This window comes from Collimonas sp. GW821-FHT02H07 (assembly GCF_059421505.1).
The window spans coordinates 59473-117143 of sequence record NZ_JBWKVC010000004.1; the positions used below are offsets into that span (position 1 = coordinate 59473).

Annotated in this window: 34 protein-coding genes (2 of these 34 only partly in view); 28 read left to right on the forward strand and 6 right to left on the reverse strand. The window is 60.9% G+C overall.

Annotated features, from left to right (window positions below):
• From AC07V8_RS08250 to wecB, 3 genes are all read right to left on the reverse strand, one after another.
• Positions 1-935, reverse strand: the 5' portion of a protein-coding gene (locus AC07V8_RS08250; RefSeq protein WP_494680702.1) for a hypothetical protein. Its footprint begins 133 nt before the window's first position; 935 of the gene's 1068 nt are visible here — the first part of the coding sequence; its start codon is at positions 933-935; its stop codon lies off the left edge, out of view.
• Positions 936-937: 2 nt separating this feature from the next.
• Positions 938-2248 (reverse strand): glycosyltransferase family 2 protein, encoded by a 1311-nt coding sequence (locus AC07V8_RS08255; protein WP_494680712.1) that lies wholly within the window; start codon positions 2246-2248, stop codon positions 938-940.
• Positions 2249-2447: 199 nt separating this feature from the next.
• Positions 2448-3593: a non-hydrolyzing UDP-N-acetylglucosamine 2-epimerase gene (gene wecB / locus AC07V8_RS08260; RefSeq protein ID WP_494680703.1), complete on the reverse strand. Its 1146-nt coding sequence runs from the start codon at positions 3591-3593 to the stop codon at positions 2448-2450.
• Positions 3594-4172: 579 nt separating this feature from the next.
• Between wecB and AC07V8_RS08265 the strand changes: the two genes are divergently transcribed.
• Positions 4173-5105, forward strand: coding sequence for a 2-hydroxyacid dehydrogenase (locus tag AC07V8_RS08265; RefSeq protein WP_494680704.1), 933 nt, complete (start codon positions 4173-4175; stop codon positions 5103-5105).
• A 54-nt stretch (positions 5106-5159) separates the two neighbouring features.
• Here the strand turns inward: AC07V8_RS08265 and AC07V8_RS08270 are convergent, their stop codons facing one another.
• Positions 5160-6314 (reverse strand): ABC transporter substrate-binding protein, encoded by a 1155-nt coding sequence (locus tag AC07V8_RS08270; RefSeq protein ID WP_494680705.1) that lies wholly within the window; start codon positions 6312-6314, stop codon positions 5160-5162.
• A 326-nt stretch (positions 6315-6640) separates the two neighbouring features.
• Here AC07V8_RS08270 and AC07V8_RS08275 point away from each other — a divergent pair, with 326 nt between their 5' ends.
• The 7 genes from AC07V8_RS08275 to tssL are packed head-to-tail and all read left to right on the forward strand — an operon-like array spanning position 6641 to position 14708.
• On the forward strand, positions 6641-9202 hold the full coding sequence (locus tag AC07V8_RS08275) for a type VI secretion system Vgr family protein (RefSeq protein WP_494721457.1): 2562 nt from the start codon (positions 6641-6643) through the stop codon (positions 9200-9202).
• A gap of 7 nt (positions 9203-9209) precedes the next feature.
• Entirely contained in the window at positions 9210-9992 is a 783-nt protein-coding gene (locus AC07V8_RS08280; protein ID WP_494678258.1) for a DUF4123 domain-containing protein, read from the forward strand.
• Between the two features lie 13 nt (positions 9993-10005).
• Positions 10006-10581 carry a DUF3304 domain-containing protein gene (locus AC07V8_RS08285; protein ID WP_494678257.1) on the forward strand — a complete coding sequence of 192 codons (576 nt, stop codon included), beginning with the start codon at positions 10006-10008 and terminating at the stop codon, positions 10579-10581.
• Positions 10578-11174 carry a DUF3304 domain-containing protein gene (locus AC07V8_RS08290; protein WP_494678256.1) on the forward strand — a complete coding sequence of 199 codons (597 nt, stop codon included), beginning with the start codon at positions 10578-10580 and terminating at the stop codon, positions 11172-11174. Before AC07V8_RS08285 ends, AC07V8_RS08290 begins: the two co-directional genes overlap by 4 nt.
• Positions 11171-12955, forward strand: a complete 1785-nt coding sequence (locus AC07V8_RS08295) for a T6SS phospholipase effector Tle1-like catalytic domain-containing protein (RefSeq protein WP_494678255.1) — start codon at positions 11171-11173, stop codon at positions 12953-12955. Before AC07V8_RS08290 ends, AC07V8_RS08295 begins: the two co-directional genes overlap by 4 nt.
• A gap of 13 nt (positions 12956-12968) precedes the next feature.
• Complete coding sequence (locus AC07V8_RS08300; RefSeq protein WP_494678254.1) at positions 12969-13241, forward strand: PAAR domain-containing protein; 273 nt, start codon at positions 12969-12971, stop codon at positions 13239-13241.
• Between the two features lie 36 nt (positions 13242-13277).
• Positions 13278-14708, forward strand: a complete 1431-nt coding sequence (tssL, locus tag AC07V8_RS08305) for a type VI secretion system protein TssL, long form (protein WP_494678253.1) — start codon at positions 13278-13280, stop codon at positions 14706-14708.
• 79 nt (positions 14709-14787) lie between these two features.
• On the opposite strand, the gene AC07V8_RS08310 is transcribed toward tssL, so the two are convergent.
• Together AC07V8_RS08310 and AC07V8_RS08315 are read right to left on the reverse strand one after the other, a co-directional pair.
• Positions 14788-16869: a M13 family metallopeptidase gene (locus AC07V8_RS08310; RefSeq protein WP_494678252.1), complete on the reverse strand. Its 2082-nt coding sequence runs from the start codon at positions 16867-16869 to the stop codon at positions 14788-14790.
• Between the two features lie 97 nt (positions 16870-16966).
• Positions 16967-19657, reverse strand: a complete 2691-nt coding sequence (locus AC07V8_RS08315; RefSeq protein ID WP_494678251.1) for a M1 family metallopeptidase — start codon at positions 19655-19657, stop codon at positions 16967-16969.
• Between the two features lie 587 nt (positions 19658-20244).
• On the opposite strand from AC07V8_RS08315, the gene AC07V8_RS08320 reads away from it, so the two are divergent.
• The 20 genes from AC07V8_RS08320 to AC07V8_RS08415 all read left to right on the forward strand — a co-directional run.
• On the forward strand, positions 20245-20445 hold the full coding sequence (locus AC07V8_RS08320; RefSeq protein ID WP_211472080.1) for an MbtH family protein: 201 nt from the start codon (positions 20245-20247) through the stop codon (positions 20443-20445).
• Between the two features lie 10 nt (positions 20446-20455).
• Entirely contained in the window at positions 20456-21337 is an 882-nt protein-coding gene (locus tag AC07V8_RS08325; RefSeq protein WP_211472078.1) for a cupin-like domain-containing protein, read from the forward strand.
• Positions 21338-21472: 135 nt separating this feature from the next.
• Complete coding sequence (locus tag AC07V8_RS08330) at positions 21473-21697, forward strand: MbtH family protein (protein WP_494678250.1); 225 nt, start codon at positions 21473-21475, stop codon at positions 21695-21697.
• The gene (locus tag AC07V8_RS08335; RefSeq protein ID WP_211472074.1) at positions 21684-22589 is read left to right on the forward strand and encodes a cupin-like domain-containing protein; all 906 of its coding nucleotides are present in this window, start codon (positions 21684-21686) and stop codon (positions 22587-22589) included. The genes AC07V8_RS08330 and AC07V8_RS08335 overlap by 14 nt, the downstream gene beginning before the upstream one ends.
• 100 nt (positions 22590-22689) lie before the next feature.
• A complete protein-coding gene (locus AC07V8_RS08340; RefSeq protein ID WP_494678249.1) occupies positions 22690-22914 on the forward strand; it encodes an MbtH family NRPS accessory protein in 225 nt (74 codons plus the stop codon).
• Positions 22901-23818 carry a cupin-like domain-containing protein gene (locus AC07V8_RS08345; RefSeq protein ID WP_211472070.1) on the forward strand — a complete coding sequence of 306 codons (918 nt, stop codon included), beginning with the start codon at positions 22901-22903 and terminating at the stop codon, positions 23816-23818. The genes AC07V8_RS08340 and AC07V8_RS08345 overlap by 14 nt, the downstream gene beginning before the upstream one ends.
• 70 nt (positions 23819-23888) lie before the next feature.
• Positions 23889-24905, forward strand: a complete 1017-nt coding sequence (locus tag AC07V8_RS08350; RefSeq protein ID WP_494678265.1) for a pyridoxal phosphate-dependent aminotransferase — start codon at positions 23889-23891, stop codon at positions 24903-24905.
• On the forward strand, positions 24905-26005 hold the full coding sequence (locus tag AC07V8_RS08355) for a methyltransferase family protein (RefSeq protein ID WP_494678248.1): 1101 nt from the start codon (positions 24905-24907) through the stop codon (positions 26003-26005). Before AC07V8_RS08350 ends, AC07V8_RS08355 begins: the two co-directional genes overlap by 1 nt.
• A gap of 55 nt (positions 26006-26060) precedes the next feature.
• Entirely contained in the window at positions 26061-26879 is an 819-nt protein-coding gene (locus AC07V8_RS08360) for a formyl transferase (protein ID WP_494678247.1), read from the forward strand.
• Between the two features lie 54 nt (positions 26880-26933).
• Complete coding sequence (locus AC07V8_RS08365) at positions 26934-28151, forward strand: argininosuccinate synthase (protein WP_494678246.1); 1218 nt, start codon at positions 26934-26936, stop codon at positions 28149-28151.
• A complete protein-coding gene (argH, locus tag AC07V8_RS08370) occupies positions 28148-29563 on the forward strand; it encodes an argininosuccinate lyase (protein WP_494678245.1) in 1416 nt (471 codons plus the stop codon). Before AC07V8_RS08365 ends, argH begins: the two co-directional genes overlap by 4 nt.
• A 2-nt stretch (positions 29564-29565) precedes the next feature.
• Positions 29566-30465: a GHMP family kinase ATP-binding protein gene (locus AC07V8_RS08375; protein WP_494678264.1), complete on the forward strand. Its 900-nt coding sequence runs from the start codon at positions 29566-29568 to the stop codon at positions 30463-30465.
• 30 nt (positions 30466-30495) lie between these two features.
• A complete protein-coding gene (locus AC07V8_RS08380; RefSeq protein ID WP_494678244.1) occupies positions 30496-31743 on the forward strand; it encodes an MFS transporter in 1248 nt (415 codons plus the stop codon).
• A complete protein-coding gene (locus AC07V8_RS08385; protein WP_494678243.1) occupies positions 31737-32387 on the forward strand; it encodes a hypothetical protein in 651 nt (216 codons plus the stop codon). The genes AC07V8_RS08380 and AC07V8_RS08385 overlap by 7 nt, the downstream gene beginning before the upstream one ends.
• On the forward strand, positions 32384-33484 hold the full coding sequence (locus AC07V8_RS08390) for a pyridoxal-phosphate dependent enzyme (RefSeq protein ID WP_494678242.1): 1101 nt from the start codon (positions 32384-32386) through the stop codon (positions 33482-33484). Before AC07V8_RS08385 ends, AC07V8_RS08390 begins: the two co-directional genes overlap by 4 nt.
• A gap of 52 nt (positions 33485-33536) precedes the next feature.
• Entirely contained in the window at positions 33537-36221 is a 2685-nt protein-coding gene (locus tag AC07V8_RS08395) for a lyase family protein (protein WP_494678241.1), read from the forward strand.
• A gap of 114 nt (positions 36222-36335) precedes the next feature.
• Positions 36336-37385: a low-specificity L-threonine aldolase gene (gene ltaE, locus AC07V8_RS08400; protein ID WP_494678240.1), complete on the forward strand. Its 1050-nt coding sequence runs from the start codon at positions 36336-36338 to the stop codon at positions 37383-37385.
• A 15-nt stretch (positions 37386-37400) separates the two neighbouring features.
• Positions 37401-37976: a GNAT family N-acetyltransferase gene (locus tag AC07V8_RS08405; protein WP_211472048.1), complete on the forward strand. Its 576-nt coding sequence runs from the start codon at positions 37401-37403 to the stop codon at positions 37974-37976.
• On the forward strand, positions 37976-56668 hold the full coding sequence (locus AC07V8_RS08410) for an amino acid adenylation domain-containing protein (RefSeq protein ID WP_494678263.1): 18693 nt from the start codon (positions 37976-37978) through the stop codon (positions 56666-56668). The genes AC07V8_RS08405 and AC07V8_RS08410 overlap by 1 nt, the downstream gene beginning before the upstream one ends.
• Before the next feature lie 85 nt (positions 56669-56753).
• Positions 56754-57671, forward strand: the 5' portion of a protein-coding gene (locus AC07V8_RS08415) for a carbamoyltransferase family protein (RefSeq protein WP_211472047.1). The gene runs 804 nt beyond the window's last position; 918 of the gene's 1722 nt are visible here — the first part of the coding sequence; the start codon lies at positions 56754-56756; its stop codon lies off the right edge, out of view.

Below are 57671 nucleotides of genomic sequence, written 5' to 3' on the forward strand. Positions count from 1 at the left end.
ATGCGGCAACCGGGGCCGATCACGATATCGTTCTGGCTGATCACCGGCCCTAGCACGGAGCAGCCTCTGGCCAGCACGATGTCTTTGTTGCAGACCAGGCTGCCGGCAATGCAGCTGCGCTCTCCCAGATGCAGGTCACCATGGGCTTTGATGCTGCCGAACACGGTGGTGCCCGGAAGTATGCGGTAGGCGCCGCGCACCACATAGTCGCCGTGCTGGCTGAGAGCGGCGGATTGCTGTGCGCCGTCGTCCAGCAGGTAGCGCATGCGCGGCGATGGCGCCTGCGGCGCCACAGCGGCGGCAGTGCTGGCATCGCCGAAGTGCATGACTGGCGCGCCGGCGCGCACGAAGCGGCTGCCGCCGGAAAAATGGATTTCCTTGAGCGCGGTAATGCGGCCGTCGATGGCGGCGTTGCGGCCGACCTGGATGCAGGGCGCATCGATCCAGCGATGCACGATCGTGTCGGCGCCCAGCGTAATGAGACCCTGCGCCGAGCAGGCGCGCAGGCTGGCGCCGGCGCCCACCAGCAGATCGGCGGCGGCAAACAGATCGGCCTGGCTGTGGCTGCCTGGCTGCAGCCGGGCGCGGTGGAGAAAGATGACGATGCCGTTCTTTTGCTGCAGCACTTTCAGGGTCGCCGGCAGGTAGCCGTTGCCGGCATCGTCGTCCAGACGCTGATGGACGACGTGCAGCTTGCCGTTGATGCTGACGGTGCGGTCGGTCTGGATGCTTTGCATTTTCTGCAAATCGATGGTCAGCATGCCGGCGACGGTGTGCCGGAAACTGTCGGCGAAATAGCGCTGCTTGTTGATCTCGTTGCGCCTGACCGGCAGCGGCGCCACGTCGCTCGGGCGCAGCCACTCGCGCAGCGCCGGGATAAAGGGCAGTGCCATGATCAGCAGCACGCTGATCAGCAGCAGCGTCGGCGCAGCCATGCTCAGGAAACCTTTGCCGGCAAGCCGGGCAGTGCGCTATCGCGCGGCAGAATCTGCTCCTGGACAGGAGCTGCCGGCGCCGTCCTGAATCGTTCGGTCTTGTGCCATACCAGTTCACGCTTGCGCAGCGCATCCAGCAACTGGTTAACGGCCGCATGGGAAATCGCCGCCAGGCTGACGAGGAAGCCGAAGATGTTCAGCGGCAGCAAGCGTATGCGGTTGCGGTTGCCGTCCAGGTAAGTGGCGGCGGCCATTTCAAAAAAGGCCGCGTTGGTGCCGAAGGCGCCATAGGCCACCATGCCGCTCAGGGCCAGCCAGCCGAACAGCCATTGGTGCGAGGTCATGAAAAACTGGATGATGGTGATGCCCCAGCCGAGCAGCAGCAAGGGCGGCATGATGAATACGCACAGCAGCAAGACGCCGTCGGCTCTTTCGCGCCGGCTGATGCGCGGGTTTTTCAGCAGGCGCATCAGGTTGCGGCCCATGACCTGGTTGTGGCCGCGCGACCATCTGCTGATCTGCCGGATCCTGACCGGCCACGCCTCGGGCACTTCTTCATAGCATTCAGAGCGGTTCTGGTAGACCGTTTTCCAGCCATGCTGCAACAGGCGGAAGGTGACGTCGGTGTCTTCCGCCAGCATGTCGCTGTTCCAGCCGCCGATTTCCTCCAGCGCGCAGCGCCTGACGCCGCCGACGGTGCCACCGTACTGCGGCACCAGCCCCAGGTTCATGCGCGCCGCCTGGTCGACCTGGTAGCCGCCGGCCCGCTCCAGGTCGAGCAGGCGCGTGAGCAGGTTGGCGCCGGCATTGATCGGCACCACGCGGCCCATGATGGCGCCCACTTCCGGATCGAAAAACGGCGCCACCAGCTGCTTGATCAGGCCGCGCGCGGGCAGATAGTCGGCGTCGAAGACGATGATGATTTCGGCCTGGATTCTCTCGGTGGCGTCGCGCAATGCGGCCGCCTTGCCGGGCCGTCCGCTGTCGCGGTGGAACAAGGTGAAGCGGCCGGGATGGGCGGCGGCGATGCGGTCGATGATGGCGCGGGTGCCGTCGCCGGAGCGGTCGTTGACCGGCATGATGATCAGCTTGTCGCGCGGATAGTCGACTTCGAGCAGGGCATTCAATGCATCCGCGATCACCCGTTCTTCATTGTGGGCGGCGACGCACACCACGACTGTGGGCCACAACGCCTGCTCGATATCCAGGTAGGGCTGGCGCTGCTGTCCGAACAGGCGGTTGAGCGTGAACAGATAGTGACGGACCGTGTAGATCACCAGCAAGCATATTATCGCCGCCAGGATCGCGGTCATCAGATCCAGTTCTGCTGCGCGGGCGCTGAATGCCGGCGACGAGGCATGCGCCTCGCCGGCGGCCGCCATCAGGCTGGCAATGAGAAGAAAAACAGGCCGGCGCGCCGCCGCCGGCCGCCGGCATGCCGCTGCCTTGCCAGGAATATCAGGCCAGCTGTCCATGTTTCCCCCTGATTCCGCCGCAACACCAGCCGCGCGTCTATATTTTCTTCAAGCTCTTCGCGACCAGACGTATTTTTTCCATTGGTTCAAATTTTTCCACGCCAAATTCATCGATCTCTCTGCCGCACAGCACAGCGGCGATCCGCTCCGCCGCATGGCCGTCGCCATAGGGATTGACGCGTTGCGTCGCCAGCTGCCAGATGGCGTCGTCTTCGTAAAGCTGGGTCACTGCGGCGACGATGCGCGCCGCGTCGGTGCCGACCAGTTGCACGGTGCCGGCGGCCACCGCTTCCGGCCGTTCCGTGACATTGCGCATCACCAGCACCGGCTTGCCGAGCGACGGCGCCTCTTCCTGCACGCCGCCGGAGTCGGTCAGGATCACGTGCGAATGTTGCATCAGCCGCACAAACAGCAGATAGTCCAGCGGTTCGATCAGGTGGATATTCGGCAGCTGCGCCAAGGCCGCCTGCACCGGTCCCTGCACGTTCGGATTGAGGTGCACCGGATAGACGATCTGTATATCGGAGCGGCGCGACAATATCGCCAGCGCATCGCAAATTTCGGCGAACCCGGTGCCGAAATTCTCGCGCCGGTGGCCGGTCACCAGCAGCAGCTTTTTATCGGCGCGCAGGTAAGGGAAGTGGGCGTCGAGGCGCTCGCGCAACTTGTGGTCAAAGGCAATCGATTCGGTGCTCAGGCGCAGCGCATCGATCACCGTGTTGCCGGTGACGACCACCCGGCCGGCCAGGTGCTCCGTCGCCAGGCTGGCCTTGGCCCCGGCGGTGGGCGCCAGCAGCAGGTCGCTCACCACATCGACGTAGCGGCGGTTCATTTCTTCCGGCCAGGGTTGCGCCAGGTCGCCGGTGCGCAGGCCGGCTTCGACATGGGCCACCGGTATCCGCCGATGGAAGGCGGTGAGAGCGGCGATCATGGCGGTGGTGGTGTCGCCATGCACCAGGATGCGGTCCGGCCGGGTAGCGTCGAGCACCGGGTCGAGCAAGCCGATCAGGCGCGCGCTCAGCCCATTCAGGGTCTGGTCCGGCAGCATGACGTCGAGACTGTGATCGACCTTGATGCTGAACAAATCCAGCACCTGCTGCAGCATGAGCCGATGCTGGCCGGTGACGCACACCAACGACTGGATGCCCGCCTCGCGTGTCAGCGCCCGTAGCACCGGAGCCATTTTTACCGCCTCCGGGCGTGTTCCGAAGATAGATAGAACTTTCACTTTATACACTCGGCTGTTCGAGTTAAAAAGCCGGCCTGCTGAGATCAGTTTCGCCAGGGCCATGATGTTCTTGCTGCGCGCCTATCCGGCAGGAGCCCCGAAACGAGGGGGAAGTCGACTGCCCGCGACAACGGGTTCGGGCAGCGGAAAGCATGACATCGATGCTTAATTGTTCTTATAGATAAGTTTCTTTTGAGAAAATATTTTAACTCTTAATGATGTTGCTGAGTAATGTAAATCTTATAATAAAAAATGTGATTTAACTGTTACTTATTGTTAAGTATTTAATGCGATTGGGAAATACATTGAAGGCTGTCTGGATAGGGTGTCTTGCGTGGTGCGGATCCTGAGCGTGCCGCGGCGCCAGGCAATTTTCCGGTGTGCGAAAGTAACAATGAAATACGCCGGTGTCAGTTGTGCATATGGGAGCCGAGTTGCCGGGTGGGCTCGCGCAAGCATGGTCCGGATTTCACCGCTATCATTACCGGCATTGCGCATTCGGCGCGGAACGTTTCATCCTCCTCCTGGCATCCCATGCTTTCCACTCTTCTGATTCTCAATCCCTTGTCCGAACAAAGTCTGCAGCGCATTGCGCAAGAATGGCAGATCGTCTATGCCCCTACGGCCGCGCAACGCAGCGACGCCATCGCCGGCCATGCAGCGCAGATACGGGCGGTGCTGACCATCGGCTCGATCGGCCTGCAAGCGCGGGAAATTGCCGCCTTGCCAAAACTGGAACTGATTTGCGCGCTAGGCGCGGGTTTTGAAAACATCGATGTGGCGGCTGCGCGCGAGCGCGGCATCACGGTCGCCAACGGCGCCGGCACCAATGACGCCTGCGTTGCCGATCACGCCATGGGCCTGCTGCTGGCGACGGTGCGCGGCATTCCGCAGCTGGGCGTGGCGCTGCACCAGGGCGTCTGGCGCGATGCGCTGCCTTTGCCGCCCAGCGTCTCCGGCAAGCGGCTGGGGATCGTCGGGCTGGGCACGATCGGCAAGCAGATTGCGCGCCGCGCCGCCGCTTTCGACATGGCCATCGGCTATCACAACCGCTCGCCGCGCAATGACGTGCCGTTCACCTATTTTGCGACGCTGCAGGCCCTGGCCGAATGGGCTGACTTCCTGGTGATCGCCACGCCGGGCGGCGCCGGCACCCGCCATATGGTGGGTGCGGCGGTGCTGGATGCATTGGGGCCGCAGGGGTTTGTCGTCAATATCGCGCGCGGCAGCGTGATCGATACCGCGGCGCTGGCGCAAGCCTTGCGCGAGGGCCGGCTGGGCGGCGCCGGCCTCGATGTCTACGAGAGCGAACCGTTGCCGCCGGCAGAATTGCTGGGCTTGCCGAATGCGGTGCTGACGCCGCATGTGGCCGGATGGTCGCCGGAGTCGGTGGCCGAGACGGTGCGCCTGTTTTTGGAAAACAGCCAGCGACATTTTTCAGGGCAGCCGGTGCTGACGCCGGTCTGATGAAACAAAAAATCCGGCGGTTGCCGGATTTTTTTTGCTGCTGCCACAGGCATATCAGTTCAGGAACTTCTTGTCCTTGGTGATCATGGTCATGTCGACGAACGTCGAGCCGTTATGATTGCTGCCGCTGAAGTTGACGTCGAAACCGCCGCCGTTGTAGTTCTTCATGTTGATCGATTCCAGCGCCTTGACCAGTTTTGCCCGCGTCAAATCCTTGCCGGCGCGCTTCAGGCCCTCGACAAATACCTTGGCCGCGATGAATCCTTCCAGGCTGGAAAAGTTGGATTCCTTGACGCCGGATTTTTCCATCAGCTTGACATATTCGGCGACCACTGGCGCCGACGAACTCCACGGAAATGGCACAACCTGGGAAATCACCACGCCTTCGCCTTCCTTGCCCAGCGTATCGGCCAGCGCCTGGCTGCCGACGAACGAGACGTTATAGAACTGTCCGTTGTAGCCGGCCTTGCGCATTTCCTTGATGTAAGCGGCGCACGAAGCATAGGCGCTGATCTGGATCACGGCGGCGGGACGTTTCGGCAGGATTTTGCCGACGGCCTTGCTGACGTCGGTGCTGTTGCGTTCCACCGTGGCCGATTCGACCATTTCCAGATTCAATTTCTTCAAGGCCCGCTGCACGCCTTCCAGTCCGGCGCGGCCATAGGCGTCGTTCTGGTAGAACACAGCGATGCTCTTGATGCCGACGTTCGCCAGTTTTTCCACCAGATGCTCGGTTTCGTCGAAGTAGCTGGCGCGAACGTTGAAGACCTGGCGGTTGAGCGGCTCGCGCAGCGATTGGGCGCCGGTGACCGGCGCGAAAAACGGCACGCCGGCTTCCGTGAAAATCGGCAAGGCGGCATTGCTGGTCGGCGTGCCGACGTAGCCGAACAAGGCGAATACATCGTCTTTTTCAATCAGCCGCTTGGTGTTGGCGGCGGCCAGGTCGGCTTCGTATTTATCGTCCGCCTTGATGATTTCGATACGGCGTCCAAACACGCCGCCTTGCTCGTTCACCGAATCGAAGTAGGCCTTGGCGCCGGCATTCATCTGTATCCCCAGCTGCGCGGCCGGGCCAGAAAACGCCGCCGACTGTCCCAGCACGATTTTCTGGTCGGTGACGCCGGATTCGGCGAAGCTGGCGGAAATGGGGCCGCAGACGCCGATGACGAGCGGCAGTACAAAGGATAAGAGACGGCGGGGAAGATGCATGATTGCCACTTTCTGATGTTGATCAAGCGATGCAATGGAGCAAGCATGAATCATACCTTCCCGCATGGCGCCGCCGCGTATTATAGATATATCACTGCAGAAACAAAAATGTAAACAGTTCAATTCAGATAGATCTGAACGACATGACGCGCAGCCGTCATCAAGCATGATCTTCCCCGCAAGCCCTGCCAGCGTTGGCGGGGCGGTGCCATGACATCCCCTCGCATCCTCTCCAGCGCAATTTTCTGTTGCCAAAATCCTATTTGCGATTGAGAATGAAATTATCATAAACATAACATTTGTAATCCATTGTTAAGGAGATAATCTTGTTTGGTTCGCCACGCATCTTGAGTGCTTCCAGCACCGCCATTCCGATCATTCTGGATCAGCCCGCTTTAGTGCCGATCAGCATAACGGGGACAGAAGCCCTCAACAAACTTTACCAATACAACATTGGATTTCGCACCCCGGACACCTTAGCGCACTTGGGAGCCCAGGCAGCCAACTACGATCTGGATGACTTCATCGGGCAAGAACTGACGCTGACGATTTCCCTGGAGGGTAATGGCACCTTTGTTGCCGGCATGGCCGGCGCCAGCGGCATGGGCAATATCGGCGCCGGCACACGGGAAATTTCCGGCGTGATCCTGGATGCCCAGATGGTGCGGCAAGTCGGGCGGCATGTGCATTATGAGATTACCCTCGTGCCCTGGCTGTATCTGGCGACGACGAATGCCGACAACCGGATTTTTCAGGACAAGACCGTGGTAGAGATCATCGATGCCGTCCTGGGCGGGTATGGATTTCCGATCGAAAAGCGTTTGTATGATCTGCAACGCTATCCAAAGCGCGATTACACGACGCAATCGAACGAATCCGATTTCAATTTTATTAGCCGCTTGCTGGAAAATTGGGGCATCAATTACTACTTCGAGCACAAGGACGGCAAGCACACTCTCACGCTGACGGACGCCAACGCGTCGCATGCGCCGTTCCATAGCGAGGCGTATCACGTCATCCGCTATTACGAAGAGAAGCCGCGGCGCATTGATGAAGAATTCATCCATTCCTTTTCCCCCATCAACCGCATCACTTCAGGCGCCTACACCAGCGGCGATTACGACTACACCCGCCCTCGCGCCGATCTGACGATTACCCACAGCGAACCGCGCATCGCAGGACAAGAGGCGGAAGTCTATGAATATCATGCCGACAGTTTTTACGTGCAGCCCAAAGCCGGCGTCCAGCAGGCAAGCAACGACCCGCAAGACGAAGGAAAATTCATCGCTCGCATGCGCATGGAGCGCTTGCGCAACAATGGCCGCCGCGCCACCGGCGCCGGCCATCTGCGCGGCATCGTGCCAGGCTGCATTTTTACGCTTGCGCGACATCCCACCGACAAGGCCAACATCGCCTATCTGGTTCTGTCCGCCACGCTGACGATAAAAGATATCGCCCAGGAATCCCAGCCTGGCGACAACGCCGCGCCATATCACATCGACGTCGAATTCGAGGTCGTGCCAGTCAAGGGCAACAGCTACCGGCCGGAACGCCTCACGCCAAGGCCGGTGATGCATATCGCTACAGCGATCGTGGTCGGTGCAGAAAAGAATAATCTCTGGACCGATTACCTGGGCAGAATCAAGGTGCAGTTTCCCTGGGATCGCCTCGGTGAAAAAAACCAGAACAGCAGTTGCTGGGTGCGCGTTGCCAACGCCTGGGCAGGCAATCAGCTGGGCAGCATGCACCTGCCAAGACTGGGACAGGAAGTGCTGATCGGCTTCATCGACGGCAATCCGGATTTGCCGATTTGCACCGGCCGGGTCCATAACCAGCATAATTTGCCGCCCTGGTCATTGCCTGACCAAAGCGCTCTGTCCGGCATCCGCACCCGCGAACTGCTGGACGACCAGGGCAATTCCGCTGCTGGCCGCAGCAACCACCTGGTGTTCGATGACACGGCCCAACGCATACAAGCGCAGCTGAAAAGCGATCATCTGTCCAGTTCGATCTCGCTCGGCAGCATCGCCCGCATCGACAACAACGCCGGCCGCAAGGATCTGCGCGGCGACGGCGCCGAAGTCCGCACCGATGGCCCCTTGGCGCTGCGCGGCGGCGCCGGTGTGCTCGTCAGCGCCGAAGCCAGGCACAACGCCCAAGGCCACATGACGAGCATGGACGAAACCGTGCAGCGCTTGCAGCAGGCGCGGGAGCAGCATGAAACCCTGGCCGATCTCGCCCGGCAAGGTCAAGCGCAAGAGCCTGACGCCGACCAGCGCGATGTCGTCAACGTCATCAAAGCACAAAATGAGGCGATCAAAGGCAGCGGCGGCGACCCGGCTGCCGGCCAATTTCCCGAGCTGGCAGAGCCGCACCTGGTGCTCGCCAGCCCGGCCGGCATGGAATCGACCACAGCACGCTCCACCCATCTCGCCAGCGGCGAAGACACCGCCATCACCAGCGGGCGCCATTTCTCGGTTGCCAGCATGGGCAGCCTGTTCGGCAGTGTCGGCAAAGGCATGCGTTGGTTCGTCCACACGCTCGGCATCAAGATGATCGCTGCCGCCGGCCTCATCGAAATCAAAGCCTTGACCGACATGATCAGATTGATCGCTCAAGAAGGCATTGAAATTTTGAGCACAGACAAAGGCATACGCATCATCGCCAAAACTCAAGTGGAAATTGGCGTTGAGGGTGGTTCCCGCACTGTGTGGGAAGGCACGAGCATCAATCATTACGCCCAGGACCATATCGTCAATGCCAAACATGCTGTCCCCGGGCCGAAACTGATGCCTGATAGGTTGCCAACCCTACCCAAAGTCGATCCATGTATCCCATGCTTACTACGACAGGCCAAATTGGGCGGACCTCTTACTACACCGGAGTGATACAGCCATGACCACACCCACCCTGTTTGTATTCATCGATACCGCGATGATAGATGGCCTCAAAACCTACTACCCACAATCGCATCCAGAATGGTTGTATCCACTGTATGACGGAAAAGAGGCTGCACTGCTGGGGCCAGTCATCATCGATGCCGCAGCGGTGGAAGCGATGCAGGAATTTAGCCAGGTGCAAGCGCTATGGAATGCACTGAAGCCCAGCCTGCACATATCACTGATACGCACCACGCTCACTGCGCCAGAACTGGTGAAGCACTTGCAGCAGTTCACGCGCGTCATGGACGATACCGGTAGCGTTTTCTTTCTGCGCTTTGCAGACTGCCGCATGCTTGTCCATCTGCCCAGCACGCTCACATCAGCACAATGGCGTGGTTTAACGCTGCCGATGGCTGAGTGGAAAATTCATCAGCGTGATGACTCACGTCTTGATCTGCCGCTAGCGTCATCGGAAACGGAACCGCATAACGGGCCTTGGGTGCTGACGACTGAGCAAATCGATCAACTGACTACCGCATCCCTGCCTGACGCGCTACTGCATCGCCTAGGCTATGAGGCGCAAACACTCGGCGAGCACACCTACGCCCATTGGAGTTTGGCCTATCACTGCGTGCAACTGTGGCTGCAGAGCGGGAGTGGCAATCAGCAGGTATTGACGGCATTGGGCAAGCACATGTTTGCTACGCGAGGAAACGCATTGGAGCAACGGGACTGGGTGACTTTTTTAGCGCATGCCACACAAGAAGACATGCAAGATATTTTAGAAAAGCAATGAAAGGACGCGCCATATGAAAACAAAACAATCCGTGTTACCTCGCTGGTTTTTATCAATGGTGCCGGCACTGTCACTGAGCGCTTGCGCCAGTTCTGATGCCTTTTTATCTGAAGGATCAACCTCGGTATCGGCCGTTGGTCATACAGGAAGAATGCTTGGTATTTCGAAATTTTATGTCAATGGGGCATGGGGAGGAAATGTCTCTGGCTGGGGCGGCGGCGGCGGTACCGTTTGCTGCGTCAAAGTGCCGACACCAACACCGAACAAGCCGGCAATGGTGACTGTGAAATGGGAAACATGTGACAAGGGCCATATCAAGTTTGTCAACGGCCTTGCTGTTGATCCCAACCCTCAATGCGTAAGTGAATGGCATGAGGCGACAGTGCCTGTGCATTTCGTGGTGCCACTTGGCAAGGGAGCAGGTATGAAGGTGCATTTTTTACCAGAGAATCATGTGGAAATTTGGTACACGCGCGAGGGCGTACTCAGCCCAGATTACCCTGGCCCAGCTTACCCACGCAGCCGTCCAGGCCCAGACTATGCATCCCCACTCGATGACAAACGTATCCAGAAAAAGGAGCAACAATGACGACCGCTCAATACGGCCTTTTCTCCATGAAAATCAAAATGCATCGTTTTTTTTACCTGATGCTGCTGGCGCTGTCACTGAGCGCTTGCGCCAGTTCTGATGCCTTTTTATCTGAAGGATCAACCTCGATATCGGGCGTTGGCCACATAGGCAGAATGGTTGGCATTCCGAATTTTTATGTCAATGGCGCCTGGGGTGGAAGCGCCACTGGCTGGGGCGGTGGCGGCAGCACTGTTTGCTGCGCCAAAGTGCCGACACCAAAACCGAACAAGCCCGCAATGGTGACGGTGAAATGGGAAACATGCGATATCAGCCATATTAAATACGTCAACAATAAACGTGTTGATCCAGATGCCCGTTGCATTAGTGAATGGCATAAGGCGACTGTGCCGGTGCATTTCGCTGTGCCTCTCGGTGATGGTGCTGGTTTGAAAGTACATTTTTTACCAGAGAACCATGTGGAAGTTTGGTACACGCTTGAAGGTGTTATTAGTCCCAAATATCCTGGGCCTGCCTATCCCTTTAGTCGCCCAGGCCCCGACTATGCATCTCCACTTGATGACAAACGTATCCAAAAAAAGGAGCAACAATGACGACCGTTCAAGACTGTTTAGTACCCGTAAAAGTGACCTGTGCTCCAGGGTTGCCTGTCTCTTGTGGCGGGCATTGTGAATACACCCTCAACATTGGCATCTTCTTTGATGGCACGGGTAATAATCGCGAGGCAGATAGCGGCAAAGATGGACAAAGCAATGTCGCACGGCTTTATGATGCATACCGGGAAGAATCGGCTGAAGGCTTTTTCCGTCATTACATTGCCGGCGTTGGCACTCCATGCAAAGAACTGGGTACATCTGGTAAAAATCCCTTGGAAGCAGCAGCAGGGAAAGGTGGCCAAGCGAGAATTTTGGTAGGACTATTACAAATAATAAATTCGATAAATATATTTATAAATGGCCCCGCCAAATTTTCAGATGCCCAAATAGCCGCCCTATGCTCAGAAACATGGGTACGTCCCGACGACCCCTCTCGCGACCTCGTCCCGCGCGAAGAAGAGCGCATTCTCAAAGCGTTGGGACTCGAACGCGGCTTGGTCGACAATCCCGGTCGGGGCACTTTTTTTGCCAAACTGGCTGGCGAATTGAGTACGAAATTAGCAGACCCCAAGATGCCCAGAAAAGTCACCGGCATCTATATCGATGTTTTCGGTTTTTCACGCGGGGCAGCGCAAGCACGCGCATTCACCACCTGGCTGCATGACTATTTATTGTTCGGCGCCACGACTTCTACCGATCACAACAGAGAATTATTCGGCATCGCCTCTTATGTGCGCCTATTGGGCATTTTCGATACCGTCGCTTCGGTCGGTAATCCTGCCGATCCTTATAAAAATCATCAAAACTGGGCTGAACCCAAAAATTTACACATTCACCCGGCGGTCCGGCAGTGCATCCATTTTGCGGCGATGCATGAATTGCGCTCCAGTTTTCCGCTCGATAGCGTGTGTCAAGAAAATGGCGTCATGCCAACCAATGCTTGTGAGCGCTTTTATCCTGGCGTCCATAGCGATGTCGGCGGCGGCTATGCGCCCTTTGACCAAGGCAAAGCGATTTCTGTCACGCCGCAGATAGGGGCGGCGCCAAAATTAGACGTGGATAGCAAGCTGAAATTATCGCAATTAGCGTTGAACGATATGCTGGCTGCGGCGCGTAAAAGCTGTGTACTCCATACTTATGGTGATCCGTGGCTAAAATTTGACGAACCAAAAGCCGATGAGAGGAGGCTGGAAGAACAATTTGCCATCGACCCTTCAGTCCTCAGCAGTGTCACCGGCTATTTAAAAAACTGCGGGATACCCGAACTACCGAAAGATAAAACACTGCCGGTACCGGAATTGTCAGTAGACCAAACATTGCAACGGCATGGCGAGCTGTATTTGGCGTGGCGCTATCAAGTCAGTCAAAAAAACGCTTTTACTGCATTGACCAGCGTCGCTTATGCCAGCCGCTTTGATAGCGCAGGTTACGAGCGGCTGCTGCACGGCGAGCGCATTTTTGCCGATCAGCTGACCTATGTTCCCAATTCTGCTGCTACGGAATTTGAAGTGGACAAAAAAAAGGGAACTTATTCTCGCAGGGCTGCCGAAATACTGACAAAAATTAAAGCAGGAAAAGTGCCGATACATGACAGTGTGCCTGATTTTTTTGATCGCTTTGTTCACGATTCCTATGCCGACTTTGTCAAAAAACTAGGCACCATCGTCGCATCCTTCGCCGAGCACGAAGGCTATATCCGCTATCGCATCGTCTATACCGGCACAGCAACGCCATTGAATGTCCGGCTCGACATGCCTCAACAAACCCGGATGGCCTGATCAGGAGAGCCCGATGTCTGATGTAGCTATCGTCGTCGTTGGCGACGCCCTCAGCCATGGCGGGGTGGTCGTCACCGGCTCGCCTTTCGACACCATCGCCGGCAACGCCGTTGCCCGCATGGGCGATCTGGCGCGTTGCGACCGGCACGGCATGACGCGCATTGCAGAAGGTTCATTGCACCATCGCAGCGGCGGCCTCCCTGTCGCCTTGCACCATCATCGCTGCGAATGCGGTTGCCTGTTGATTGCAGCCGGTGCAGCGGCCCTATCGCGCATTTCTGCGTAATGCAGACAACTTGATGCACAAAGAAATATTTCGACCATGACAGATTCGACAGACACAACGCCCCTTGCACCACTTGTACCATTAACCGGCGATGGCTTGCTCAAGATGATGGGCAATGCATTGCCGGTTAACCGTTCAATACCGTTGAAGGTCGCTGCCAGCGATGCGGACAAAGAACAAGAACGCATCGAGCAAGAAATCAACGCGATCGTTCAGAGAGCCAATAGCACGCCCGAGCAATTGGAGACGCAATTGTTGAAGGTGAAGGCGGCGAACAATCCCTTGCACCAGGCCGCCAAGCCGTTGATCTGGATGCTGGCCGACATGCGCAAAACCGACTTTACGACGCACATTCAAATCGAATCGTTCCGGCGCCTGCTGCACCAGGAGATCATCAATTTTTCCGTGCTGTGCAATCGGGCCGACATCTTGCGAGAGCACAGGACGGCAGCGAGCTATTTTTTATGCACGGCCCTGGATGAATTCGCTTGCGGCACCAAGTGGGGCGGCAGCCAGGGAGCGGGCGACCCCGGCGCCTGGGCCGGCGGCGGCATGCTGGCGGCAAAGTTTCATCAAAATAGCAAAGGCGGTGAAAATTTCTTCTCCATGGCGGCGGGCATTGCCGCCAAGCCGGAACTGCACCGCCACTTGCTGGAGGTGCAGTATTACATACTCAGCTTGGGATTTAAGGGCATGTATCGCGAGGATCCCGATGGCGATAAAAAATGCCATCAGATTTGCCAAGGCATGTACGATATTTTATATGCCAACCAACCGTCTGCACCGGCGCCGCTGTCGCCGAATTTGATGCCTGTCGTGCCGGGCAAATTCATGCCGATGCGTCACATTCCGGTAAGGCTGGTGGCGGCGGTGGCGGTGGTGGCGGCGTTGAGCATGTTTGGCTGGTACAAATACGAACTCGTCACGCAAAGCGAACAACTGGTGCAGGAAATTACCGATATCGGCAAGATGACGCCGCCGCCTGCGCTGTCCACGCCGCTGCGCCTGCTGCCGTTGCTCAAGGCAGACATCGCCAGCGGTAAAGTGGCCGTCGATGAGAGCGAAGCGCGCAAGAGCCGCTTGCTGTTCAAGGGCGACGATCTCTTCGCGGCGGGCGCCGCGACACTCCGTGACGATATGCTGCCCTTGTTGAACAAGGTGGGCGCCGAGCTGGCGAAAGCCTCCGGCCGGGTGCAAGTGATCGGCCACTCCGACAACGTGCCGATCCAGACCCGCGCCTTCCCGAACAATCAGGCCTTGTCGGAAGAACGTGCTGCCAATGTGGGCGATGTGCTGCGCGCAGCCGGAGTGGCCAGCAATCGCTTGGACATCATTGGCCGTGGCGATAGCGAACCCGTGGCCAGCAATGCCAGCGCCGCCGGCCGTGCGGCAAACCGGCGTGTAGAAATCATTGCGTCTCAAGGGGACCTCAATACACCCGTACGTACAACCGATGCACCCCTGTAATCCGTGAAGAACCATAAAAAAGCCACCGACAAATCGGTGGCTTCGGTGGCTTTCAGGACTGCATGACGGCGTCAGGTTGTTACCACATGATAACGCGTTGCTCAGGCGGCAGGTACATCTTGTCGCCCGGCTTGACGTCAAAGGCGCTGTAGAAGCCAGGCTGGTTGCCCAGCGTGCCGTTGCCGCGGAAGCGTGGCGGCGAGTGCGGATCGGTTTTCACGTACACGATCGCTTGCGCATCGCGCACCTTGGCGCGCCATACCTGGCCCCAGCCCAGGTACAGGCGCTGGTCGCCGGTGAGGCCGTCGATCACCGGCGGGGTCTTGCCGTCCAGCGACAGGTGGTAAGCCTTGTAGGCGATCGCCAGGCCGGAGTTGTCGGCGATGTTCTCGCCCAGGGTCAGTTCACCGTTGACCTTGTAGCCGGGGACCGGGCTGTAGGCATTGTATTGCTGTACCAGGGCCTTGGTCTTGATCGCGAATTTCTCGTGGTCTTCCTTGGTCCACCAGTCGCGCAGGTTGCCGATTTCATCGTACTGGCTGCCCTGGTCGTCGAAGCCGTGGCTGATTTCATGGCCGATCACGCCGCCGATGCCGCCGTAGTTGACTGCGTCATCCGCGTTGGCATTGAAGAACGGCGGTTGCAGGATGGCTGCCGGGAACACGATTTCGTTCAGTTCCGGGTTGTAGTAGGCGTTCACGGTCTGCGGCGTCATGCCCCATTCTGCGCGGTCGACCGGCTTGCCCAGCTTGTCGATATTGCGCTTGAATTCGAATTCGCTGGCGCGCATGGTGTTGCCGACCAGGTCGTCACGCTTGATGACCAGGCTGGAGTAGTCGCGCCACTTGTCCGGATAGCCGATCTTCAGCATCAGGGTCGACAGTTTCTTTTGCGCTTGCTTCTTGGTATCCGGGCCCATCCAGTCCAGGCCGTCGATGCTTTGGTTGTAGGCAGCGATCAGGTTGGCCACCAGCTTTTCCATGCGCGCCTTGTTCTCAGGCGGGAAGAACTGCTCGACATAGAGCTGGCCCAGGCCTTCGCCGATGCCGGCTTCGACCACACTGATGCCGCGTTTCCAGCGCGGCTCGTTTTGCGGCACGCCGCGCAGGACGGTGCCCTTGAACGAGAAGTTCTGGTCGACATATTCTTTCGACAGCTGGGATGCGTAGCTGCTCAGCACATGCCATTTGAAATAGGCTTTCCAGACCGGCAGCGGCGTGTCTTGCAGAATCTTGTCGAGGCCCTTGATGTAGGTCGGCTGGCTGATCACCAGGTAGCTGACCTTGTCTTTCAGGCCGGCGCCGGCCAGGTAGCCGTCCCACTCGAAATGCGGCGCCAGCGTGTGCAGCTGGTCCAGTTCCACCCGGTTGTACGCCTTCACCGGATCGCGCAGCTCGACCTTGGTCCATTGGATCTTGGCGAGCGCGGTTTCCAGGGCGACGATGCTGGCGGCGTTTTTCTTGGCAGCCTTGTCGCCGGACTTGGTCAGCATGGCTTCGACATGGGCGCGGTACTTGGCCAGCGTGTCTTTCAGCTTGGCGTCGTCGGCTTTCAGGTAGTAGTCGCGGTCCGGCAAGCCGAGGCCGCTCTGGCCGAGATCGGCGATGACCTTGCTCGAATCCTTGGCGTCCTGGTGGATGCCAAGGTCGTAGGGAGCAGTGACGCCGATGCTGTTCAGATGGGCGATCAGGCCCGGGATCTGTTTCTTGTCCTTCAAGGCGTCGACTCTGGCGAACTCTGCTTCGAGCGGCTTGATGCCGAGTTTTTCGAGCGCCGGCTCATCCATGTAGCTGGCGTACAGGTCGGCGATCTTTTGCTTGTTGGAGCCAGCTTTCAGGTCTTTCTCGGCGCTGACGGCATCGACGATGGTGTGCAGCTGGGTCAGCGAATTTTCACGCAGCTCATAGAAGGCGCCCCACGACGACTTGTCGGCCGGGATTTCGGTTTTCTTGAGCCAGCTGCCATTGACGTAGCTGTAGAAATCGTCCTGCGGGCGCACCGCCAGGTCGGCGTTCGCCATATCGATGCCGCTGACCTGCTTGGCCGAGCTTGTCATGGCTGCGGCAGCGACGGTACGGGGTGTTTGGGCAAAACTGGCGGTGGAGCAGGTATAGCCTGCAACCAGTGTCAGCACAGCTGCACAGATGAGAGAGCGTTTCACGAGTAGGTAATCCTTATGAGAAGTCATCGGAAAAAACAGCCTGGTAAGGCATTCTATAAAGCTATTGCAAATCCCTGTTTATTTTCTTGTCCATCCTTTACCGCAATATCGCCGCCGGATCTTGTTTTTCGCGCAAGGCCGTGCATAGCAGGGTCTTTTCGCGGGTTTGCGCCAGACCGCGGTCGGCGCCCGGCAACTGTCCCAGCAACGGCTGGAAGAAGGCGCTCAGGCGGTCGGCCTCGCTTTGCGAGCAGCTGTCGCCGGCCACCAGGTCCGGCAAGCGGCCGCCGGAAGTTTCACCGCTGCGTTTGATCAGCTGTTCATGGTTGAGTGTAAACCACTTCCACAGCGCTTCGCGGCCTTCGCCGTCTTCCCGGCTGGCGCGCAGCAAGGTGCTCATTTCGCCGACCTTGACCAGCGGGTCCAGCGCCAGGTTGCGGGCGCGCTGGGCGCTGGCCGAGGCGGTGGCGGCGCCCAGGCCGCTCAGGATCGCCATGCGCTGCGCCGGGTCGCTGGTGCTGCCGAGCGCCTTGATCAAGACATCGACTGCCGGCGTCCCTTGTTCTTGCGCGGTGACCGACAGCACGGCACGCAGCAGGTCAGGATTGGCTGCCGCCAGGTCGAGCTTGCCGTCGGCGTTTTTCTCCAGTGCCTTGTCGCCTTGCAGCAGCAGGGCCTGGCGTACTTCCGGCAACTTGACGTCGAGCGCCAGGAACTGGGCCAGCGCTGCGCGCAGCAGCGCATCGTCCTGGCTTTCGCCGGCGCGGCGCTGGTAGCCGAGCTGCTGCAGGCGCGGCAGATACATTGTACGCGCCAGGTCGGTCAGGCGATTGCGCTGGGCGTCGCTGCGGACTTCGTATTTCGCCAGCCACCTGAGGGTGGGAATCAGGGCCGTCGCCACTTCGCGCGTGTTCGACTGCGCCAGGCGCGGCGCGGCCGCCAGCACTGCGGCGGCATCCAGGTCGCCACGGCCGAAGCCGGCATTGATGGCGTCTGCGTAGGCCAGCTGTTCGGTGTCCGGCAGCTGCGCCAGGTTGCCGGTCAGGCGCACCAGGTCGTCGTGCGCCATGTCGAAACGGTAGTAGCCGGCGGCATCTGCATTCGGCATGTACCAGCTGCCGGCGGTGGCGCCGGGCAGCTCCATCTTGCCTTGTGCCTGGTCCAGCAGTTCGCATTGCGTCCTGGCGTCGCCGCCGGCAATGCTATAGCGCACGCAGACCGGGATGCCCCACAGCCGCTGGGCGTCGCCGCTGGAGCCGAGCGGCAGGTAGCGCTGCTGTTTCAGATGCAGCACGGCCTTGCCGTTTTCCATGCTGAGCGCGGTGTCGACCAGCGGCACGCCGGCCTGGTCGAGGAAGCTTTGCATGGCCTTGGCAAAGCGCTGGTCCTTGCCCGAAGCCTTGGCCAGCGCGCTCACCAGGTCGTCCGCGGTGGCGCTGGCAAACTGATGCTGCTTGATATAGGCGCGCACGCCTTGGCGGAAAGTGTCCGCGCCGAGGTAGCGTTCGAACATGTTCAGGACCGCGGCGCCTTTCTCGTAGGTGATGCTGTCGAAAGCCGTGCCGATATCGCCGTTGCCGGTGATCGGCTGGCGGATCTTGCGCACGCTGACCAGGCTGTCGCTTTGCATGGCGTAATTGGCGCCGCTGATCAGTCCCAGGTCGGCGCGGTATTCCGGATGCAGCTGCTGCGTGATCTTGGCTTGCATCCAGGTGGCGAACGCTTCGTTGAGCCACAGGTCGTCCCACCATGGCATGGTGACGGTATCGCCGAACCATTGGTGCGCCAGTTCATGAGCGTTGATGTTGAACGAGCTGCGCACATTTTGCGCCGGCGAGTTGGCGTCCTGCAGCATCAGGTAATCGCGGAAGGTGACCAGGCCGGGATTTTCCATGGCGCCGGCGGCAAAGTCGGGCGCTCCCAGCAAATCCACCTTGTCGAAGGGATAGCCGAGGCCGAAGTAGTCTTCCAGCGCCGTGATGATGGCCGGGGTCTGCGCCAGCGCCGGCTTGATGCGCTCGCCTTCGCCGTGCGGCGCAATGCCGCGCAGCGGCGTCGCATGGGCGCGCCATTGGGTCGCCGGAATCTGCGGCCCGCCGACCACGTCCCACGGACCGACCGCGAAGGCCACCAGATAGGTCGGCAGCGGTTTGGTGGCGGCAAAACTGAGCTTGCGCCAGCCCTTGTCGAGCTTCTGTTCCGCCACTTGCCGGGTGTTGGCGACCGCGACCTGGCTTTCCGGCACGGTCAGGCTGAGCGTGAACGGGGTCTTGAAAGACGGCTCGTCGAAACCGGGGAATGCATAGCGCGCGCTGATCGCTTCCATCTGCGTGATGACATAGGGCGCGCCCTGGCTGCTGACCTTGTATACGCCTTCCAGCTGCTGGTTGAACGGCGCGCTGTACTCCAGCGTCATGCGATAGCGGCCGGCCGGCAGCGTCTGGCCGAACTCCACAGTGGCGACGCCTTCCTTTTTCGCGGCAACCTTGTATCGCGCGGCATGGACATGGTTCGCGCTGTCGCTCAGGCTGACTTTGCCGACGCTCAGGTCCTGGCCGTGCAGCCACAGGTGATCGGCGGCTTGCTTGAGTTCGAGGTCGATGGTGGCGCTGCCGCTGTAGGCGGACTGTTGCGGGTCGACGCGCAAGTCGAGGTGATACGCCAGGGGTTGGGCCCAGCGTGGTAGTTTTCCCAGCGGTGCTGTGTCATTCGGGGTCGCCGCTGCGGCGTTGAATGACGAGATGCTGAGGGCGAGAGCGGCTAGTGTGAAACGACGGGTAGTGCACATCACAGGTCAAATCCTCCCAAATTTTGTCTTGGGATTCTAGCGCGCACGACGATGATTCGCCAGGGAAATAGTCCCTTATATATGCTTTAGTTCGCCGGAAAAAATCATATTTACCTTTTTCCCGATAGCGCGGGGCTGCCGCGATCATTTTGTATTATGTTTAGTTATAGTCCATGCCAAATTAACTTCCATCGATTGCCGTTTTTCAAGCGCACGCTTCTCCTTCCTCATCTCGCGGGTAGGGCAATCCTTACCTGAATTTTCCCATCCAGCCTACATAAATACAGCGGTTTCCTGATGCCCATCCCGGTTTGCAATGACTAATATTCCTGGGTGGAAATTATTTGGCGAGGAAAATATTTATTCCGATCGCCGCTGCGTCGGCATGAGTGTGACCTGGGTTCGTGGCGCGTCATGAAAAGACAGCAGAGGGTGTTGGCGCTATCAAATACCGCGCAATTTCCCGTCGCGAAAAATGCCCGTCAGGGCATTCAGCATTTGCACCGTTCTACGTTTCTTTATTGAACTCAGCCCCTGCCAGGTCGGGGGATATTGACTGGCGTTTCTTTTTTTGCAGGGAGTCGGCTGTGGGTGAAGATTTGCATTTCGTAGTGAAGAACAACGAGGACCAATATTCGATTTGGATGCAGGGACGCAGCCTGCCCGCCGGCTGGGCGGTAGTGGGCGAACCGGCGTCAAAGCAGCAATGCCTGCAGCGCATCGAGCAGCTCTGGACGGACATGACGCCGCGTAGCGTGCGCGAGCACCTTGAACAACAGGCAGGATGAGGAACTGTTTATGCCATATGACGAATATCTGCCGGTAGAGACTATTGTAAAACCCAAGGTCGTTGATTTTCAGGAGCATTTCCTCAAGAAGGAAAAGCCGGTGAAGATTCTAAGGGCAGTCGAAGATTGGCCGGCGATGAAAAAATGGTCGCTTGGTTATTTCGGACAGCATTGCGGCGATGAAACGGTGCTGGCCGAAATCTTCCAGCCTGATCAACGCGGGGTCGGCAATAACAGCCCTCAGGGCTATAGCAAATTTCAGTACTTCAAGCAATTTAAACTGAAGGAATTGATCAATATTCTTTTGACGCAACCGGACCATATGTACTACATGGCCGCCCGTCCGTTCCGAAAACAGTTTCCTAAGCTAAAAGACGATATCGCAGCGTTTCCCTATCTGAAAGGGTGCGTCAAGCATATTCCGGGCGCCACCATGGACTCCTATATATGGATAGGACCCAAGGGCACGTTTACGCCGATTCACAACGATCAGATGCCAAATTTCCTGACCCAGGTTGTGGGCAGGAAGATGGTATATCTTTTTCCACCGGATCAATCGAGCAAGAACCTGTACATAGGCGAATTTGAATTCAAGCCTTTCAGTCCTGTGGATTTCGAGAATCCTGACCTGGAGCGATATCCTAACTATCAATTCTGCACCCCGTACCAAACGATTATCCATCCTGGAGAGACCTTGTTTATTCCGAGGCTTTGGGGGCACTGCGTCATATCCATGGATATTTCAATCTCTATCAATACCTTCTTTGTCACCTACGGCCAGTTATTGCGTTTGGCCCCAGGCTACCTTGCGGCATGCGCGAAGATCGTAATGAAAAGATGGCTGCGCAAAGACAGGGATGACGAACAGGCCCGCCTGAATCCATACGCATAGTGGGACCTCGGCATCGAAACGACGTTCGTTGATAAGCGTGCGGTCTTCTGAGCTGTTCTACGTTTTTTATTGAACTCAAGCCCCCTGCGGCGCAGGGGATATTGGCTGGCAATTATTTTGTGCAGGGAGTCGATTGTGGGTGAAGATTTGTATTTCGTGGTGAAGAACAACGAGGACCAATATTCGGTATGGATGAAGGGGCGCAGCCTGTCCGCCGGCTGGGTGACTGTCGGCGAACCGGCCTCAAAGCAGCAATGCCTGGAGCGCGTCGAGCAGCTCTGGACGGACATTACGCCGCGCAGCGTGCGTGAGCACGTGAATCAGCTGCCGGCAAGCGGAGGCGACTATGCCGTACGATGAGATCCTGCAAATCGAAACCCTGGTCCGCCCAAGGGAGGAGGATTTCCAGAAGCATTTCATGGACCAGGAACGTCCGGTCAAAATCGCAGGGGCGCTCGGACACTGGCCGGCAATGCAGAAGTGGTCGCTCGATTATTTCCAGGAAAATTTTGGCGATGAAACCATTGGCGTCGAGTGCTTTGAGCCCGGACAGCGCGGGCCGGGCAACAACAGTCCGCAAGGCTACGTCAAGCATTTGCGCTTTCAAGAGATGAAGCTGGGCGAACTGATCCAGATCCTGCGCAACAAGCCTGAGCTGATGTACTACATGGCGTCGCATCCTTTCCGCAAGACCTTTCCGGGCTTGCGCAAGGATCTGCTGGTGCACCCTTATGTCAAGCGGCATATCGAGCACATTCCAGGGGCGCATATGGATTCGTATCTATGGATTGGTCCCAAGGGCAGCCATACGCCCATGCATATCGATCCGATGCCGAACTTCCTGACGCAGGTGATGGGGCGCAAGAAGGTGTACCTGTTTCCACCTGAGCAGGCGCGGAAGAATCTCTATATCGGCGAGTTCGAGCGCGTCAGCTACAGCCCGGTCGATCTGGAAAATCCCGATTTCGACAAGTACCCCAATTTTCGCTACTGCACGCCTTACGAGGCCATCATCGAACCCGGCGAGAGCCTGCATATCCCGCGCAACTGGGGGCACTGCGTGATATCGATGGATGTGTCCATTTCGGTCTCGACATTTTTCATCTCTTATCCGCAGCTGTTAAAGCTGGTCCCGGAATTCTTTGGCGAAGTTGTCAAGCGGGCCTACGAAGGATGGCGCTGGAAGAACATGGACAACGAGCGCGCCGGCCTGAATCCGCCCCCGCCTCCGCGCTCGGGGAAGGCTTCGTGATTCTGGCGTTCATGGCCGTCCTGGGCTTCTTTATTTGACGCAAGCCTCCTGCTGCGCCGGAGGATATTAGCGGGTATTTCTTTTGTACAGGGAGTCGATTGTGGACGAAGACTTGTATTTCGTGGTGAAGAACAACGAGGAGCAATATTCGGTCTGGATGCAGGGGCGCAGCTTGTCGGCCGGCTGGGTGATTGTCGGCGAACCGGCCTCAAAGCAGCAATGCCTGGAACGCGTCGAGCGGCTCTGGGCAGGCATGGCGCCGCGCAGCGCGCGTGAGTGCCTGAACCCGCAGGCGGCAAACGAGGACGACTATGCCGTACGATGAATTCCTGCAAATCGAAACCCTGGTCAGGCCCAGGGAGGAGGATTTCCAGAAGTATTTCATGGCGCGGGAGCGCCCGGTCAAGATTGCCGGGGCGCTTGGGCATTGGCCGGCAATGCAGAAATGGTCGCTTGACTATTTCCAGGAAAAATTTGGCGATGAAAGCGTTCGCGTCGAGTGCTTTGAAGCCGGGCAGCGCGGGCCGGGCAACAACAGCGCGCAAGGCTATTTGAAAAACCAGCGCATTCAAAAGCTCAAGCTCGGCGAATTGATCCAGATCCTGCGCGACCAGCCTGAGCTGATGTACTACATGGCTTCGCATCCCTTCCGCAAGAGCTTTCCGGGCTTGCGCGAGGACCTGCCGGCGCATCCTTATGCCAGGCGGCATATCCGGCGCATTCCCGGTGCGCAGATGGGCTCGTATCTGTGGATTGGTCCCAAGGGTACGCACTCGCCCATGCATATCGATCCGATGCCGAATTTCCTGACGCAGGTGATCGGACGCAAGAAGGTGTACCTGTTTCCGTCTGAACAGGTGAGAAAGAATTTGTATATCGGCCAGTTCGAGCGAGCGACTTATACCGTGGCCGATCTGTTCAGTCCGGTCGATATGGAAAATCCGGATTTCGACAAGTATCCCAATTTTCGCTACTGCACGCCTTACGAGGTCGTCATCGAACCGGGAGAGAGCTTGCATATCCCGCGCAACTGGGGGCATTGCGTGATATCGATGGATGTGTCGATTTCAGTTTCGACATTTTTCATCTCTTATCCGCAGCTGTTCAAGCTGGCTCCGGGGTTCTTTGGCGATGTCGTCAAACGGGCCTTCGCAGGGCGGCGCCGGAACGGCATGGACAACGAGCGCGCCGGCCTGAATCCGCCGCCGCGCTCAGGGAATGCTTCGTGATCGAGGCGTGTGCATTGAAAACCAAGGATGACTGGAATATGGCAAGGATGGAATTTTGAGCAACGCAGAAATGAAGGGCCTGGAGTCCGCGTCCGGAACGCATCGGCCAGGCAAGCTGATCGGCCTGGCCTATAACGAAAACCCGGAAGCGGTCGCCAGCGGCGTCAAGCAGGGCATCGGCTCCGCGGTGGAAAGCGTCAACCGCTATCCCTTCGCCACGGAAATACGGGTCATGCAGAAACTGGCCGGCCATTTCGGACATCCGCAAGAGAACCTGATGCTGGTGCGTGGAATCGACGAGTGTTTCGACCGCATCTGCGCCGAATTTTCGTCGATGCGCTTTGTCACGGCCTGGCCTGGATTCGATGGCTACCGCGGGCGGATCAAGGTCAACCGGCTGACGCATTTCGAGATCGGACTGGACGCGGACCTGGCGCTCAGGCAAGAGGACCTGGAGCAGGTAACGAAAAATGATTTCGTGGTCCTTGCCAATCCGTCGAATCCGACTGGCCTGGCGCTGAGGGCGGAGCAGCTCGACTTGCTGCAGCAGCGGGCTGGTAAGTTGCTGATCGATGAAACCTATGTTGACTACTCGTCTTTCCGCGACCGCGGCCTGGAGTACGGCAGCGACAGACTGATATTCCGTTCCTTCTCCAAATCCTATGGGCTGGCGGGGCTCAGGCTTGGGGTGGTGTTCGGCGAAGCAGCCATCATCGCTGCGATGAAACAGAGGCAATGGTTTTGCAATGTTGGCGTGCTTGATCTTCATGCACTGGAAGCCGCCATCGAAAACGATCATGTACGCGAGGCCCATATCCGGACCACGCTGCATGAACGGCGCCGGGTAGAGCTGGCATTGCGCGATCTTGGCTACCGGGTGGCGCCTTCGGAAGCGAATTTTGTCCTGCTCGGGCACGAGCAGGTAGAAGCTGCAGCGCACTTCCTGGCGCTGAGGGGCATCCTGGTAAAGGACGCCAGCCAGTTCGGCCTCGGCAAGCACATCAGAATCAGTATCGGCAGTGCGGCAGACAACAGCCGGCTGATCGCAGTGCTGGCCGAGTATTCCAACATTCATAAGGTGATTTAATGAACACTGCAACACTAGTTCGCAACATTGAGCGGGAAGAAGAACTGTCCGTCGACGAAATCCTCGATTCCAGCTGGTTCCAGTCGGAAGTATTCAAGACGCTCGATTACGTCAAGGGATTCGTCGGCGCCAAGGTGATATTCCAGATGCTGAAGCTCGGCGTGTTCGACGATCTGCTCGCAGCCAGGAGCCTCGAGGAAATCGCCGCCAAGCGCTCGCTGGACGTGTCTCTGCTGCGTACCGTATTCGAATACCTGGCCGTCGAAGGTTTGCTGCTCAAGGAAACGCACGGCGACAAGGTTTCGTTCCGCCTGTCGGATTACGGTTCGCGCATCAAGCATTACGAAGGATGGTTCAACATCCTGATCGGCGGCTATGACAACATCTTTTCCAACGTCGGCGCCATGCTGCAGGAAGGCATAGCCGGTTACAAGCGCGACGGCATGTGGGTCGGCACCGGCAGCTGCCAGATTTCCAGGTACGACACGATCCCGATGACCAAGGCCTTCATCCAGTCGGTCAAGCCGGACGCCAAGCATATCGTCGATTTCGGCTGCGGCAATGCGCTCTACCTGTGCGCGCTGGCGAAGGAGCTGGACGGCATCCGCGCGATCGGCATCGAGCCCGACAAAAACGCCTACGAGGCGGGCTTGCGGAAAGTGGCCGAGTTGGGCCTGCAGGGACAGGTCAGCCTGGTCAACGTCGATGCCCTCGATTACGAGATCACGGAAAAGCCGGATTTCATCCTGTTCGGCTTCGTACTGCAAGAGATCGTTTCCCAGATCGGCCGGCCCGCCTTTGTCGAGTACCTGTCCAAGCTGGGCAGGAAGTTCGCCGATAGCTATCTCATGGTGATGGAAGTGGACTACGACATAGACAACCGGGAGGTGATGCAGTCGCCGATGGGGCGCGGCTATTACAACCCGTATTTCCTGCTGCATCCGTTCACCAACCAGCTGTTGCTGCCGAAGAAGGAATGGGACCAGATTTTCGCTGAAGCCGGTTTCGACATCGTCCGCGACGAGGTAACCAGCCCGAAAGCGGATCCTTCGGGCTTCGGCATCTGCTACGTCCTCAAATATCGCGGCCTCGATAGCTGAGCAATCGAGCCGGGCCAAAACCTGACATCAGGATGATACTGTATTGGACTATCGCATGAATGAAAACAAGCACGAAAAGGTACTGCTCTGCATCGATAACGCAGCTGGATTCAAGGTACTTCAGTACCTGGCATACCGGCCTCAGGTGGATGTGGTTGCGGCTATCGTCCATCCGCGCCACAACGCGACGCAGCTCGATGAAATCGAAGCGCTGTGCGCGCTCAGGGGAATTCCGGTGATCGAGATCGCGGATGCGCGCAGCCGCTTCGATGAGCTGATCGCGCCGCTGGAGCCGGATTTCCTGGTGTCGATCTACTTCGACTACATCCTTGACGACCGCTTCATCAAGCTGCCAGGCAAGGACGCCATCAACCTGCACCCGGGATACCTGCCTTACAACAAGGGCTTCTATTACTACGCCTGGGCTGTGCTGGACGGCACGCCGGCCGGCGTCAGCATCCACAGGATCGCTTCCGAGGTCGACGCCGGGCCGGTCATCAGCCAGAAGCTGGTATTGATCGACGGTACGGATACCGGCGACATCATCTATGACAAGCATGTAGCCGCATCGGTCGAATTGTTCGAGCTGACCTGGCCCTGCCTGGAAGCGGGCAGCTACAAGGTTTTCAGGCAGCTGCATCGCGGCACCCGTAAAAAGATATCCGAAACCAACCAGGCGCTTGAAATCGACCCTTATGCAACCTACGTGGCGCGCGATCTCATCAACATGCTGCGGGTATTCAGTTTCTCCGGCAGCGGCGGTTGCACGATGCAGATCGACGGCAAGAAGTACCGCATCGGCGTCGAGTTTTCAGAAGCCATCGACAACATCAACCGAACCCTGGGCAAGCGCGACAACTACCTGGTCGGGTAGCGATCGCGGGTTCCCGCGGCGGATGACGTATCTACAAATCAAACAGGAGCTGACATGAAACCAAAACATATTCTGCTGGCCTATTCGGGCGGCTTGGACACTTCCACCGCACTGCATTTCCTGAAGCATCAGTTCAAGTGCCGGGTCACCGCTTATTGCGCCAACCTCGGACAAAAGGAAGACTGGGAGCGCCTGGCGCGGCGCGCCAAGATCGCCGGCGCCGACGAACTGGTGATTGAAGATCTGCGCGAGACCTTCATCAACGATTACATCTTTCCCGCGCTGAAGGCCAACGCAGCGTATGAGCGGGACTATCTGCTGGGCACGCCGCTGGCCCGGCCGGCGATCGCCAAAGGCTTGATCGAATATGCGCGCAAGCACGACGTCGATTACCTGTCGCATGGCTGCACGCAAAAGGGCAACGACCAGGTGCGTTTTGAGATGACCGCCAAAATCCTCGCGCCCGAACTGCCGACGATCGCGCCATGGCGCATCTGGTCGCTGAAATCACGCGAAGACATGTTTGCCTATTGCCAGCAGCACGAGATTCCGGTCGACAGCAGCATCGACAACCTGCTTAGCCACGATGAAAATCTGGTCCATATCACGACCGAGGGCGACTACCTGGAAAGCGTCGCCAACGAGTTCAAGTGGAGCGACGCCAACTGGATTACGCCGCCGACCGCGGCGCCGGATGCGGTAGAGACCGTCAGCGTAGGTTTCCGCAAGGGCGTGCCGGTTTCGCTGGACGGCGTCGAACTGGGGTCGGTCGACCTGGTGCAGCGTCTTAACAAGATCGGCGCCCGCAACGGCGTCGGCTTCCAGGATATCATCGAGAACCGCATCAACGGGCTCAAGGTGCGCGGCATCTTCGAAAATCCGGCGCTGGTGATCCTGCATACCTCCCATCGCAAGCTGGAAAAGATTACGCTTAGCCGCGATGTTGAACGCTTGCGCAACGTCTTGTCGGACGACTATGGCGATATCGTCTATCGCGGCCTGTGGTTCAGCGACGAGCGCCAATGCATCCAGGCCCTGGTCGACGCCACCCAGAAATATGTCAGCGGCGAGGTCCGGGTGCAGCTTTACAAAGGCTCGTGCACAGCGTCCGCCGTACAGTCAGGAAATACGCTGTACTCGCGCGATCTGGTCACCCTGCATGCAGGGCAGGCGATCAGCGGCGAGGACGCCACCGGCTTCCTGAACACCATCGGCATGCGGATCGGCATTGAAGCTGCCCGCAGCAGCCGCTCGGAAGAGGTTGCGGCATGAGCAAGGCGCTGGCTAATCCGTGGGCAGGCCGTTTCAGCGAAACGATGACTGCCGGCCTGGTGGCGTTCAATACCGGCCTGCCGCTCGAAGAGCGGCTGTTCGAATCCGATATCGACGGTACGCATGCCCATATTGAAATGCTGCGCTCGGTGGGCTTGCTGGAGAGCGCCGAGCATGCGGCGCTGGCAGGCGCGCTGGACGAGATCCGCCATGAGTGGCGCAGCGGAGACATCAAGCTGCAGGTGGAACTCGAAGACATTCACATGAACCTTGAGGCGCTGCTGGTCAGGAAAGTGGGCGAACTCGGCAAGAAGACGCACACCGCCCGCAGCCGCAACGACCAGCAGGCGACCGCCCAGCGCATCTTCTTCATGCGCTCCACGCGCGAGCTGGTCGACGCCATCGGCAAGTTCCAGCAAGCCTTGCTGGAGCATTGCCGGCAGCATCCGGACCTGCTGATGCCATCCTATACGCACTTGCAGCGGGCTGAATTCACCTACTATGCGCACTGGCTGGCAACCTACGTCGTGATGCTGGAGCGCGACCGCAGCCGCTTCCTCGATGCCTTGGCGCGCGCCGACCAAAGCCCGCTCGGCGCCTGCGCATCCACCGGAACCAGCTTGCCGATAGACCGCAAATATTCGGCCAGCCTGCTCGGCTTCAGGGAACCGACGCTGCACAGCATCGATTCCGTATCCGACCGCGATTATCTGGTGGAGTTTGGCGCGCACGCGGCAAATCTGATGATCCACCTGTCGCGGCTGTCGGAGGAAATCATTTCGTTCACCAGCCAGGAATTCGGTTTCCTTGCCTTGGGGGACGGCTACTGCACCGGCAGCTCGATCATGCCGCAGAAGAAAAACCCCGACGTGCCCGAGCTGGTGCGCGGCAAATCGGCATCGGTCATCGGCAATGCAATGACCCTGATGACCCTGCTCAAGGCGCTGCCGCTCGGGTACAACAAGGATCTGCAGGAAGACAAGACCGCATGGTTCGCCGCGCTCGACAACTGCATGTCGTCGCTCGGCATCCTGACAGAGCTGGTGCGTACCATGAAGCCGCTGCCGGAGCGGATGCGGCAGGCGCTCCAGGGCGGTCATATCATCGCCACGGAATACGCCAACTATCTTGTCCGCAAAGGCATGCCGTTCCGCGAGGCGCACCGGGTTGTCGGCGAACTGGTCAAGCTGGCCGACAGCCGGCAGGCCGACATCTCCAGCCTGCCGCATGCCGACTTTGCCGCCGCCAGCGCCCTGTTTTCCGAGGATATCCACACGATCACCGCGGAAGACATGGCGACCCGGAAGAATTCCTATGGCTCATGCGGCGGCCAGGCGCTCGGCGAGCTTCTGGCGCAATTGCAATCGCTGCTCGATGCGCATCAGGCGAGCCGATGGTCCGTCCACCCTTGAATATGTTGGAGCCTATGGTTTTACCATCACCACCGGGAATGAAAACGGCGGCGGGAATCTCGTATTGCTCGTTCGGCGAGCTGCTGCAAGGCGTGCTGCACGAGGACGATGCCGATTTTCTCGTAACCCTACCCATCCAGAAATATTCAGTCAGCTATTTCGTGCCGGACTTCGATAAAACCGAAATCCACACCATCCCGAGCGTCAAGACCAAGGCCGCGGCGCTGGCGCGGATCATCCTCAAGCACTACGGGCAAGGGATGGGCGGCACCTTTTATATCGATTGCGACATACCCAGCGGGAAGGGGCTCAGCAGTTCGTCCGCCGACCTGCTGGCGACGGCGCGCGCGGTTGAAACCTATATGGGCAAGGAGCTGCCGCTCAGCGACCTGTGCAGCTACATGAGCGATATAGAGCCAACCGACGGCGTCATGTATCCGGAATCGGTGGTCTACCTGCAGCGCAAGGGCAGGCTATGGTCGCGGCTTGGAAGGTTGTCGGACGTGCAGATCCTGTCGCTGGACGAAGGCGGCACGGTCGACACCCTCGAGTATCACCGAAGAGGGTTGGCGCACCAGCATAACCACGAGCATAGGGATGAATTCAACCGGCTGCTGGACCGGATCGTGGCGGCGTTCCGCAACTGGGACGTGGACGAAATCGGCCGGGTCTCGACCCGCAGCGCCTATATCAACCAGAAGATCAATCCGAAGAAGCATCTCGAAGTCGTGCACGAGGCATGCCGTGCGACCAATGGCATCGGGCTGGTGACGTCGCATAGCGGGACCTGCATCGGGATCCTGTACGACATCCGCCGGCCTGATCATCAGCTCAACCTCAGCAATGCGACTGGCATGCTGTCGAAATATGGGAATGTCAATGTATATGACACTGTCAAGTAGCGGCCTCGGCCAGCCTCGCGGGATGCCGGCATGACTATCTCGGATTCCGGCGTGAAGAGGGACGACCTCAGGGTCATCAGTGCGGCAGCGGGCTCCCTGGTCCGCCGCAACGAGCTGATCTACGTGGTTTACCGGATGCTGACGCTGTCGGCGATCGACCGGGCGATCTTCGTTATCTTCTTGTTGCATAAGGGCTTCAATGCTTACCAGATCGGCATCCTGCAAGGGACCTTCTTCCTGGCCAACATCCTGACGGAAGTCCCCGCCGGCTTGTTTGGCGATGTGTTCGGCAGGAAGTGGTCGGTCTGGCTCGGTCTGCTGGCCTATTGCGCCTTCGGAGTGGGCATGATGGTCAGCGACGGCTTCTTGCCCTTCCTCTGCTTGTATGCCCTGCTTGGCCTTGCGCTTGCCCTTGTATATGGATCGGATACTGCGCTGCTCTATGACAGCCTGGTGGTCGAAGGCCGCACCGGCGACTTCAACCGCATACAGCTCAAGGCCAACGCCCTGGGCCTGATCTCCGGCGCCTTTGCGGTGCTGGCCGGCGGCCTGCTGCAGGCGGTGTCGTGGGAAGCGGTATATGCCGGCTACTTCGTCATCTATGCCACGGCCCTGGCGGCATGGTCGTTTGCCATCGAGCCGCCGGTCAAGGAAAGCGCCAAAGGCGACCAGAAGAAGGAAGTGACAGGCGAGCTACTGGCGTTCATCCGGAAAAACTGGCGCGCCCTGGGATTGCCGATTCTTGGCTTCGTCGTGTTTGCCGCCTGCACGACGCCGTTTTTTACCTTCAGCCAGGCCCTGTTCAAGGAAAACGGCTTTAGCGTGCAGCGCATTACCTGGTTTTTCTGCGCTGCCCAGCTGCTGATCGGCTTGTCGTACCTGGTGCTGCAACGGAGCATGTCTTTCCTCGGCTTCTATCCGGTCGTGCTGGCGAGCACCTTGCTGACGGCGGTCATGCTTGCGCTGATGTTCTTCAATGTCGCAGCCATCGATTTCGCCGGCTTTTTCCTGATGATGGTCATCAGTCCTATCGCCAGCGTGGTCGCCAACAACTATTTCAACGGCCGCTTGCCGAGCAGGGTCCGCGCATCCTTCTTGTCGCTGATCGGATTCGCAATGTCGCTGAGCGTCACGGTGATGTATTTCCTCTACAGCTACCTGGCCCAGTACCTGGCGATTTATCAGGTGATGGCGTCGACAGCCCTGATCGCCGCATGTGCATTCTTGATTTTCATCATGGCCAGACGGGCCGAGGGAAAGGAAACAGAAGCATGCTGAAACAGCTCTTCAGTCGTGAAATGCCATTCGAACGCTTGAGCGCAGGCGAGCTGCAGCACCTGGATGGCGCCTTCAGGAAAATGGTCGCGCAAATGCCGTCGATCTGCTATTGGGTGCACCGGCTCGATGCCGAGCGCTTGCTGATCACCGATTTTTTCCACTTGTCGATGCTGCGTTATCGCGGCCTGGAGGTGGTCCTGCTGGAAAACGGTTCGATCTCCTACTACCGGCTGCCCGGCGCCAAAATCGGCGGCACCGGGCATGTCCCGGCCGGCGACTACCGGGTCCGCATCGTGTCTCCGGCCGGCGCCGGCTTTCTGCTCGATATCCGCAAGAATCATCTGGGCCGGCTCGAAGTGCAATCCCTGGCTCCGGCGGCGGCAGAGACCGCGCCGGCGACGCATGTCGAGCTGCCGCTGCATGTGCTGGAGACGACCAAGTTCGCGGACGAGCTGAAGAGCGCGATCGCCAGCGGCGTCGAATGGACCTACCGCAGCTATCGGCGCGCCATTGCATTGCAGCAGGCAGACATGGCGGACGAGCTGCGCCTGGCTCCATGGCTGCAGACGGCGCAGGACATCAGTCCGGAAGCCGATACCTACCTGTGGATGCTCAATCAACCCATTGCGCGAAATGAATCATGACTTCGATTTTTGACGAACCTTCAGCTCGGATTTACGACAGCTTCTCCAGCGCGATGGACCATCCCGACCTGATCCAGTTGCGGCCGGGTCTGGTGGCGGCCGCGTTTCGCCTGATGAAGCTGGTGCCGGCCAAATACATTGTCGAGAAGGCGATGGCGGAAGGGCAGCTGGATCCTGGCATGCCGGTGCTGGAAACTTCCAGCGGAACCTTTGCGATGGGACTCGGCATTGTCTGCGCCGAGAAGCGCATCCCGTTTCATATTGTCAGCGACGCCGCCATCGACGAGCGCCTGCAGGCGCGCCTGCAGCAGCTTGGCGGCCGGGTGCAGATTGTCGGATCGAATGCCGCCGGATCGAATGTCCAGGTGCTGCGGCTGGAAGCGTTGCAGGAACAGCTGCGCAACAATCCCGGCGGCTTCTGGCCACGGCAGTACGATAACCTGGACAACCAGCGCGCCTACCGGGGGTTCGCCGCGCAGCTGATCCGTAGCCTGGGCAAGGATGTCGTGTTGGTCGGCACGGTCGGTTCGGGGGCATCCACCTGCGGCACCATCAAGGCGCTGCGGGAGACCGATGCATCGATCAAGCTGGTCGGCGTCGATACCTTCGGCAGCGTGCTGTTCGGGCTGCCGGTCGGGCCGCGCAAGCTGCGCGGACTCGGCAATTCGATCTATCCGAACAATCTCGACCATAGCTGTTTTGACCAGGTGCATTGGGTCTCTCCGGCCGAGGCCTATGCCAGCACCCGGCGCCTGCACGCGCAATACGGTTTGTACTGCGGACCGACTTCCGGGGCGGCGTTCATGGTCGCCGAGTGGCTGCGCGAGCAAGGCAAGACCGTGGTGTTTATCGCCCCGGACGAAGGCCACCGCTACGCCGACTCGGTCTACGACGATGCCTGGATGCGCGCCGGCGGCTATGCCGATACGGCCCTCGCAGCGGCGCCGGACAGAGCGTTCAGCCCGCAAACGGCGACCGCTCCCTGGGCTTACCTGGATTGGGAACGCGGCAGCTACCAGCAAGTAACGGGGCGGCCGCGGCCGCCAGGCAGCGCGCTGGAGCAGGTCCGCGACAGCAAGGCGTCCGCCGTCGCATGATGACGGCAAGCTTGACCCGCGGGCAATTTTCTTTCAGACGGAGAGCAGTCCCGTGAAGACCTTTGTATTTATCGAAAGCAACACCACCGGCACCGGTCGCATCTGTTTGCAGAAGGCCTTGCTGCGCGGTTTTGAAGTGCTGTTCTTGAGCAGCCGGCCGCAACTCTACGGTTTTCTGCAGGAAGAAATGATAGTCCCGGTGGTCGCCGATACCTCCGATCCGCAACAGATCCTCGCCGTGCTGGCGCAGTACCCGGATATCGCCGCCGTCTTTTCCACTTCGGAATACTACATCGGGATCGCAGCCGAAGTGGCCAGCCGCCTTGGACTGCCGGCTTCGGATCCTGCCGCCATCGGGACCTGCCGCGACAAGGCATTGCTGTACCGCTGCCTGCGCGACGCCGGCATCGGCGCCGCCGACACCGTGGAGGTGGATGGCAGCGGGAAATTGCGCCAGCTTGCGCATGACTTGAGTTATCCGCGGGTATTGAAGCCGGCAATGGGTTCCGGCAGCGTCGGCGTACGGCTGGTGCATAGCGCGGCTGAACTGCTGGTGCACGGCGAGCAGATATTGCAGGCGCGCAGCAACGAGCGCGGCCTGGCGCAGTCGCCCAGGCTGCTGGTGCAGTCGTATGTCGAAGGCCCCGAATTTTCGGTCGAGGTGGTCGGCCTGGGGAGCGTGCTCGGCTTCCGGGTCTTGGGGGTGACCGGCAAGCATCTCGGGCCGCTGCCGTTCTTCGTGGAGAAGGGGCACGATTTTCCAGCTCCGATCGCACCCTCCCTGCGCAACGCCATCGTCGCCGAGACGCTGCGTGCGCTGGAGGCGGTCGGCCATCGCTTCGGACCGGCCCATGTCGAATGCCGGGTCAGCGACGGCAAGGTAATCGTCATCGAGATCAACCCGCGCCTTGCCGGCGGCATGATCCCGCAGGCGATAGAGCGCGCAAGCGGGATCGACGTGCTGGGCGCAATGGTCGATTTGTACGCTGGCGGCACGCCTGACTGGCGGCCGCAGCGCCACGATTTTGCCGCAATCCGTTTCGTGCTGCCGGACCGGAAGGGAGTGCTGCTGGCCCAGGCGCTCCAGCCCACGCAAGATTTTCCAGCGGTATCCATGGCGTTTTTCGCGTTGAAGGCGAATGGCCAGAGGATCGATCTCGACGGCGACTACCGTGACCGCATCGGCCTGGTCATCGCCGGCGCTCCTGAGCGCGATCAGCTTGAGCTCGCACTGCAGGCGCTGGATGGATTGCTGACGGTTGTCATCGGCGATGATGCCGCCGGCGATCCTGACGGCGGCACCGGGCGCATCCGCCGCACGCTGCATCCGGAAGCGCTGGCGATCGTGCGCAAGCCGCCCGGCCGCGCTGCGCGGCTCGCCGAGTTGGATGCCTTCGTTGCGATCGACGAGGCGCACCTGCTGATGCTGGTGGATGAGGGCATCTGCGATGCAGCCAGCGCTGCCGCGGTGTTGCGCGAGCTCGTGCAGCAGCGCGCCGAAGGATTCAGCGCGATTGCCGAAGCCGTGGCGCCGCGCGGCACGTATGCGCTGTACGAACAAATGATCATCAATCGCCTGGGAGTTGAAATCGGCGGCATGGTTCATACCGCCCGGTCGCGCAATGACATCAACGCATGCGTCGCCAAGCTGCAGGTGCGCGCCTGGTTCGAAGCCTGCAGCGGCAAGTTATGGCGCCTCAGGGCGACGCTGCTGGACAAGGCGCAGCAGACGCTGGACTGGCCGTTGCCGGTATACAGCCAATATCAGGCGGCGCAGCCGGGCAGTTTCGGCTATTACCTGTGGTCGCTTGAGAGCGCGTTGCAACGCGACCAGTCGGCGCTTGGCCGCATCGACGATGGCTTGTCGGTTTGCCCGCTGGGAGCGGGAGCCGGGGCCGGCACGGATTTCCCGATCCGGCCCGAGACCAGCGCCGCGCTGCTCGGCTTCAGGCGCAGTTTCGACAGCGCGCTGGATGCGGTCGCCAGCCGCGACCTGGTGCTGCAGTTGCTGTCGGCCCTGGCCATCGCCGCCACTACGCTGAGCCGCCTGGCGCATGACCTGCAGCTGTGGACCATGCGTGAGACTGCGTTCCTCGAATTGCCCGACGAGTTGAGCGGCAGTTCATCGCTGATGCCACAAAAAAAGAATCCCTATCTGCTGGAAATAGCAAAGGGCAAGCTGGCCCAGGTGGCCGGCGCGCTCAATACCGCCATCTTTGCATCGCAGCGGACGCCGTTCAGCAATTCGGTGGAAGTCGGCACGGAGGCGGTTTCCCATTGCGCCGGTGCGGTGCTGGCTTTCGAGGAAAGCTGCGACCTGCTGCGCCTGATGGTTGCGGGGATCGCGGGCGATGCGATGAAAATGCGGGCGGCGGCGGAACAGGGTCTGGTGGCGGCGACCCAGGTCGCCAATCAGCTGGTGCGGGAGCAGAAAATCAGTTTCCATGAATCGCACCACAGGATCGGCGCGCTGATTGCAGAGGCTATCGATGCGCAGCGCGACCCGGCCGCCGCCCTGCGCGACCTGACCCGGCAACCGTGTGCGGAAATCGAGCAGGCCAGCGCCAGCCTCAAGTACGGCGGCGGCCCAGGTACGGTGGAGGCCGGATTGCACCGTTCGCGCACGCGCCTGCGACAGGACGCGCAGCAATACCGGCAGCTGTTGGCTGAGTGGCGGGAGGCGGCGACGGCCAGGCGTGCACGGGTGGCGGTGCTCATATCGGCATGCGAGGATTGATGCAGCGGCTGTCCGCGGCAAATCAAGATCATTCAAGAACAGCGGCCCGCGCTGCGGGCGCATGAACAATAAGCCGGCAGAAGCGCGCCGGATAAAAAAAAGTGGAGCAAGGCAATGATAGATTTTCTCAGTGATACCGTGACCCTGCCGACAGCCGAGATGCGGCAAGCGATGTTCAGCGCGGATGTCGGCGACGATTGCTATGGCGAAGATCCTACCGTGCGCGAACTGGAAGCGGTTTCGGCGGCGCGGACGGGCAAACAGGCCGCGGCATTCGTGACCAGCGGGACGCTTGCCAACCTGACTGCGCTGCTGGCCCAATGCCCGCGCGGACATGAGGTGCTTCTGGGCGACCGCTCGGACCTCTATAATTATGAAGCCGGCGGCGTTTCAGTCGCCGGCGGCGTGCTGCTGCATCCGGTTGCGACGGCTGAAGACGGGACTCTGCCGCTCGAACTGCTGCGTGCAGCGATTCGCGACAAATCCGATTATCAGTGCGCTCCCGCTGCCGTGATCGCCCTGGAAAATCCCCATTGCCTGAGCGGCGGCCGCGTGCTGGGGCTCAAATACCTGAGCAGCGTCAGGGCGCTGGCCGACGAGCACGGTCTTAAGATACACATGGATGGCGCCCGCATTTTCAATGCGCAGGCCAGCCTCGGCGTGCCGGTGGCAAGAATCGCCGAACACGCCGATTCGCTCCAGTTCTGCCTGTCGAAAAGCCTGGGTGCCCCGTATGGTTCGATGGTGTGCGGCAGCGCCGCGCTGATCGATAGCGTCAAGCGCTACCGGAAGATGCTGGGCGGCGGATTGCGGCAGGGCGGCATCATGGCCGCCGCCGGCCTGGTAGCCTTGAACTCGATGGTGGAACGTCTTGCCGAGGATCACCGGCGCGCAGCGTGGCTGGCACAAGAAATCCGCGGACTGCCGGGCGTGCAGCTGCGCTCCGAAAAAATCCAGACGAACATGGTTTTCTTCGACGTCGGCGGCCAGGGCAACCAGGCATTCCTCCAGGCACTGCAGGAACGCGGCATCCGCATGGGCACACTGGGCGACGGCGTCATCCGCGCCGTGCTGCACTACATGATCGACGATCAGGCGGTTCGCGACACCGTGGCGGCGATGGCCGCCATCCTGTGTCCCGCAACGCAGACTTCAACTTTTTGAATTGGGAGCATGACGATGGAAGTTTTTCCTCTAGAAACGGCGCGCCTGATGCTGCGCCCCTTCACCAGGAGCGATCTGCCGGCATTCACGGCATACCGCAACCAGCCCGATGTGGCGCGCTACCAGAGCTGGTCCTCATATACGGAGGCAGATGCCGAAGCATTCTTTGCGCAGCAGGATGGCCTCGTCTTCGATAGCGACGATTCATGGTTCCAGATCGCGGTCGAGCGCAAGGACGACGGTGTGCTGGTGGGAGACGTGGCTGTGCATTTCTTCGATGACGGCCGGCAGGCCGAGCTGGGCGTGACCTTCGACCTGTCCTGCCAGCGCCTTGGCTATGCCCAGGAAGCCGTGTCCGCGGTCATCCAGCTGCTGTTTGCCGAACTCGGCAAGCGCAGGCTGGTTGCCACGGTAGACGTGCTGAATCTGCGCGCGCAGCGCTTGCTCGACATCCATGGCTTTCGCCGCGAGGGCCACTACCGGGAAAACATCTTCTTCAAGGGAACATGGTCCGACGAGTACAGCTATGCGCTATTGAGCCATGAATGGCAAAGACCGGAAGCGGCCGTTTTGAGGGCGAGGGACGCGTGATGACGATGTTCAAGAATTTTGTGGAATTATGCGAACAGCGAGCCAAGGTGGATGCGGACAAGCTGGCTTACCGCTACCTGAACCAGCGCGAGGAGGACAATATACTCAGCTTCGGCGAACTGGACCGGGATGCCCGCCGGCTCGCTGCCCGGCTTGCGGCGTCCTGCGCCATGGGCGACCGGGTGCTGATCATCTGTCCCCAGAGCATCGAGTATGTGACGGCCTTCTTCGGCTGCCTGTATGGCGGCTTCATTGCGGTGCCGGCCTACGCGCCGCGCAACAACCACCATTTTGAACGCTTGCAGGCGATGATAGAGGATGCGCAGCCCAGCATGCTCCTGCTGTGCCGCAAGCAGTATGCCTCGGTATCCGCGTTCATGCAGGATAATCCGGCCTTGCAGGCGATGGAAATCGTGGTCGTCGACGAGCTGCTGGCGGAGCCGGGCGATGCCGCTGCGCCTGACTGGCGTATTCCGGCTATCGGCCGGGACGACATCGCCTTCCTGCAATATACGTCCGGTTCCACCGAAGCGCCGAAGGGCATCATGGTCTCGCATGGCAACCTGCTGGCCAATGAAGAGATGATACAGCGCACCTGCGGCAACCATGCCGGCAGCTGCGCCGTGCTGTGGCTACCCTTGTTCCACGACATGGGCTTGATGACGCTGTTGCAGGGCGTGTATGCCGGCTACGGCACCTGCCTGATGGCGCCCATGGATTTCCTGGCCAATCCGTTGTACTGGCTGCAGGCGGTGTCGCGCTTCAGGGCGACCCTGACGGTAGCGCCGAATTTCGCCTGGCAGCTCTGCGCGGACAAGCTCAAACCCGGACAGCTGGAAGAACTCGATCTTTCTTGCGTGCAGGTGGCGATCAATGGTTCCGAACCGATTGCGCTGTCGACCCTTGAAAGCTTTGCGGACGCTTTCGCGCCCAGCGGTTTTCGCAAAGAGGCGTTCCGGCCCAGCTACGGCCTGGCGGAAGCGACTTTGCTGGTCAGCGGCGACAAGGGTTCGCTTGCCGCTGCCGTCATCGAACAGACCATGGCCTCGGCCGCAGGGCGCAGCAAGGTGTTCCAGCGAGTCAGCTGCGGCCGCCCGGCGGACGGCTGCGAAGTCGCCATCGTCGACCGCGATACCAGGCAGGCCTGCCGCGAAGGGGAGGTCGGAGAGATCTGGGTCAAGGGCGGGCACGTCGCCCAAGGCTACTGGAACCGTCCAGAACAGACCGCACAGGCGTTTGCTAACTATACGGCCGATGGCGCCGGACCGTTCTTGAGCACCGGCGACCTCGGCTTCCTGCATGATGGGGAATTGGTGGTTACCGGCCGCTGCAAGGATGTGATTATCCTGAGAGGCGACAATTATTATCCCTCCGATCTGGAAGCCAGCACAGTAGCCGCGCATGCCGATGTGATACGGGACGGGGTAGCAGCGTTCACCGCCGCCGATGACGGACAGGCGCCGGTCGGCGACCTGTCGCGGGTGATCTGCATCGTCGCCGAAGTGAGGCGCAGGACGGCGGCAAGCCTGTATCCGGAGATCGCACGAGCCATCATCGAGCATATCTCCGCAGCCTATGGCCTGGCGTTGGCTCGGGTGGTGCTGATCAAGGAGCGCTCGATCCCGAAAACATCGAGCGGCAAAGTACAGCGCAGCGCCGTGCGGGCGGGATTGGCGGCAGGCCAGTTGAAAGTGTTGTGGGAAACAAGTCCAGGCGCGCCGGTGGCGAACAACGCGGCGGACCAGCCGTACGCCGAGCTGCAATCCTTGCTGTCAGGCGCACAGGGAGAGGCGCGCCGGCAGATCGCTGGCGGCTTCTTGCTCAGCCTGATTGCGGAAACGCTGAAAATCCCTTTTTATGCGATTGACCAGAGCCGCTCGGTTACCTCGCTGGGTCTCGATTCGCTGGCCCTGATGAATCTCAAGCACCGGATCGATACGGCCCTGCAGGTGGAAATTCCGACGGAACTCTTGTTCAGCGACGCTACCCTGGCCACGCTGGTTGCGGCGGTCGCCGAACTGGCGCCGCAGAGATATCCGGCGGCGCCGGCCCAGCCCCTTCCTGCACCAGCCGCTTCCGCCGCGCAGCCGGCAACGGCGGGACAGGCTGCGCTATGGCTGATCCAGCAAGCCGATCGCACCTCGCATCAATATAACGAAGGCTTTGTCGCCAAGGTCAACGGCGCTTTCGACCATGACTTGTTTGCGCGCGCATTGCGCAGCGTGGAAGCGCGCCATGATGCGCTGCAGGTCAGGTTCGTGGAACAGGACGGACAGCCGATGGCCTGCAGCGGCACCGCATACGAACAGATCGCCACCTGGCATGCGGACGACGAGCAAGCCTTGCATGCGGCGCGCGCCGCCCTGGTGCTGCCGTTCGACCTGAGCCGGCAGACCTGGCGCTGTGCCTTGGCGTCCGGGCCCGGCGCAACTTACATCGCGCTGGCCATCCATCACATAGCGGTCGACATGTGGTCGTTCGACATCCTGGTGCAAGAGTTGAAGCAGACATATGCAAGCCTGGTCCAGGGACCGGGCTTGCCGCCAGCACTGTCCGGCCCCGGCCAGAGCTACGCCGGGTTCGCTGCATGGCAGCGCGACTGGCTGGGTTCGCGCCAGGCCGATCAGCAATTGGCCTACTGGCGCGAGCATCTGCGCGCCATGCCGGCGCGCAGCAGCTTTCCTGCCGCGTCGGCGAACGCTGGCCCGCCAGCCGCCGGCAAACACCGTTTTGAGATCGATCTTGCCACTGTGGAGCGGGCGCGGACATTCGCGCAACAGCGCTGCCTGACTGTATACCAGGTGTTGTTCGCGGCCTGCGCCTTGCTGCTTGGGCGCTATGCCGGACAAGACGAGGTGGTGCTCGGGATGCCGTCCTTAGGGCGGCGGCGTACGATCGACGCCGGTACCGTGGGTTATTTCGCCAACCTGCTGCCGATCCGGGTGGGGCTGGCCGATCATCTCGCGGTCGAGCAATGGATAGGTACGGTCAAGGATGCGATTCTAGGCGGCATCCGCCATCAGGACATACCGCTGCCGCTCTTGAGCGCAGCGATGGCGGCGCATGGCAACCGGGCCGGAAGCCCGCTGGTGCAGGTGGCGTTTTCCCTGCTGGAGCCGAGCGCCGGCGACGGCCTGGCCAGGCAACACGATGGCGCCCAGGCCGGCGCCGACCGCCTGCTGCCTTTCGTGCTCGGCGAGGCGGGCGGACGCCTGACTTTGGGCGATGCGGTGCTGACTTCGGTAGATCCGCAGCGGCTTCGTTCGCAGTTTGATCTTTCCTTTGTGCTGGTGGAGGGCGAAGCCGGCATGGCGGTCAGTGTCGACTATCGCGCCGATCTGTATCCGGAGCGGATGATCGAGCGGCTGGCGACCAACTTTGTGCGCGTATTGCAAGAACTGGCGGGCGGCGAACATCAGCGCCTGGGCGATATACCGTATATCGATGCGGTCGAACAGGCCGAGATCAGCCAATGCCTGAGCGGCACCGGTGCAGCCGAGGTCTTTCCGGCGCAGGGCGAAGGCGTTTCCGTGGTCGACTGGTTCCGGCAGGCAGCAACGCAATATCCGGCCAAGCTGGCGCTGCGCAGCGAACAGCTGACGCTGAGCTATGAGGAGCTGGACCGCGAATCGGACGTGCTGGCGCAGTTGTTGATCGCCAAGGGTGTGAAGCCGGGCGGGCGGGTTGTCATCGCCGTGAGCGCGCGCGCGTGGCAGGCGCTGATGGCGCTCGCCGCGCTGAAGGCGGGAGCGGTGTATGTGCCGATCGATCTGGCGAACCCGGCCGCGCGCATTGCATTCATGCTGGACGATAGCGGCGCCGGGCTGGTGCTGAGCACGCGCCATGATGCGGCACGGCTGCCGGCTGCGGCAGCCCAGGTGATCCTGGTTGACGAGCTGGGCAAGGCGGCCAAGGCGTTTTACGCTTCGAGCGGCATCCCGCGCGTCGCCGTCGCCGGGCAACAGGCCGCCTATTGCATTTATACCAGCGGTTCCACCGGGCAGCCCAAGGGCGTGCTGGTCGCGCATGCCGGTTTGAAGAACCTGGTGCAGTGGCATGTCGGCGCGTTTGCGATCGACGCCGCTGCGCAAGCGGCAATGCTGGCAGGACCCGGATTCGACGCCGCGGTGTGGGAGAGCTGGCCCTATTTGTGCACGGGCGCGGGCCTGGCGGAACCAGGACCGGACTGCAAGCGCGACATGCTGGCGCTGGCAGGCTGGCTGCGCCAGCAAGAAATCAGTCATTGCTTCATGCCGACCCCGCTGGCCGAGTCTTTCATCGCCGAATCCGGCCATGCGGCGCATGGCGGCGCGCTGAAATACCTGCTGACCGGCGGCGATCAGCTGAAGATGCGCCCGCACGCGGCGGCCGGTTTCCGCCTGGTCAACGCCTATGGACCGACCGAGAACACCGTGGTCACGACCAGCGGCGCGGTGGAGCCTGCCGGTGCGCCGGAAGCGGACAGCGCACTGGCGCGGCTGCCCGACATCGGCCAGCCGATCCGCGGCCAGGCATTGCATATCCTTGATGCGCAACTGCGCCGGCTGCCAATGGGAGTGAGCGGCGAACTGTTTGTCAGCGGCGCCGGCCTCGCGCTCGGCTATCATGGCAATCCGGCGCTGAGCGCGCAGAAATTCGTCCCCGATCCTTACGCGCACAAGCCCGGCACGCGCATGTATGGCACTGGCGATGTGGTCAGGCTCGATGAGCAGGGCCGGCTGCATTTCCTCGGCCGTAACGACGACCAGGTGCAGGTGCGCGGCTTCCGCATCGAGCCGGGCGAAGTGGAAGCGGTGCTGGTTGCTCATCCGCAGGTGAAGCAATGTAAGGTAATCGCACAGGACAACCAGCAAGCAGGCAAGCAGCTGGCGGCATACGTGGCCACGGCTTCGGGATTGACCGAAGCGGCGCTGCGCGCCTATCTGGATGGCAAGCTGCCATCGCACATGGTTCCTGCGGTGATTGTGGTTGTCGACGAGCTCCTGCTGGATGCCAACGGCAAGATCAGCCGGCGTTTGTTGCCGTTGCCTGCGTCAGTTGCCGAGAGCGGCGACGCGCCAGTTTTTTGCGGCCGCTATGAGCAGGAGATCGCTGGCGTGTACCGGGATATCCTGGCTTGTCGCGCAGTGCGCGCCGAGGATGATTTTTTCTCCCTCGGCGGCCATTCATTGCTGGTGGCGCGCGTCGCCGCCGGCATTCGCGAGCAACTGGGCATCGTGGTGGCGATAGCAGACATTTTTTCTTTTCCGAAAGTCGCCGACCTCGCCGCCCATCTGCGGCGCACCGGAACGGAGGCAACGCCGCTGAAGCGGGCCGAGCGACCGCAACGGCTGCCGCTGAGCCCGGAACAGCAGCGCCTGTGGCTGTTGCAGCAGCTGGACCCGGCCAGCACCGACTACAACATCTGCGGCGCGGTGCGGGTGTGCGGCAAGCTCGACCTCGGGTGCCTGGAAACGGCGTTGGCGATGGTGGCTGCAAAGCACGAATTGCTGCGCAGCTGCTTCGTCAAGAACGATGGCGAACCTTGGCAGGTGATCCGGGAGCCGCAGCCGGTGCCGATCGAATCCTTGTCGATCGCCGCTGCCACATCCGCCGGCTATCAGGATGCTGTTGATGCCGCGGTCCATCAGCGGATCGACGAGTGGGAGGCGCATTGCTTCAATCTTGAAACCGGACCCTTGCTCAAGGTCGGTTTCCTGCCGGTTGCCGATGACGATGGCTATCTATTGCTGAATGTGCATCACATCGTCGCCGACGGCCGTTCTATCGTCGTCCTGTTTGAAGAGATAGCCGCATGTTATGCCAGCCTGCGCGCCGGCAGCACGGCTAATGCGGTGTCCGCCGCGCCGGAATTGCAATACGCAGACTATTGCCTGTGGAGCCAGTCCGACGCCGTGCGCGAGCGTGTCGCGGAATCGCTCGGCTTCTGGAAAGAGAAGCTGGCCGGCGAGCTGCCGGGCAGCATGCTTGCGTCCCAGGCCGCGCCAGGCAGCCAGGCGGGCAGCAAGGGGGGGGAGGTCAGCCGCTTGCTGGCGGCCGGCCATGCGGATGCGATCCGCGCGCTGGCCGCGCGCTGGGGCGTGACCGAATCCACCGTGCATATGGCGGCCTATGGACTATTAGTTGCCAAGTACAGCGGCAATCCGGCGGTATTGCTCGGATTGGCCTACGGCCGGCGGGACCAGCCGGAATTGAGGAATATGCTTGGGATTTTTGTAAATGTGCTGCCGATCCGCCTGGATTTTACCGATGACAGCGCCTTCGAGCGGCAAGTGCTGCTGCTGCGCGATGCCTGCGTCGAAGCGTTCCGCCATGGCGAGGTCAGTTACGCGAAGATGGTGGAACTGGCAGGTGTCGAGCGGGGCGACGGCGGCGCCGAGCTGGTGCGGACCATGTTCGACTTCGAACAGCACGATCCGCTGCCGGCAACGCTTGGCGACACCCGCATCAGCTTGCTGCGTCGTCCCGACCGCAGCGCCAAATTTGACCTGACGCTGCGCTGCAGTCCTCTTGCGGGCGGCGACATGAGAATCACCCTGAATTTCCGCCGTGCGCTGTTCAGCCAGCAGATGGCCGCGTGCCTGATCGATTCGTATCTGCTGATCCTGGAACAGCTGGTGCAGGCGCCCGGCCTGACGCCGGCAACGCTGCGCCTGGCCGGCGAGGCGGAGGTGCAAACGCTGATGCAGCTTGGCCGCGGTCCGGCAGCGCCGCTGTCCGGCCTGCCTATGTTCCGCCAGCTGGAGCAGGCCGCATGCGACCATCCGCACCAGCTGGCCGTGGTGGGCGACGACGGCGTCCGGCTGAGCTACGCGGAATTGAACGCGCATGCCAACCAGGTTGCCCGCTACTTGGTCCGGCTTGGCCTGGGAAATGGCGCCGCCGCAGCGCTCTGCCTGCGGCCGGGGCCGCCGTTTGCGATTGCCGCGCTGGCGCTGCTGAAACTCGGCGCCGCCTATGTGCCGGTCGATCCGCGCTATCCCGATCAAAGAAAATTGAAAATCTTCACGGACAGCGCGTCGCGGCTGGTGATCAGCGAGCCCGCATCGGTCCCCGGACTGCTGCCGGACGACTGCCTGCTCTTGTTGTGGGACAGCGTGCTGGAAGCCTCTGCCGCGCAGCCGGACAGCAATCTGGACATCGCAGTCGCGCTTGACGATGCGGCATACATCGTTTACACGTCGGGCACCACCGGCTTGCCGAAAGGGGTTGTCATCCCGCATCGCGGCCTCGCCAACCTGTGCCAATGGCATGCCCGTGCCTATGGCTTGCACCAGGCGCCGCTGGAAGTCCGGGCCAGCCAGACCGCCGGCATCGGATTCGACGCCGCGGTGTGGGAAATATGGCCTTACCTGTGCAGCGGCGCCAGCGTCTGGTTCGCGCCCGAGGCGGCACGGCAATCGTCGCCGCATCTCGCCGCCTGGCTCGGCGAGAACGCCATCAGCCATTGTTTCCTGGTGACCCCGCTCGCGCACGCGCTGCTCGCCGACGGCTGGACCGGCTCGGCCAGCTTGAAGTACCTGCTGACGGGCGGTGAGCGGCTCAGCGGCCATGCACCGGAGGGCGCCGGCTATCGGTTGGTGAATCACTATGGACCGTCGGAGAACAGCGTGGTAGCGACGGCCGGCGCCGTCGGGCCGGCGCTGGCAGGCGAACTGCCATCGATCGGCACGGCGATCGACAACGTCAGCGTGTATGTGCTGGACCGCCATGCGCAGCTGTTGCCGCGCGGCGTGCCGGGCGAACTGCATATCGGCGGCGCTTCGCTGATGCGCGAATACCGCGGCAACCGCGCTTTGACCGAGGACAAGCTGCTGGCCGATCCTTTCGCCGGCGTCGCGGGGGCGCAAATGTACAAGACTGGAGACCTGGTTTGCTGGAACGATGCCGGTATGCTCGATTATCTTGGGCGCGTCGATGAGCAGGTCAAGATCCGCGGCTATCGCATCGAGCCCAGCGAGATCCTGCTGGCCATCAAGGCGCAGCCCGGGGTCCATGATGCGGTGGTGACGACGGCGCAGCACGACCAGCAGGGAACGCGGCTGGTGGCCTATGTGGTGTTCGACAAGCAAGACGGGAGCGATGTGCTGCAGCCGGCCAATGCCGGTGAAGGCGGCGCGCGCGATGAGGATATCTCCGCCGTTTCCAGGCTCAAGCATGCGATCGGCGCACAGCTGCCGGAGTTCATGGTGCCGGCATTCATCATTGAACTGGCAGCGCTGCCGTTGACCAGCAATGGCAAGGTCGACTACGCCGGCCTGCCTAAGCCGCAATATGACGAGCGGCTGCCGCGGCAGGCCTTGGCTACTGCGACCGAGCACGCATTGGCGGCAATCTGGGGCGAATTGCTGGGCGAACAGGTCGACCACGCGAACGCCAATTTCTTTGCGCTCGGCGGCCATTCCCTGCTTGCGGCGCGGGCCGTCGCGCTGATCGAGACGCGGCTGCAGCGCGAAATCGCGCTCAAGGATTTTTTTACCGCGAGCGATCTCGCCGCCCTGGCGCGGCAGCTTGATCAAGGTTCAGCTTATGCGCGCATTCCGCTGGCGCAGCCGGATCAGCCGACGCCGCTGTCGCCCTACCAGAAACGGCTCTGGCTGATGCAGGCATTCAAGCGCGACAGCGTCGATTACAACGTGGTGGGAGCGCTGCGGCTCAACGGCGCCCTCGATCCGGCTTTGTTCCGGCGCGCTGTGCTGGCGGTGGCCGAGCGGCACCAGATCTTGCGTACCCGGGTGGTCGACACGGATGGCGAACCGCAGCAACTGCTGGCGGACCAGTCATGGCAATTGAATTTGCTGCAGGTGAACCTGAGCGGCAATCCGCAGCAGGTCCAGGACAGCTTCGTCCAAGACTATCTCGGCCGGCTGGCGGCAGAACCCTTCGACCTGGCTTCCGGCCAGCTGTTCAAGCTGGTGCTGATCCAGACCGCGGACCAGAGCTCGGTGCTGGCCGTGAGCTTCCATCACATCATCGTGGATGCCTGGTCGGCCAATGTATTCCTGCGCGATCTGCTCGAATGCTACGCGGCGCTGGGCGCCCAGCGCGATCCGCGCCTGAGCCAATTGACGATCCAATACAGGGATTACAGTCTTTGGGCCCAGCGCGAACTGACGCAGGCGCAGGATCGCCTGCTCGATTTCTGGCGCGCTTATCTTGACGCATTGCCGACACGGGCGCCGCTGCCGGTCATGCGCGAGGGCGTCCAGCCGGCGCGCCGCACCGGCCGTAAAGCGACCGTCGTCTGGCCAGCCGAAACCGCTGCACGCCTGAAAACATTGGCGCGGCAGCAGAAGGCGTCGTTATACGAGGTGCTGATCACCAGTTATTTCATCTGGCTGCACCGCTTGAGCAGCCAGACCGATTTCATCGTCGGCATGCCCTACAACGACCGCGGGCGGCCCGAGCTGGAGGACCTGGTCGGCTTTTTCGTCAACGTCCTGCCGCTGCGCGCCCAGGTTGATCCGCATGCAAGCTATATCGACTTGCTGCAGCAGACGCAGCAGGATCTGCGCCAGGTATATGCGCATCACGCGCTGCCGTTTGACCGCATCGTTGAGCAGTGCACGGAAACGTCGGGCCAGCTGTTCCAGACCATGTTCGATTTCCAGTCCGGATTGCAGGTGCTGGCGGACGCCGGAAGCGGCTCCGGCTTGCAGGTCGAGGTCATCGAAGGCGCGCCGGAAGCCGCTGTCGCCGAGCTGTCGGTAACGTTCAGCGAGACGGCCGCCGGCCTGGCATTGTCCTGCAGCTATGTCGATGAATCATTCGACGCCGATACGATCACGCGCTGGCTGGAGAACTATCGCTTGCTCCTGGATAGCATCGCGAGCGACGCCGGCCTGCGCATCGGCGACCTGGCGTTCCTGACGCCGCCGGAACTGGATGTCGTTGAACGCTTGCGCAACGGCGCCCCGGTCGAGCATAGCCATGTGCTGCCTGGCGCCAGCGATGACGGCGAACAGCTTCTGCATCTGCTGATTGACCGCCAGGCGGCGTTGTCGCCGTCCAGCCCGGCCCTGGTTTCGCCGGCAGGGATAGTCAGTTATTCCGAACTGGCAGGCCAGACCAACCAGCTGGCGAACTACTTGCTGGCGGCAGGTGTGCGGCCGGGAACGGTGGTCGGCATCGAGGCCGCTCATAGCGTCGAAGCGGTGCTGGCAATCATCGCCGTGCTCAAGGCTGGCGCAATTTGCTTCCCGGTTGACCTGCAGCAGGCGCCGGAGAGGCTTGAGCTGCTGTTGGCGGACAGCGGCTGCCGCCACCTGCTGACGCTGGCCGCTGGCCGGCCCGGCAATTTCGACGGCCAGTGCCTCGCCCTGGCGGAGCAGGCGTGGCGCGATTGCGCCACCGCCGCGCCGCTGGTGCCCGTCATGCCCGGCTACGGCGTCTACCTGACCTACACCTCGGGAACGACAGGAGGACCGAAAGCGTCGGTGCAGCATCACCGTGGCATTGTCAATTATGTCGGCACGGCGATAGCTCGCTTCCGCTACCAGGCCAAGGATCGCGGACTACTGTTTGCGCCATTGACCTTTGATGCCTCGATCGAGGAAATTTTCACGCCTTTGTGCGTTGGCGCTTCTCTCTACATCGGCGACGACAATGTCAAGCGTTCGGTGCCGGCGCTATTGGAAACCTGCCGCGTGCAGGCGATCAGCATCCTCACGTTGCCGACTGCCTATTGGCGCATCCTGAGCGAATACCTGGCGACCCAGGATCCTGCCGCCGCTGCGTGGGGCCGGGTACGCCTGGTCAGCGTCGGCGGCGAACGCCTCACTATCGAGGCAATCCGCCTTTGGCGCCGCGCCACGGCGGCCAAGGTAGAGCTTTGCAACATCTATGGCCCTAGCGAATGTTCGATCGGCAGCATCGTCGATCGCGTCGAGCTTGAGCTGATCCAGGACGACGACGATGTCTACCTGCAGCGGCCAGTCGGCAATATGCATCTGCACGTGCTGGACGCCTTCATGAACCCGGTTCCGGCCGGCTTTCCGGGCGAGCTGTATATCGGCGGCGCCGGCGTGGCCCACGGCTATCACCGGCGGCCGGCGCTGACTGCAGAACGCTTCGTGCCCGATCCGTTCGCACCGTCCGCGGGCGGCCGGCTGTATCGTTCCGGCGACATGGTGCGCTATGGCCTGGACGCCAAGCTTCGCTACCTGGGCCGGATCGACTTCCAGGTCAAGGTGGATGGCATCCGGGTGGAACCGGAGGAAATCCAGGTTGTGCTGGAGTCGCATCCGACGGTAGCGCAAGCGATTGTACTGGCCGAGGAGGAACGGCAATCGAGAAACCCGCTGATCGCCTATGTGACGCTGGACAAGTCGTCCGGCCAGTGGGCTGCCACCGGCACCGACGGCAGCGCCTTCGTCGACTATTTGCGCGAACGGCTGCCGCCGCATATGGTGCCGACCCGGGTCGTGGTGATGGATGCATTCCCGCTGACGCCCAACCAGAAGGTCGACCGCCGGGCGCTGCTGCTTGCCGCCAACGACCCGCGTGCGCAAGCGGCGCCGTCTGCCCTCAACGCCACCGAATCGGCATTGCTGGAACTGTGGCATGAGCTGCTGGGCAGCGATGTCTTCGGCGTCGACGACAATTTCTTCAGCCTGGGCGGCAACTCGCTGCTGGCCATACGCATCAACAACCGGGTCGAAGCAATGTATGCGCTACGCTTGCCGGTGGCTGCCTTGTTCGAGTGCCCGACAGTACGCCGGCTGGCAATGCTGGTCGATCGCTTGCGCAGCGAAGATGGCGCCGCCGGCGAGACGCCGGCCGAGCACCCGATCGAACGTATTTCTCCCACGGCGCTGGCGCTGTCCGGCGCGCAATATCGACTGTGGTACCTGCACCAGATGAATCCGCAAAGCACGGCATACAACCTGCCCGACCTGTTGCGGCTGGAAGGCGTGCTGGAGCGGGACCGGCTGCGCCAGGCGCTTGAATGCACCGTGCAGGAACATGAATCCTTGCGGACCACTTTCGTGATTGACGGCGAGACGCCGATGCAGGTCGTCGGCGAGCGCGGCCAGTTGCGGCTGCACGAGCAGGATCTGTCGCAGCTGGCCTCGCATGACGGCGAACAGGCGCTGGCGGAGCTAGCGCGCAATGCGCTGGAAATGCCGTTCGACCTCGCCAGCGGCCCGCTGGCGAGATTTACCCTGGTGCGGATGAAGCAGGACGAGCATGTGCTGGTGTCGGTATTCCATCACATCGTTGTCGATGGCTGGTCGGTCGGCCTCTTCCAGCGTAGCCTGGCGTCTTACTACAACGCGGCGGCAACCGGGACGCCGGCCGGCAAGCTGTCCCTGGATGGGAGCGCGCGCGCACTGCAATACCGTGATTTCACGGCATGGCAGCAGCGCATGCTGGATGACGGCGAGCGCGTCAGGCAGCTCGGATACTGGCGCCAGCAGCTGGGCGGCCAGCTGCCGACGCTGCAGTTGCCGACCGACTTCGCCCGTCCGCAGGAACCTGGCGACGGCGGCAGCGCTTTCGCATTCGAACTGGATGCAGCGCTGTCGGCGCAGCTGCACGCAATCAGCGAACGCCATCAGGTGTCGACGTTCATGCTGTTGCTGGCGGCCTATGCAGCTGTGCTGGCGCGCTATGGCAGGCAAGAGGACTTGCTGATCGGTGTGCCCGCGCTTGGACGCAGCCGCCCGGAGCTGGAATCGATTGTCGGCTTTTTCGTCAACACCCTGGTGTTACGGATCCGGGCCAAGCCGGCGCTAAGCTTTGCCGGCTTGCTCGAGCAGGTGCGGCAGACCTGCCTGGATGCCTTCAGCCACCAGGATGTCGCGCTGGAGGAAATTGCGGCGGAGATCAATCCGCTGCGCGAACGCGACGGCAGCGGGCTGTTCCAGACCATGTTCTCGTACCAGGATGCGGATGCGCTTGCCGTGCCAGAGTTCGACGGACTAGCCGCAAGCGCCATCGAGCCCGAGCACCACACCGCCAAGTTCGACCTGTACCTGGCGACCTGGAATCGGGGCGGGCGCTTGCATTGCGGCTTCGAGTTCAGCACCGACTTGTTTGAAGCCGCCACCGTCAGGCGCATGGCAGGCCACTATCGGAACCTGCTGGACGGCATTGCCAGGGATGCCGGAAGCTTGCTGCGCGCGCTGCCCTTGCTCAGCGCCGTCGAGCAAGAACATCAGGTGCGCGGCCTCAATCAAACCGCATTGGCATTTCCGCAAGCGCGCTACGTGAGGGATATTTTCGCGCAACAGGCGGCGCTGTATCCGCAGCGGATAGCGGTAAGCTGCGGGGCGGCAGCCATGAGCTATGCCGAGCTGGATCGCGCCTCCAGCCTGGTTGCCTACAACCTGCTGGCGAGCGGCGCCGGCAATGAAGACCTGGTAGGGCTGCTGCTTGGCCGTAACATCAACTACCTGATCGCGATGCTGGGCGTGCTGAAGGCGGGCATCGCTTTCACCCCGTTGAACCCGGACGATCCTGCTCCCAAACTCGACCGCGTGGTCGAGCTCGGCAAGATCCGTTACGTGCTCTGCGAGCCGGCCAGCCGCGCCCAGGCGGAGCGGCTGGAGGCGCAACCTCCGCTGCTGGAACTGGGGGCGCTGCCCTACGATGCCGTCTCTGCAGCCTGCGAATTCTTGCCGCTGACGCCGTCCTCGCTGGCCTATGTCATCTATACCTCCGGCTCCACCGGGCAACCGAAGGGGGCGATGATTGAACAGCAGGGGATGCGCAACCATTTGCTGGCGAAGATCCGCGATCTCGGCATCGATGGCGATGATGTGGTCGCCGAGATGGCGGTAACCACCTTCGACGTCTCGGTCTGGCAATATCTGCTTGCCTTGCTGGTCGGCGGGCGCACTGCCGTGATGCCGGGCGACGCCGCCTGGGAACCGCAGCAGCTGCTGGCCCAGCTGGCAGCCGATGGCGTGACGGTGTTCGAATCCGTGCCGTCCCATATGAAAATCCTGATCGACGAACTGGAGATGTCGCCCGGCCGCTACCGGCTGGACAAGCTGCGGACCTACGTCAGCAACGCGGAGGCGCTGACTCCCGCCCTGTGCGCGCGCTGGTTCGCGTGCCTGCCGCACATCCCGATGGTCAATACCTACGGCGCGACCGAATGCTCGGACGACACCAGCCACTTGTGGATACGCGAGCCGCTTGCGGCAGATTTCCCGTATGTGCCGATCCAGGGCACCTTGCCGAACCTGCAGACCTATCTGCTCGATGCCAGCTTGCAGCCGGTGCCGACGGGCGTGGTCGGCGAGGTCTACCTTGGCGGCGTCGGCGTCGGCCGCGGTTATCTTGGCGAACCGGTGCGGACCGCCGAAACCTTCCTGCCCGATCCGTTTTCAAGCGAGCCCGGCCGCCGCATCTACAAGACCGGCGACCTGGCGCGCTACCGCCGCGGCGATGTGCTCGAATTTGTCGGGCGCGAAGACTTCCAGGTCAAGATTCGCGGCCAGCGGGTCGAGATCGGCGAGGTCGAGAAGGCCATAGGCGATCATGAAAACGTGCGCCAGGCTGTGGTCGTCGCAGCGCGCGACGGCAAGGACCGGCTTTACCTGCTCGCCTATGTGATCCCGCACCGGCATCCGGCGCCGACCGTTCCGGAACTGCGGACCTTTGTCGGCAAGCGTGTTGCCGGCTACATGGTGCCGGCGTCGTTTGTGCTGATGGATGAGTTCCCGCTTAACGCCAATGGCAAGGTAGATCGGAAGCGCTTGCCGCAGCCGACCGACCAGGATGTGTTCAACCGCCACGACTATGTTGCGCCGGCCAGCGCCACCGAGGAGCGGCTGGCGTTGCTGTGGCAGGAACAACTCGATGTCGAACGGGTGGGCGCTTTGGACAGCTTTTTCGAACTGGGCGGCCATTCGCTGCTGGCGGCGGAGCTGGTGCTGCGGATCCGCACTCTGTTCGGCGTTGCGCTGCCGATGCGCACGTTGTTCCAGACGCCGCAGCTGCGCTCCGTGGCGCAGGCGATAGACGGACTTCGAGCAAGCGCCGGCGGCGCCGTCGCGGCCCGCGTGGAACGGTTGCCGGCACGCAGTTACTACGAGCTTGCTCCGTGCCAGGTGCCGGAATGGTATGCATACCAGATGGATCCGGCCAGTCCGGTCTATAACATCAGCATTGCCGACCTGTTCTTCACCGGCAAGCTCGATCGCGACGCATTCATCTCAGCCTGGAGCCAGATACTGGACCGGCACGAAGTGCTGCGCGTCAAATTCGACTACCTCGACGGCGCACCGGTCCAGATTGTCGAGCCGCGGATCGCGCTGCACGCCGACGACGTCTTCCTCGACCGCAGCGAGCTGTCCGGCGCGGACGCGATCGATGAGGCGAACCGCCTAGGCGCGCGCTTCGGCACGGCGCCTTTCGATTTCGCCAATGGCCCGCTATTCCGCTTGCATGTCGCGAGCTACGCCGGCGATTTTCATCAGATGATTTTTGTCGTGCACCATATCATCTGGGACGAAACCTCGCTGATCAACCTGATGCTGGAACTGTGCGAGCTGTACAACGCCGGCGTCGGCGGGCGCACGGCAAACGTACCGGCGCTCGAAGTCAGCTATTTCGACTACGTGCAATGGACCCATCAGCAACTGCGCTCGGGCGCCTTTGACGACCACAAGCGGTACTGGCTGGAGATGTACAAGGAGTTGCCTCCGCCGCTGGATTTGCCGACCGATTATCCGCGTCCCAACTTGATGTCCTACCAGGGCGATGCGCTGCGTACCTGGCTGCCGCGCAAGGTGGTGCGCAAGATCGAGGCCTTCCTCAAGAAGAACGATGTCACGCTGTTCATGCTGCAGCTGGCGATCCTCGATTACTACCTGTACCGGATCAGCGGCCAGCCTGATTTTGTTATCGGCTGCCCGATAGCGGGACGCGCCGACGAGAAGCTGAAGCCGCTGTTCGGCTTGTTTGCGACGCCGATGCCGATCCGCTGCACGATAGATTCCGGCATGACGTTCAGCAGCCTGCTGGCGCAGGTGTCGCAGCGCACCCTGGAGGCATTCGAGCATTATCACTATCCGTCCAACCTGGTGATCGAGCAGTTGCAGCACGAGAAGGACCTGTCGCGGCCAAAGTTGTTCTCGATCATGTACGGCGTGCAAAACAACAAGACCGACTTGATGGGCCGGCTGCAGTTCGAAGGCCTCACGCTGAGCCTGGAGAATGTGGTCGATACGGAAAACAAGTCGTCCCGCTTCGACTTGAATTTCGTGGTTGACCAGTTTGGCAGCGACGTCATGTTCAGCTGCATCTACAACGCCGACCTGTTCGACCGCTCCAGCGTCGACCTGATGCTGGAGAACATGACTGTGCTGATGGACCAGGTGCTTGACGACCCCGACCTGCCGCTGCATTGCTATACGATGGTCGAGGCCGGCGGCAAGCAAAGTGCGGCGCTGAACGGACCAAGCTTCCAATGCGATCTTGAGGCGACCATGCACAGCCTGATGGAGTTGCAGGCAGCGGCGACGCCCGAGCGCACCGCTATCGTCGCCGGCGGCGCGGCCTACAGCTACCGTGAACTGAATGCCCGGGCCAACCAGCTGGCGCACTACCTGCTCTCTCTCGGCGTCGCCAGCGGCGACAAGGTAGCGCTGATGCTAAGTCCTTCGTTCGAGATGATCGTCGCGCTGTACGCGATCCTGAAGGCTGGCGCCTGTTTTGTACCGATCGGACAGCAGTATCCGCAAAAGCGCGTGAACGCCATCCTGCGCAGCAGCAATGCGCGCTGGGTCGTGACTCACAGCGCCAGCCGGCGGCTATTTAACGCATTCCCGCATGCGGTAGTGTGCATGGACGAGGTGAGCGCGGCCATGGAAGGCTATTCTGCTTCCAATCCGCCCTCGGTCGCGCAGCGGCAGCTGGCCTATATCCTGCACACTTCAGGTTCCAGCGGCATCCCCAAGGGGATCGAGATCGAACACGCCGGCGTAGTCAACATGCTGGCGGATATCCAGAGGACTTACGGGCTGGCTGCCAACGACCGGGTGCTGTTCCATACGCCGTTCACCTTCGACGTCTTCATCCAGGATGTGTTCTGGCCCTTGGCATACGGCGCCGGAGTGGTAGTGATGGCGGACGAGGAAGCCAAGAGCGGCAAGGGGTTCGGCGAGATTATCGAGCGTGAGCGGGTGACGCTGCTGCAGTTCGTGCCGGCGATGCTGGAAGCGCTGATCGAGGCGCGCGAACAGGGACAGGTTTCATCGCTGCCGTCGCTGCGCCAGGTGATTTGCGGCGCGGCTGCCTTGTACCGCGGACTTGTGGAGCGCTTTGCGCAAGCCTTTTCCTGTCCGCTCGCCAACCACTATGGGCCTACCGAGGTCACTGTCGATGCCTGCCGTTTCGATTGCGGCGAGCCGTTTGTCGGCGATACCGTGCCGATCGGCAGGCCGGTCGGCAACGCCAGCGTGCATATCCTCGATGAGCATATGCAGCCCGTGGCGCGCGGAATCATCGGCGAGATTTATGTCGCTTCGCCTGGATTGGCTAGAGGATACCTGAACGACAGCAAGGAAACGGCGCGCGTGTTCGTCCATCATGAAATCGATGGCATCCAGCATCGGCTTTACCGCACCGGCGACCTGGGGCGATGTGACAAGGATGGCGTGGTTTATTTCAACGGCCGTTACGACAAGCAGTTCAAGATCAACGGCAACCGGGTCGAGCTGGAAGAGATCTCCAGCGCGCTGCGCAGCCATCCTGACATTGCTGTCGCCGCAATCCAGTACCGGGAGGATGCGCGCGGCGGCGGACGCCTGGTCGCCTATGTCGAGCAGAATGGGGACAACAACCAGGTCTCGGTGCCTGGCAAGCCGACGCCGTACTACTGCTTCACGCTGGAGCAAAGGCCCGAATTGCTGGCGGCCGCGAACGCTTTGCTGCCGCCGCAATCGCCTGTGAGCGGCGTCGCGCAAGCCGGCTGGTGGAGCGCGCTGGCGAGCCGCTTTCCTGCGTGCCAGCTGGTGCTCACCGATGGCGCCGATAGCGTGGCGGCCGCCGCCGCGGCCGTGCCGCTGGAGATAGACATCGCCCAGCTGCAAGAGAGCGCGGAGCCATGGGCATTGCTGCAGGCCGCGCTGGGCAGGCATGCCGAGGCGCTCACGCCGAATGTGCTGTATGTATTCGACGATGTCGCGACAGGCCTGCTTCCGGAGCCGGCCGGGCTCGCGCTTCAGCAGCAGTATCGATTGCTGGCCGCAGCGCTGGGATTGCCGTATGTGGCATTTGCAAGCCGCACCGCAGGCGCCGGCGCATCGCTGCTGGAACCGGCAGCCAGCGCCAGGCGTTCGCACTTGACGCGGGACAGCATCCGGGAGTGGTTGAGACAGTCGTTGCCAGACTACATGATCCCGGACCTGGTCCACTTTATTCCATCGGTGCCCATGACCGACAGCGGCAAGATCGACGCCAAGAACCTGCCCGCAATCGAGGTGGACATGCAATTCGACAAGCAGCTTGCCAGCACCGCTTTGCAGATCGAGCTGAGCACGCTGTGGGAACGCTTGCTGCAAGTGACCAACGTCGGGGTGACGGATGATTTCTTCGTGCTTGGCGGGCAGTCGCTCAAGGCGATCGAGGTTGTGTCCGAGGTAAGCCGGCGCTACGGCGTGAAGATCCCGTTGCGCCAGTTCTACCAGAATCCAACCATTCGTTATCTGGAGACATTGCTGATGGCAGGTGAGTGAAGTGAATGAGGCCATGCATCCGGCCGGATGCATGGCAGTTGGGAAAAATTGTCATATATCCGGTAAACAACATAAGGATTTTAACGTGTACATACTAGGCATCAATGCTGCATATCATGAATCGGCCGCCTGTCTGATCAAGGACGGGCATGTGGTCATGGCGATCGAGGAAGAGCGTCTGAACCGCGTCAAGCACGGCAAGCTGTCCACACCTGAAACGACCGGACAGCTGCCTTGGAAAGCCATCCAGAAGTGCCTGGATGCGGCCGGCATCACGCTGCAGGATTGTGAGCATGTCGGCTATTCTTTCAGTCCTGACATCTTGCAGCAAGGCGTAGGCGCCTGGCGCAGCGCCAACGACGGCGTGCAGGGCTGGGCGCTGGAGAAGGAAAGTTACCAGACCCTGGAAGGTGGCCTGAGCTTTGCCGAAGGGGTGCTGTCTTCTCGTCAGCAATTGATAGAAGAAGCCGGTTTCACCGGACGTTTCCATTTCCTGCCGCATCACGATTGCCATGCGGCCAGCGCCTTCCATGTGTCGCCGTTCGACAAGGCCGCCGTACTGGTGATCGACGGCATCGGCGAGTGGGCCAGCACCTCGCTGTACTATGGCGACGGCGCTACGCTGAAGAAGGAATACGATTTCCTGTTTCCGAATTCGCTCGGTTTCGTTTGGGAGAAGCTGTCCAAGTATCTCGGCTTCAGCCAGTACGATGCTTCGAAGGTCATGGGGCTGGCGGCCTATGGCGATAGCAGCAAGACGATAGAGCTGTTTTCGCAGCTGGTGACGGACAAGGAGAACATGACTGTCGACCTGGCGGTGCTGCGGCACGAGTCGCCGGATTTCTCCACGCTGGAGGCGCTGTTCAAATTGCCGCGGCGGCACGAGCCTGTCGATTTCAATACCGATAACTGGCAAGCCTATGTCGACGTCGCCGCCGGGCTGCAGCTGCTGACGGAACAGATCTTGCTGCATATCCTGCGCAAGTTCGACCGCAAAAACTAC

Excerpts from the sequence above, each read along its gene's own strand:
- AC07V8_RS08255 (WP_494680712.1), bottom strand. The coding sequence starts at position 2,248 with ATGACCGCGATCCTGGCGGCGATAATATGCTTGCTGGTGATCTACACG.
- wecB (WP_494680703.1), bottom strand. The coding sequence starts at position 3,593 with ATGGCTCCGGTGCTACGGGCGCTGACACGCGAGGCGGGCATCCAGTCG.
- AC07V8_RS08265 (WP_494680704.1), top strand. The coding sequence starts at position 4,173 with ATGCTTTCCACTCTTCTGATTCTCAATCCCTTGTCCGAACAAAGTCTG.
- AC07V8_RS08270 (WP_494680705.1), bottom strand. The coding sequence starts at position 6,314 with ATGCATCTTCCCCGCCGTCTCTTATCCTTTGTACTGCCGCTCGTCATC.
- AC07V8_RS08280 (WP_494678258.1), top strand. The coding sequence starts at position 9,210 with ATGACCACACCCACCCTGTTTGTATTCATCGATACCGCGATGATAGAT.
- AC07V8_RS08285 (WP_494678257.1), top strand. The coding sequence starts at position 10,006 with ATGAAAACAAAACAATCCGTGTTACCTCGCTGGTTTTTATCAATGGTG.
- AC07V8_RS08290 (WP_494678256.1), top strand. The coding sequence starts at position 10,578 with ATGACGACCGCTCAATACGGCCTTTTCTCCATGAAAATCAAAATGCAT.
- AC07V8_RS08295 (WP_494678255.1), top strand. The coding sequence starts at position 11,171 with ATGACGACCGTTCAAGACTGTTTAGTACCCGTAAAAGTGACCTGTGCT.
- AC07V8_RS08300 (WP_494678254.1), top strand. The coding sequence starts at position 12,969 with ATGTCTGATGTAGCTATCGTCGTCGTTGGCGACGCCCTCAGCCATGGC.
- tssL (WP_494678253.1), top strand. The coding sequence starts at position 13,278 with ATGACAGATTCGACAGACACAACGCCCCTTGCACCACTTGTACCATTA.
- AC07V8_RS08315 (WP_494678251.1), bottom strand. The coding sequence starts at position 19,657 with ATGTGCACTACCCGTCGTTTCACACTAGCCGCTCTCGCCCTCAGCATC.
- AC07V8_RS08325 (WP_211472078.1), top strand. The coding sequence starts at position 20,456 with ATGCCATATGACGAATATCTGCCGGTAGAGACTATTGTAAAACCCAAG.
- AC07V8_RS08335 (WP_211472074.1), top strand. The coding sequence starts at position 21,684 with ATGCCGTACGATGAGATCCTGCAAATCGAAACCCTGGTCCGCCCAAGG.
- AC07V8_RS08345 (WP_211472070.1), top strand. The coding sequence starts at position 22,901 with ATGCCGTACGATGAATTCCTGCAAATCGAAACCCTGGTCAGGCCCAGG.
- AC07V8_RS08350 (WP_494678265.1), top strand. The coding sequence starts at position 23,889 with ATGAAGGGCCTGGAGTCCGCGTCCGGAACGCATCGGCCAGGCAAGCTG.
- AC07V8_RS08355 (WP_494678248.1), top strand. The coding sequence starts at position 24,905 with ATGAACACTGCAACACTAGTTCGCAACATTGAGCGGGAAGAAGAACTG.
- AC07V8_RS08360 (WP_494678247.1), top strand. The coding sequence starts at position 26,061 with ATGAATGAAAACAAGCACGAAAAGGTACTGCTCTGCATCGATAACGCA.
- AC07V8_RS08365 (WP_494678246.1), top strand. The coding sequence starts at position 26,934 with ATGAAACCAAAACATATTCTGCTGGCCTATTCGGGCGGCTTGGACACT.
- argH (WP_494678245.1), top strand. The coding sequence starts at position 28,148 with ATGAGCAAGGCGCTGGCTAATCCGTGGGCAGGCCGTTTCAGCGAAACG.
- AC07V8_RS08375 (WP_494678264.1), top strand. The coding sequence starts at position 29,566 with ATGTTGGAGCCTATGGTTTTACCATCACCACCGGGAATGAAAACGGCG.
- AC07V8_RS08380 (WP_494678244.1), top strand. The coding sequence starts at position 30,496 with ATGACTATCTCGGATTCCGGCGTGAAGAGGGACGACCTCAGGGTCATC.
- AC07V8_RS08385 (WP_494678243.1), top strand. The coding sequence starts at position 31,737 with ATGCTGAAACAGCTCTTCAGTCGTGAAATGCCATTCGAACGCTTGAGC.
- AC07V8_RS08390 (WP_494678242.1), top strand. The coding sequence starts at position 32,384 with ATGACTTCGATTTTTGACGAACCTTCAGCTCGGATTTACGACAGCTTC.
- ltaE (WP_494678240.1), top strand. The coding sequence starts at position 36,336 with ATGATAGATTTTCTCAGTGATACCGTGACCCTGCCGACAGCCGAGATG.
- AC07V8_RS08405 (WP_211472048.1), top strand. The coding sequence starts at position 37,401 with ATGGAAGTTTTTCCTCTAGAAACGGCGCGCCTGATGCTGCGCCCCTTC.
- AC07V8_RS08410 (WP_494678263.1), top strand. The coding sequence starts at position 37,976 with ATGACGATGTTCAAGAATTTTGTGGAATTATGCGAACAGCGAGCCAAG.